We start from the raw sequence: 56,998 nt of genomic DNA, 5'->3' as shown, positions 1-56,998 counted from the left end.
AGTACCTGATCCCGCATCCGGTGGTGCGGAAAATCTCCTTCACCGGCTCGACCGCGGTGGGCAAGCACCTCGCCGCCCTGGCCGGCACGCATATGAAGCGCGCGACGATGGAACTCGGCGGCCATGGCCCGGCGATCGTCTGCAATGACGCGGACCTCGACCATGCGGTGAAAATTCTCAGCGGCAACAAGTTCCGCAATGCCGGGCAGGTCTGCGTCTCGCCGACGCGCTTCCTGGTGCAGCGCGATGTGTATGCGCCGTTCGTCGAGCGCTTCGTGCAGGCCGCCAAGGAGATCAAGGTCGGCAGCGGGCTCGACGCCGGCACGACCATGGGGCCGCTCGCCAATGCCCGCCGTGTGACGGCGATGGAAGGCTTCGTTGCCGACGCGGTGCAGAAGGGCGCCACCGTGCGCACCGGCGGCAAGCGCATCGGCAACAAGGGCTATTTCTTCGAGCCGACCGTGCTCACCGACATCGCGCCGGAAGCCCGCGTGCTGCATGAGGAACCGTTCGGCCCGCTGGCGCTGATGATTCCGTTCGGCACCATGGACGAGGCGATCGCCGAGGCGAACCGCCTGCCTTACGGCCTGGCCGCCTACGCCTATACCCGTTCCACCGCGACCGCGGCGCGGCTGGGTTCGGCGATCGAGTCCGGCATGGTGTCGATCAACCATCACGGCCTGGCCTTGCCGGAAACGCCGTTCGGCGGCGTGAAGGACAGCGGCTATGGCTCCGAAGGCGGCGTCGAGGGGCTGGAGCCGTATCTGGTGACCAAGTTCATCAGCCAGGCGAATCTCTAAGAAAGCAAGTAAGCAGCCGCTTTTTAAAAAAAGCGGCGCAAAAACTTTTTTGAAACTTGGCCCGTGGCGGTGAAACCGGCACGGGCCAAGTTAACAAAGTTTTTTTGCTACTTTTTGTTCACAAAAAGTAGCGCTTTCTTTTGTCTTCAAACCTGCCCGGCGGCGCCGTAGATCACCCGCAATTTCTTCTTGTCCAGCTTGCCGACGGAGGTTTTCTCCAGCGTTTCGGCGAAGAAGACATGGTCGGGAATCGCATAGCGGGAGAGTTCGCCAAGCTCCACGCGCGCGCGGATCAGGCTTTTCACATCGTCTTCCGTGAGCGACGCGTCCGGCTTGCGCACCACGATCGCCGCCGGCCGTTCGCCCCACATATAGTCGTAAATGGCGATGACCGCGCATTCGCTGACCCTGGAATCCCCGAGAATAACATCTTCCAAGGCGAGCGAGGAAATCCATTCGCCGCCGGTCTTGATCACATCCTTGCTGCGGTCGAGCACATGCAGCAGGCCGAATTCGTCGATGCGGCCGAGATCGCCGGTATGCATCCAGCCGCCGCGCCATAACGCGGCGCTGGCCGCCTCGTCCTTCACATAGAAGGCCGCGAGGCACGGGCCGCGCGCCACCACCTCGCCGACGCTTCTGCCGTCATGGGGCAGGAAATTCATGTCGTCATCGGCGAGAGCAAGCTCGATCAGCGCGCCGGGCTGGCCGGCGGCGCAACGGATTTCGACGTCCCGCGCGGGGCCTGGGTCGTCCGCCAGCATGTCGCTTGTGATCTGGCCGACGGTCATGATCGGGCAGGATTCCGACATGCCGTAGCCGCTCCGCACATCGATGGCGCGGGCCAAGGCGGTGCGGCAGAGTGCGGCGGGCATGGCCGCCCCGCCGACGATCACGCGCCAGGCGCTGAAATCGACATTGTCCGCCTCAGGCGCGGCGAGCAGCCGTTGCAGGACGGTCGGCACGCAATGCGAGAAGGTGACGCGCTCGGCGGCGATGAGTTGCAGCACCAGAGACGGCTCGAAGCGGCCGGCATAGACCTGCTGCATGCCCATCAGCGTCGCGGCATACGGAAATCCCCAGCCATGGACATGAAATAACGGCGTCAGGGGCATATACACATCCTCGTGCGAGACGCTGCAGCCGCTCATGGCGAGGGTGGAGAGCAAGGTCAGCGTGTGCAGCACCAGTTGCCGGTGCGAAAAACACACGCCCTTGGGGGCGCCGGTGGTGCCGGTGGTATAGAAAATGGTGGCGATGGTGTTTTCGTCGAAGTCCGGAAAATCGCAGGCGGGCGCCGCGGCGGCGAGCAAGGTTTCGTAATCCCCTGCATATGTCTCGCCCTGGTCGTCCTCCTCCGGCGCCGCATCATCGGTCAGGACGATGACGTGCCTGAGTTTCGGGAGCCGGCCGCGCATGGTCCGGCAGACCGGGAGAAAATCCTTGTTGATGAGCAGGATTTCCGCGTCGGAATGGTCGAGCGTGTAGGCGATCTGCGCGGGGCTCAAGCGGATATTCACCATCATCAGCACGCAGCCGAGCATCGGGACGGCGAAATACGCTTCGAGATAGCGGTGGCTGTCCCACTCGGCGATGGCGACGCGCATGCCGGGTTTCGCGCCGAGGGCAGTGAGCGAGCCCGCGAGGCGGTGCACGCGGGCGACGAAATCAGGGTAGGTGAAACGCAACGCGCCGCGATAGACGATCTGCCTGCGGCTCGCCCGAGCCACCGGCGCTTTTAAAAGATGCTTGATCAGCAACTGATAATCGTTGGGCATGGCGTTTCCTCTGTTTGTTCTTTTAATTCGATTTCGAAACGATTTGGTCGGGTCGAGGAAAGTGGCCGCTTTTTTGGAAAAAAGCGGCGCAAAAAACTTTTGTTGTGCTGGGCCACGGGCGGCGAAACCAGCGCGGCCCAAACTGACAGAAAACTACTTTTTGTTCACAAAAAGTAGCGCTTATTTACTTACTTCAGCTTGCCTTTGATCAATTCCATCGCCCGGGCAAACGCCGCATCCGCGTCCAGCGTTGTGGTGTCGAGATGCATGGCATCCGCCGCGGCGACCAGGGGGGCGGCCTTGCGGTTGGCGTCGGCCTCGTCGCGGGCGGCGAGGTCGGCCTGCACGGCCTCCAAGGTCACATCATTGCCGCGGCCGAGAAGTTCGGCGTGGCGGCGCTGGGCGCGGGCCTGCAGGCTTGCGGTCACGAAGAGTTTCGCGTCGGCATTGGGGAAGATGATGGTGCCGATGTCGCGCCCGTCCAGCACCGCGCCGTTGGCGGTGCCGAAATGGCGCTGGAATTCCAGCAGGGCGGTGCGCACGCCCGGGATGGAGGCGACCTGGCTGGCGGCCTTGTCGGCGGCGCCGCCGCGCAGGTCGGTGCGGTCGAGGTCGGCACGGGTCAGGCTTTTGGCGGCCTGGGTGGCGGCCCCGGGGTCGGCCGGATCGGCGCCTTCATCGAGCACGCGGCGGCCGACGGCGCGGTAGAGCAGCCCGGTATCGAGGTAAGGAAGGCTCAACGCGGCGGCGATGCGCCGCGCCAGGGTGCCTTTGCCCGCTGCGGCGGGTCCGTCGATGGCGATAATCATGAGGCGGTGATGCGGGCGCCGAGCTGGTGCATCAGCGTCACGAAACCGGGGAAGGAGGTATCGATGAACGTGGCGTCGTCGACGCGCATTTCCGCTTCGGTGATCTGGCCGAACACCAGGGCGCTCATCGCCAGGCGATGGTCCATGTGCGTCTGCACCAGGCCGCCGCCGGGAATGCGCGCGGCCCCGTGCACGATCAGGTCGTCGCCCTCGATCTCCACGCGCACGCCGCCGGCGCGCAGCATGGCGGCGGTGGCGGCCAGGCGGTCGCTTTCCTTCACGCGCAGCTCGGCCAGGCCGCGCAGGCGCGAGGTGCCGCGCGCCGTGGCGCAGGCGACGGCGAGAATGAGATATTCATCGATCATGCTCGGCGCGCGCTCGGGCGGCACGTCCACGGCGTTCAGCGCGGTGTGCTCCACGATCACGTCGCCCAGCAGCTCGCCGCCCTGGGTGCGGGCGTTGCGGATGGTGAGGTCGGCACCCATTTCGCGCAGCGTGTCGAACAGGCCGGTGCGCAGCGGGTTGAGCCCGACATTGCGAATGGTCAGGCGCGAGCCCGGAACCAGCAGCCCGGCGACCAGCGGGAAGGCGGCCGAGGACGGGTCGCCCGGCACCGCCACGTCGGCGCCGCGCAGCTCCGGCTGACCGGTGAGGCGAATCACCCGGCCCTTTCCTTGTTGGCTCACGGTGAGTTCGGCGCCGAAATGGCGGAGCATGTTCTCCGAATGGTCGCGGGTCGGCTCCGGCTCCTCCACCTCGGTGATGCCGCGGGCATTGAGCCCGGCGAGCAGCACGGCGGATTTCACCTGCGCGGAGGCGACCGGCAGCCGGTAGCTGATCGGCAGCGCGTCGCGCGCGCCCTGGATGGTGAGCGGCAGGCGGTCGCCGGCGCGGGCGGTGAAGGTCGCCCCGGACATTTTCAGGGGCTCGATCACGCGCTTCATGGGCCGGGTGCGCAACGAGGCGTCGCCGGTCATGACGGAATAGAAATCGTGGGTGGCGAGGATGCCGGCGAGCAGCCGCGCGGCGGTGCCGGAATTGCCCATGTCCAGCACATCGTCTGGCGCGGTGAGCGCGCCGATGCCGCGCCCGGCGACGATCCAGCTTTCCCCGTCCTTGCGGATCTCCGCGCCCAAAGCGCGCATGGCGGCGGCGGTGCGCAGCACGTCCTCGCCTTGCAGCAGGCCGGTGATGCGGGTCTGGCCGACCGCGAGCGCGCCGAACATAAGCGCACGGTGGCTGATGGATTTGTCCCCGGGGACGGCAATCTCGCCGGAGAGTGGTGCGGTAGAACGGCCGGCGGTAAGCGGCTTGGCAGGTTGCGATTCCATGAGCGGCGCTTAGCGCGTTTTTTGCGGGAACGGAAACGGTGCCGCCGCCGCTTCTGCCGATTTTTGTGCCGCGGCGCCATCGCCCATGCCTTCCCGGGAGAGATTTGGGAGCGATATGCGGGCGGCCGGACCGGCTTGAAAATCCCCCGGAAAAACGTGGGTTGCGTCGGCACATCAGGTTTGGTTTGACATGCGGCGCGGGGCGTGGCATCGCGCCGCTCTCATTGAAATGGCGTGAAGAAAAGAGGTTTTTATGGCCAAACCGGAACTTGGCGAAAAACGTACCTGCGTATCGTGTGGGGCGCGGTTTTTCGACCTCGGGAAAGACCCGGCGGTCTGCCCGAAATGCGCCACTGAACAGCCGGCCGAACAGCCGCGCCTGAAGCGCGCGGCCCCGCAGCCGGAAGAGGTCAAGAAGGTTGTGAAGCCGGCCCCCGTGGATCCCGACGACGTGGATGTCGAGGTGGATGACGACGAGACGGATGAGGACATCCTGGAGGATGCCGATGATCTCGACGACGATGCCGACGTGATCGACGCCGATATCGACGTGCAGCCGGAAAATGACGACACCGAGCGTTAAGCCGTTCTGACGCCAGGGTTTTTAACGCCGCATCCGGCTGCCGGATGCGGCGTTTTTAATGAGGAAAGGAAGCGGTATTTTTTGTGAACAAAAAGTACCAAAAAACTTTATTTACTTTGGGCCGTGCTGGTTTCGCCGCCTCCGGCCCAGCGTAACCAGAAGTTTTTGCGCCGCTTTTTTCAAAAAGCGGCTGCTTTCTTCCCTTCCTTCACTTGGCCGGCTGCCAGCCCCGAATGGCGCGCAAATGCGGATATTGCTTGGCTTCGCGCCAACTGCCGAGGATCGTGTTGTCGATCGTCAGCGGTGGGGTGACGTCGGGTTGCAGGCTGAGCCGCAGCGCCACATCATGATCGACCATGTCGGTGGTGCCCTCCATGGTCGCGGTGCCGGAAGATGTCGTGAGCCGGGCGGCGGTCACGCTGCCCTCACCGTTGGCGAAATTGGCCGATAACGCCAGAGTGTCGAAGGCGCTGGCGCCGGAGGTGATGGAAGCGCGCAGATGCGGGTGGCCGGGACTGTGCAGCGCCGTGACGAGCGCCGGCAGGTCGAAGCCGGTGATGTGGCCATTCGCGGCGGTCAGCGTCGCCGTCCCGGATAGGGTCGCCTTCCAGCTGTTCGGCGCGTAGCCGCTGGCGGTGAGATCGGCCGTGGCGGTCACGATGCCGTCAGGCAGCGTGAAGGGAAAGGTGATCGGCAGGTGGAGCTGGCTGGCGTCGAGCTTGGTGCCGGCGAATTTCAGTGCCAGGGACGGCGGGGCGCTGGCCGAGAGGCTGGCGGCGAAACTGCCGGCCAGGTTGCCGCCGGCAATGGCGGCGCGCGTCAATGTTCCCGCCAGGCTGTTCGCGCCCACGGTGATGGTGCCGTCGGCCGCGCCCAGGGCCGGCTGGCCGTTATAGAGCACGCGGTTGGCGGTGAATTTCAGCGTGCCGGGCGCCTGGGCGATGCCGGACCAGGGCAGCGTCATGAGTAGGCTGAGCGGTGGCAGGGCCAGCGTGTCGGCCTCGATATCGCCGGCGACGATGCCCTTGTCGCTGACCACATGGCCGTTGGCGGTCAGGTCGCCGAAGGACAGGTCGAAATCCGGCAGGCCGAATTGCTGCGGCGAGATCAGCATGCCCGCGCGGAGCGAGAGCGAGCCGGCGCCCGGCCAGGCGAGGCCGTGCGGGAGGTGAAGCAGGGCCGCCGCGGCGATGGCGTCGGGGTGGCGCAGCGTGACCGCACCGCTGGCGGTGCCGGCATTGAGATCGACGGTCGGCGCCGCGGTGAACGCGAAATCGCCAAGGGTGCCCACGGCGCTGGTGGCGAGCGCGCCGGGTGGCCCGTCGGCGGTTAAAGCGAGGTTGAGCGGGGGCTGCAGCAGAGCCAGGGGCGGATGCCAGGAGGACGGCAAAAGCATCGTGAGCGGGGCGGCGGAGGGCAGCGAGACAAAGCCATGGGCGCTGGTGACCTGGCCTTTGGCGTCGAGCGCCAGGCTGCCGGCGACCAGGCCGTTGAAAAGCCGGGCCGAGACCCGCCGGAGGTTCAGCCCATCACCGAGCGTGCCGTCCAGCAGCAGGTCGGTCAGCGGCACCGGTCCCAGCGTTGCCTTGGCGGCGGTGATCTGTGCCGCCGCGGAGAAGGCTGCATTGGGACGGCGGTTGAACCAGGTGAGCAGTGGCGTCAGGTCCAGCCGGTCGAACGCCAGCGCGCCGTCCGCATGATGACCGCGGATGACCAGGTCCCCGGTCACGTGGTCGCCGCTGATCTCTCCGTTGAGATGCTGCAGCACCAGCCTGTCCAGCGAGCCGGACAGGGCGGTGTTCAGCACGGCGCTGGTCCAGCCGTCCGGCGCCGGGACGCCGTAGCTGCTTAGCAAATCGGGCACGGAGGGAATTTCCAACCTCGCGTCGCCGCTGAGCGCGCCGTTCGCCGCGATCGTCACATCGCCCGTGAGCAGGCTGCCGCTCGCCAGGCTGGCTTGCACCCCGCGCGCCGAAACCGAGCCGGCCTTCGTTACAAGAGTGGCCTGGAAGGTCGGAAAATGCTGGCCGAAAGCGGTCACCTCGGTGGCGTTCAATGCGACCTTGAGCCGCGTGCCGGGCCAGAGCGCCGGCACGGTGGTCAGGACCGAGGCATTGAGATTCTGGCCGGTCAGCGTGGCGGTGAGTTGCGGGGTTGGGCGGAGGAACTGCAATTGCGCGGTGCCCGTGAGCCGCGCGGCGCCGGCCTCGATCTGCAGCGTGGTGGCGGTGAGCGCGTTGGCGTTGGCGTCAAGCTCGGCATTGACCATCACATGCGGGGTGTTGAGGCCGAGCTGGCCGGTGACTTCGCTGGCGCTGTTCACGGCGCCGAGGAATTGCGCGGTGACGTCGCCGCTGCTCGCGTCGACCCGCAGCGGCGCGATGCCCGTGACGCCGGTGCCGGCGAGCGTGAAGGTGAGGGACAGCGACCTGCCTTGCGTCATGCCGGTGCCGGAGACGGTGATGGCGCTTTCGGCGCCGGTGACGATCGAGGCGTTCACATCGTCGAGATGCACCTGGCCAAGCGTGATGGCGCCGTTTTGGATCTGCGCATGCAAGGCCGCGAGCCAGGGGGGCGGGGTGACGGCGGCGCTGCCGCCGTGCAATGGCCAGGGCAAGTCGATCTGCGGGGAGATCAGCGTGAGGTTGGTGGCGTGCAGCTGGCCGCGCAGCAAGGACGGCAGGGAAATGTCCAGAGTCAGGGTGCGCGCCCGGATCGTCTCCTCGTCAGGGCCGGTGATGGTGACGCGGTCGGCGACGAGTTGCGGCGCCGGCAGCAAAGCGAGCGACAGCTTGCCGTTGATCCGCACCTGGCGGCCGGTGAGCGAGGAGGCAAGCGCCTCGATCGTCCCGCGATGCGTGCTGGAGGCGACGAATCCGGGTAAGGCAAGAATGGCCGTCGCCAGCAGGATGGCAAGACCGAGGGGGATGAGCCAAAGAGTTCTTCTGCTCACGGGTGACCGACACCGCCGCCCGGCCCGGACGGCGCAATGGCCCGGCCGGCATTGTCGCGCGCGACAATGCCGATGCCAATGCCGCCGTGACCGATTGCGAATTGCCAGCCCATGAAACCTGCCATCGAACTCAGCCCCGTTGATGTCCGATTGTCGGTTTTGGTTCAAGGGTACGGCTATGTTAGGCTGAGGTGATGAGTTACTGGGGCAAAATCATCGGCGGTGTCGCGGGCTTTGCGGTGGGCGGGCCGGCGGGGGCGCTGTTCGGCGCGGCCTTGGGCCACGCGGCCGATGAAGGCGTGGTGAGCGGCATCGCCGCCAAGGCGCTGCCGTTCGAGGCGATGAAGATGGCGGCGCTGTTCGGGCGGCGCGACCAGATTTTTGCGGTCAGCGTGACGGTGCTGGCGGCCAAGCTCGCGAAATGCGACGGGCCGGTGACGCGCGCGGAGATCGACATGTTCAAGCGCAGCTTTTCGATCCCGGAATCCAGCGTCGCCGAGATCGGGCGGCTGTTCGACCGCGCCCGGGAATCGGCTACCGGTTACGAAAATTACGCGCTTCAGCTCGGCCAGGCCTTTGCCGACAACCGCATTTTGCTGGAACAGGTGCTGGCTGGTTTGTACCAGATCGCCCGTGCCGACGGTCCGGTGAACGCAGATGAGGAGGAGTTTCTGAACCGGGTGGCGCGGCGCTTCCGGCTCGATGACGTGGCCTCCGGCCGGGCCGAGCACGGGACCGCGGCACCACACGCCCAGGCGGCCGACGATGCGTATGCGGTGCTGGGGCTCGACCGGAAGGCCGGCGACGACGCGGTGCGGGCCCGCTGGAAATCGTTGATGCGCGAGAACCATCCCGACAGCCTGGCCTCGCGCGGCGTGCCGCAGGCGATGATCGACGCCGCCTCCGACCGCGTGGCGCGGATCAACGCCGCCTATGACAAGGTCAAGCGTGAACGCAAACTCTGACGTGCCGGCTGTGATCCGCCGTGCCTCCCCGAATTTTGATGCGCGGCCGGGCGGCGTGGATATGCTGGTGCTGCATTATACCGGCATGCAGAGCGCCGAGGCGGCGCTGGCGCGGTTGTGCGACGGGGCGGCAAAAGTTTCGTCGCATTATGTGGTGGATGAGGATGGGGCCATCTATGAGCTGGTCGCGGCGCAAAATCGCGCCTGGCACGCCGGGGTAAGCTTCTGGCGTGGCGCCACAGGGCTGAACGACCGGTCGATCGGCATCGAGATCGTCAACCCAGGCCACGAATTCGGCTATCGGCCTTTTCCGCCGGCCCAGATGCAGGCGGTGCGCGCGCTCTGTCAGGGCATTCTGGCGCGCTGGCCGGGCATCACCGCGCGCAACGTGGTGGCGCATTCCGACATTGCGCCGAACCGCAAGCAGGATCCCGGCGAGCTGTTCGATTGGCGCGGGCTGGCCGCTTCGGGGATCGGGCTGTGGACCGATAATTTTGGTCCGCCCGGCGATCTGCGGGCAGATTTGGCGGTGATCGGGTATGACGTGGAGCTGGCGGAAGCCGATGTCATCACCGCCTTTCAGCGGCACTTCCTGCCCGACCATCTGACCGGTGTGGCGGACGAACATACCGCCGGGCGGGCGGCTGCGGTGCGGGCCCTACTTGATCCGAAGCATTGACCAAAGCTGAATGAAGGTGCAGGGGAGCAGAAATCCAGACGGCTGGACGGCCGCTGGCGGGGTGCGAACCCTGCTGGAGGAAAGTCCGGGCTCCACGGAAATACGGTGCCGGCTAACCGCCGGCGGGGGCGACCCCAGGGACAGTGCCACAGAAAACAAACCGCCACAGGTTCGCCTGCGGCAAGGGTGAAACGGTGCGGTAAGAGCGCACCGCGGCCCTGGTGACAGGGCTGGCAGGGTAAACCCCACCGGGAGCAAGACCGAATAGGGGCGGCCGGCGCCGTGCGGAAGCATGGGCGCGGGAGCATTTCCGATCCGCCGCCCGGGTTGGTCGCGCGAGGCGGGCCGCAAGGTCCGTCCCAGAGGAATGGCCGTCCAGCGCCGCTCGCGGCGTGGACAGAACCCGGCTTACAGGCCGTCTGGATCTTTCCGTATCGACGATGGACGCGTCAGGCGTCTTTCGAAGCGGCGTGTCATTGGCGCCGGATGATTTTAGAGCGGATCGCGCCGCGATCCGCTCTAAAATCTGAATCCGCCGTCAGATAAACAAGTTAGAGGGCGATTCAGACCTTAAATCGAACCATGGAGTGGTTCGATTTAAGGTCATCGCGCTCTAATGTGAAAACATCTCCATTCTTGCGAATTAGAACAAAACAAGAACACATCGCTTTGCGATTCCCCCGTTATTTGCAGGGAGTTTTCGTTCGACTCGATGGCGCAAAAAAGAGATTCCTTTTGACGCGGCGTCGTTGCCCATGCTAGTGGGGGGAAAACCCATGATTACCCATACAGTGGTGGAAGGCCCCGCGTCGCGTGCCAATGAGTCAGTTCTTCGGCAATCACGAGAATCGGCTTGATGCGAAGGGGCGGGTGTCCGTCCCGGCGCCGTTCCGTGCTGCCTTGAAAAGTGATCTCGGGACGATCGCGCTGATCCTGCGGCCTTCCTACATTTCAGGTTGCATCGAGGTCTGGCCGCGCGCGACCTATCAGGTCTGGCAGGAAAAGCTGGACCAGATGGATCGTTTCGATCCCGAGCGCGAAGCGCTGGCGACCTTGCTCTACAGCGAGGCCTGGGTGGTGGAGACCGACAAGGAAGGGCGCATCCTGATTCCCGGCGACCTGGTCGACTATGCCAATCTTAAAGACGCGGTGAATTTTCTCGGCCGCGGCGATCATTTTCATATCTGGGAGCCTCAGGCAGCCGCCGCGTTCCGCAAGGCCTCGCGCGCGCTGGCGCCGGGATTTGCGCCGAAGGTGCCGGCATGAGTGAATTTTCGCACATTCCCGTATTGCGCGATGAGGCGGTGCGGATGCTCGCGCCGACGGACGGTAAGCTCTATCTCGACGGCACGTTTGGCGGCGGCGGCTATGCGCGAGCGATTCTCGAATCGGCTGATTGCCGCTTGATCGCCGTCGATCGCGATCCGGCGGCGGTGGCGCGGGGCCGCGAGCTGGCCGCACAATATTCTGGTCGATTTCAGATTTATGAGGGGCGGATCAGCAGGATTGTTGATTTGCTCGGTGCCGCCGGGGTCACAACTCTGGATGGTGCGGTGTTCGATCTCGGAGTTTCGTCTTATCAGATCGACGATCCGGCGCGGGGGTTTTCGTTTCGTTACGATGGGCCGCTCGACATGCAGATGGGTGGTGCAGAAATTACCGCGGCGACGCTGGTAAACACTGTGTCCGAATCCGAACTCGCTGATATTTTGTACCAATTCGGAGAAGAGAAGGCGTCGCGCCGAATCGCCAAAGCGATTGTCGAGCGGCGCCGGCTGCAAAAATTTGCGACGACGGCCGATTTGGCCGCCGTGATACGGGGTGTCGTGAGAGCGGATAAGTCAGGTATCGACCCCGCGACCCGCAGCTTTCAGGCGCTGCGCATCGCGGTCAACGATGAGCTGGGCGATATCGCCGCCGGGCTGGCGCAGGCGGCTTCGCTGCTGGCGCCGGGCGGGCGGCTGGTGGTGGTGAGTTTCCATTCGCTGGAGGATCGGATCGTGAAGCGCTTTTTCGCGCAGGCGGCCGGGCGCATGCCCGGCGCGTCGCGGCATGACCCTGCCTCGCTGCAGGAAGAGTCGCGGCCGCAATTCAAATTGTTGACGCGCAACCCGGTGTTGCCGAGCGCGGCGGAGGTGAAGGCCAATCCGCGCGCGCGCAGCGCCAAGTTGCGGACGCTGGAAAGGCTCGCCGCATGATCCGTCCCTTAACCTTGATCAGCGCCGCCATGTTCGTGCTCTCAGGCGCGTATCTGTTCGCCGTGAAGCAGCACTCGCAGCTGCTGGAAGACAGGCTGGCGGCCGTAACGCAGGCGACGAGGCTCGATGAGCAGCGCGTCGTGGTGTTGCAGGCGCAATGGGCGCTGGAAGTCGATCCGTCGCGGCTGCAGCAGCTCGCCGCCAATTTCACCACGCTGCAGCCGATGAAGCCGAGCCAGATGGTGGCGTTGTCGCAGCTGGCCGGGGTGCTGCCGGCGCCGAACAGTCCGGCGCCGGAGAGCGGTCCTGCCGCACCGTCGGTGCCGCCCGCCGCCGATGCCGGGGTGGTGGCGCAAGCCGCGCCGCCGCCGGCCGAAATTCAGGCCGGTGGGAAGGTGCATCTCGCCAGCGCCGACCGGGTCGCGTCGCCGGCTGACGCCGTGCGCGCCGGCCGCGATGAAGTGGCGCGCCAGGAGGCGCCGTCAGAGATCGTGTCGCCGCTGGGCGCGCAGGTGCATCTGGTCAGTGCCGAGCTGGTTCAGCCGCCCGCCGATGCCGCGCGCCCGGTTCGCCATGCCCCGGTCTATGAGGCCGTGCGCCGCAGCTCGGCGCGGGAAACCATGCCGCGCAAACGGCCGGTCCATGCGGTGCTGCGCCGTGAGGTGCCGGCAGAGCATAACGCCCCGTCGCATATCTACATGGCCCGCTCGACCTACACGCCTGTGCCGGAGGCGCCGATGGGCGCGCGGGTCCTGCCGGCGCGCGTGGTTGCGGAGGCGACACCGCCGCTGCCACCCTCGATGTCGGATGGGGGCGGTTCGATGCTCGGCATGGCGCAATCTTCCGGAAACAATAATTGACATTAACGCTCAAGCCCGGACCGGAACCGCCCGCCCGCCGCCCTGGTGCGCCGGCGCGCGGGGCCGTGCCGCGCATAGAGCATGTACGCGCCACCGCGCCACTGCCGCCGGCGGTTCTGGAGAAGACCCGCGTCCGTCTGCTGATGGGCGTACTCGGCTTTTGCGGCTTGTTCGCCGTGCTGACGCTGCGCCTGGTCTACACCACGGTGATCCACCCGGTTTTGCCGCCGCCGGAAGTCCTGCGGGCCTTGCAGCCGCAGCTGGCCATCACGCCGCCGCCGCCTGACCGCGCCGATATCGTCGACCGCAACGGCACGATCCTGGCCGTCTCGCTGCCCGGGGCGGAGCTCTATGCCGATCCGCGCCAGGTCACCGACCCGCAGCAGGCGGCGGAAAAGCTTGCCGCCGTGCTGCCGGGGCTGGACGTGGCGGTCACCGAGCACCGGCTCGCCTCGGGCAAGGACTTCGTCTATCTCGATCGCCAGCTCACCCCGCCCGAAGAGCTGGGGGTGAATACCCTCGGCATTCCCGGCGTGTATTTCGAGAACACCGAGACGCGGCATTACCCGGACGGCAATCTCGCCGCGCATATTCTGGGCGGAGTGGGGGTGGGCAATGTCGGCATTGCCGGGGTGGAGGAGTATTTCAACAAGCGCCTGACCGCCGATCCTACGCCGCTGCGGCTGTCGATCGACGCCGGCATCCAGAGCATCGTGCATGACGAACTGGCCGCCGCGGTCAAGGAATTCCAGTCGCCCGGGGGCTGCGCGATCGTGATGAACGCGAAGACCGGCGAGGTTTTGGCGATGGCCAGCGTGCCGGACTACGACGCCAACGATATCGGTACGGCCAATGCCAACGGCCAGTTCAACCGGTGCGTGAACGGTGTCTATGAGCCGGGCAGCGTGTTCAAGCTGCAGACTTTGTCGATGGCACTGGATTCCGGCCTGGTTCATTACTGGGATTATTTCGACACCACGCACCCGCTGCGCGTCGGGCATTTTTACATTCGCGATTTCGAGCCGGCGCATGTATGGATGGCGATGCCGCAGATCCTCAACGTGTCGTCGAACATCGGTGCATCGCGTATCGCCGCGATCCTCGGGCCGAAGATCGAGCAGACCTGGTACGCCAAGATGGGCTTTCTCAAGCCGGTGGATGTGCAATTGCCGGGACCGCCCCGGCCGCAATATCCCGCCTTCAACAATTGGGGCCTGGCAGCGACGATGACCGTGTCGTTCGGCGGTGGCATCGCGGTCAGCCCGTTGCAGCTGGTCGCGGGCGTGGTGCCGATCGTGAACGGCGGCATTCTCTATAAGCCGACGCTGCTGGCGGTGAACCCGAACGGGCCCCCGCCGGTGGGCGTGCGCGTGATGAAACAGACCACCTCGGACATCATGCGTCGGATGATGACCAACGTCGTGAACGGGGGGACCGGCGTCTATGCCGCGGTGCCGGGCTATGTCGTCGGCGGCAAGACCGGCACCGCGCAGGTGGTCGGGCCGAACGGGCGTTACCTGCAGCACACCAACAACGCCTCCTTCATGGCCGCATTCCCGATGCAGGACCCGCAATATGTGGTCTACACGCTGGTGCTGCAGCCCAAACCCGACGCGTCCACGCATGGTTTTACCACCGGCGGCTATATCGCCGCGCCCACGGTCGGGCATATCATCGCCCGCATCGGGCCGAAGCTCGGCATCATGCCGTTGAGCGGCACGGACCTGGCGACGGAGACCGCTTCGCTGACCATCCCGCTGCAGCCGACCGCGCCGCCCGGCCAGGTCGGGCTCGGGCCAAACAATCCGTTGCCGCCGGGCGCGAATGCCTTCGCTTATTTAATGATGGGGATGAAGCCGCCAGGCATGGACGACACGGCGCCGGACCGGCTATCCGACCGGCGGGCGGCGCAGAAGGCGGCGGTGCTGCCCGCCGCCTCGCCCATGGCGAAGCGGGCCGCGAGACCGGTCGCGGAACCGGTGTTGCCGGCAATCAGCAGCCATATTGTGACGGAGCGGGCGCTGCCTGCGGATAATGAGCTTGCGGAGCGGTGAGTTGAACGGGGTACGAGGCATCACGGCGGATAGTCGGGCGGTTCAGCCGGGCTATATGTTCGCAGCGTTGCCTGGTGCCAAGGCGGACGGACGGCGGTTCATCGCGGACGCGGTGGCGCGGGGCGCGGTGGCCGTGCTGGCGCCGGAAGGAACCGTGTGGCCGCCCGGCGTGCCGCCGCGCCCGCTGCTCTGCACCGCCTCACCGCGCGAGAAGCTCGCGCAATTCGCGGTCGAGCTGGCGGGCCGGCTGCCCGAACGGCTGGCCGCCGTCACCGGCACCAACGGCAAAACCAGCACTGTGGATTTTTTGCGGCAGATCCTCTGCCACGCGGGCCGGCGCGCCGCGTCGCTCGGCACGCTGGGCGTGGTTGCCGCGGGCCTGCCGGTGGTGGACTCCCTGACCACGCCCGATCCGGTCACGCTGGCCAATACGCTGGCGATGCTGGCGCGCGAGGGCTTCACCGATGCGGCGCTGGAAGCCTCGTCGCACGGCATCGAGCAGAGCCGGCTGGACGGCCTGAGCTTCGCCGCCGCCGGGTTCACCAACCTGACGCGCGATCATCTCGATTATCACGGCTCGATGGAAGCCTACCGGGCGGCGAAATTGCGGCTGTTCGCGGGATTGCTGAAGCGCGGCGCGGCTGTGCGGGCAATGGCCGACCTCGAGCCGGTGACGCTGGGCATGTTGCGCGAGATTGCGCTCAAGCGTGGCCTGGATTTTCGCGCGGTCAGCGTCGGGCATGTCGCGACGCTGCCCTCCGGGCAGGAGATCCGCGTCGACGGGCGCGACGTATCGCTGCCTTTGCCCGGAAAATTCCAGGCGGATAACGCCGTGCTCGCGGCGAGCCTGGCGGAGGCGCTGGGCGTGCCGGACGCGCTGTCGTTCCTGCCAAGGCTGGTGGGCGTGCGGGGCCGCCTGGAGCGCGCTTTGGTGCTGCCCAACGGCGCCACCGCTTATGTCGATTACGCGCACACCCCCGATGCAATCGCCCGTGTGCTGAGCGCGCTGCGCCCGCACGCCACGGGGAGGCTGGTCATCGTGTTCGGCGCCGGCGGCGATCGGGATGCCGGCAAGCGGCCGCTGATGGGCGAGGCGGCCGTCGCCGGGGCGGATCGCGTGATTGTGACCGACGATAATCCGCGCAGCGAGGAGCCGGCACGCATCCGCGCGGCGATTTTGGCGGCCGCCCCCGGCGCGGTCGAGATCGGCGACCGGCGCGCGGCGATTGCCGCCGGCCTCGGCGAATTGCGCGCGGGCGACGTGCTGGTGGTCGCAGGCAAGGGGCACGAACAGGGGCAGACGGCCGGCGGGGTGACGATCCCGTTCGATGACGCCAGCGTGCTGCGTGAGCTGGGCGGTGCGGCGTGACCATGTTGTGGGAGGGGGATGAGCTCGCCCGGGCGGTCGGCGCGGCGTCCTCCGGTTTTGCCGTCAGCGGCATCAGCATCGATACGCGCACGGTCAAGCCGGGCGATTTGTTCGTGGCGCTGCAAGGCGCGCGCGATGGGCATGATTTCGTCGCCGAGGCTCTGGCCAAGGGGGCGGCGGGCGCGCTGGTCTCCAAGCCGATGTCGGGCAATGTGCTGGTGGTGGAAGACACGCTGGCGGCGCTGCGGCGGCTGGGCGCGGCGGCGCGGGCGCGGACAAGCGCGCGCATCGTCGCGGTGACGGGCAGCGTCGGCAAGACCACGACCAAGGAGATGCTGCGCCGCACTTTGGGAGGGTTCGGCGTCGTGCATGCCGCGGAGGCGAGCTTCAACAACCATATCGGCGTGCCGCTGACCCTGGCGCGGATGCCGCGCGACGTTGATTTCGCGGTGTTCGAAATCGGCACGAACCATCCGGGCGAGATCGCGCCGCTGGCCGCTCTGGTGCGGCCGCAGGTGGCCATCATTACCTGCGTGGACCGCGCGCATCTCGGGCTGATGGGCTCGGAAGCGGCGATTGCCGTGGAAAAGGCCTCGATCTTCACCGCCCTCGCGCCGGGCGGCACGGCCGTGCTGCCGGCGGATACGGTTCATGATGCGGTCTTGCGCGCCGCCGTCCCGGCGGGCGCGCGGATTGTCGCGTTCGGCGAGCAAGGCGCGGCGCGGCTGATGGCGGTCGAGAGCCGTGCCGAATCCTGCGCCGTGCAGGCGGAAATCGGCGGTGAGCGCGTGGCTTTTTCGCTGGCGGCGCCGGGGGCGCATATGGCGCGCAACGCGGTTGCGGTGCTGGCGGCGGCTTCCGCGTTGGGGCTGCCGGTGGCCCCGGCTGCGGCGGCGCTGGACGGTTTCGCGCCCTATGCCGGACGCGGCGCGCGGCGGGACATGGCGTTGCCGGATGGTGCCAGAATTTTGCTGTTGGATGAAAGCTACAACGCCTCCGGCGCCTCGATGCGGGCGGCGCTGGCGGTGCTGGCGCTGCAGCCGGGCCGCCATGTGGCGGTGCTGGGCGACATGCTGGAGCTGGGCGACGCGGCGGCGGCCGAGCATGAGGGGCTGCGGCCGGACGTTCTGGCCGGCGCGGACCTGGTTTTTACCTGCGGAGAGATGATGAGGCGTTTGTTCGACACCCTGCCGGCGGCGCAACGGGGAGGGCATGAAGAAGCCGCATCCGATTTGGCGCCGCTGGTGATGGAAGCGTTGCGGCAGGGCGATGCGGTTCTGGTGAAAGGCAGCTATGGCAGCCGGATGCGCGATGTGATCGCGGTGCTTGAGGGGCGCGGCTGATGCTCTACGCGCTGCTCCTGCCGCTGGCCGGCCATATCCATGTCTTCAACCTGTTCCGTTACATCACGTTCCGGGCCGGCGGAGCCTGCCTGACGGCTTTGGTCCTCAGCTTCTGGGCCGGGCCGAAGCTGATCCGCTTTCTCAAATCCATGCAGCGGCATGGCCAGCCGATCCGCCTGGACGGGCCGGAGCGGCATCTGATCGAGAAAAAAGGCACGCCGACCATGGGCGGCGTGCTGATCCTGCTGGCTTTGGGCGTGTCCACGCTGCTCTGGGCGGATTTGTGGAATGGCTATGTCTGGGCGGTGCTGCTGGTCACGCTCGGCTACGGCGCCATCGGCTTCGCGGACGATTTTCTCAAGCTCACAAGGCGCAACACCAAGGGCGTGTCCGGCCGCGTGAAATTATGGGCGCAGGCGGCGATCGGCCTGGTGGCGGCGGTGTGGATGACGCGGTTGATGCCGCATCCGCTCGGCACCGAACTCGCCGTGCCGGTATTCAAGAGCCTGATGATCTCCTTCGGCCTGCTGTTCCCGCTGGTGGCGATGTTCGTGATGATGGGTGCGTCCAACGCGGTGAACCTCACCGACGGGCTGGACGGGCTGGCGATCGTGCCGACGATGATCGCCTCCGGCGTGTTCGGGGTGATCGCCTATCTGGTCGGCAACCATATTTTCGCCGGTTATCTGCAGCTGAATTTCATTCCCGGCACCGGCGAGCTGGCGGTGTTCCTCTCCGCGCTGATCGGCGCCGGGCTCGGCTTTTTATGGTTCAACGCGCCGCCGGCGGCGGTATTCATGGGCGATACCGGCTCGCTCTCGCTGGGCGGCGCGTTGGGCGCGGTGGCGGTCGCGACCAAGAACGAGATCGTGCTGGCGATCGTCGGCGGCCTGTTCGTGGTCGAAACCGTGTCGGTGATCGTGCAGGTGTTCTGGTTCAAGCGCACCGGACGGCGGGTGTTCCTGATGGCGCCGCTGCACCATCATTTCGAGAAGAAAGGCTGGGCTGAGCCGACGATCGTGATTCGCTTCTGGATCGTGGCGATGATTCTGGGGCTGGTGGGGCTTGCCACTTTGAAAATACGATGAATTTCGCGCCGGTCTTCGCGGGGCAGCGTTTCGCCGTACTCGGCCTGGGGCGGGCCGGGTTGCCGGCGGCATGGGCGCTGCGCGAGATGGGCGCGGACATCTTTGTCTGGGACGATTCGGCCTCGGCGCGCGAGGCGGCCGGGGCTGAAGGTTTCACGATCACGTGTCCCTCGGAGGTTGCGGGCCGGCTCGACGGGCTGGTGCTCTCCCCGGGCATTCCCCACAAATTGCCCAAGCCGCACGAGCAGGCGGCCTGGGCCGTGGCACACGGCGTACCTGTATTCACCGATGCGGAATTGCTGTACCGCGCCGTGCGCGGCAGTGGGTCACGCGCGAAATTCGCCGGCATCACCGGCACCAACGGCAAATCCACCACCACCGCGCTGCTGGCGCATATCTGCGCCGTTGCGGGGGTTCCGCACGCAGCCGGCGCCAATCTCGGCCCGGCGGCCCTGAGCCTGCCGTTGCTGCCCGATCACGGCGTGTATGTTCTGGAAATGTCCAGCTACATGTTGGAGCGAATCGTCACACTCCGCTTCGATGCCGCGGCAATGCTCAATCTCTCCCCGGATCATCTGGACCGCCATGGCGACATGGCAGGCTACGCAGCCGCGAAGCGGGAGATTTTTGCCCGCCAGACGGCAGGCGACGTGGCGGTGGTCGGCATCGATGACGCGCCGTCGCGGCAGATGGCGGCCTGGTTGCGCGGGCGGCCCGCGCGCGTGGTCGAGATTTCCGGCAAAAATTTCGAGGTACATGGCGCGAAGGCGCTGCCCGGCGCCCATAATGCGCAGAACGCCGCCGCTGCCGCCGCGCTGGCCAAGGCACTCGGCATTCCCGACGCGGCGATCGCGGAAGGGATCAAAACCTATCCCGGCCTGCCGCACCGGCAGCAGCAAGTGGCGGTGGTGCAAGGCGTGCGCTTCATCAATGACAGCAAGGCGACCAATGCCGATGCCGCGTCGCGCGCCATGGAATGTTACGACCGCTTCGTGTGGATCGCCGGCGGCGTCGGCAAGGCGGGCGGCATCGAGGAGCTTGCGCCGCTTTTCCCGCGTGTCGCGAAGGCATTTCTGATCGGCCGGGACGCGGAAATTTTCGCCGCGACCCTGGCGCGCCACGGCGTGGCGCACGAAATCGTGCGGACTTTGGACGCCGCCGTAACGGCCTCTTTCGCCCTGGCCCGCACCGAGGGTGTTCAGGACATCCTGTTCTCGCCGGCTGCCGCCAGTTTCGACCAGTTCCAGAATTTTGAGCAGCGGGGCGCGCATTTCGCCGAGCTTGCGCGGGAGCTCGCATGATGCCCGCTCTGTCACGCGCTGATACCTCGATCCTCGGCCGCTGGTGGTGGAGCGTCGACCGCGTCACGCTGCTGGCGCTCGCGGCGTTGATCGCCATCGGTTACGTGCTGGCGCTGGCCGCCATGCCCGGCATGACCATGCGCTTTTCATCGCCCGATACGCAGGCGATGATCCGGCAGATTTTGTTCCTGGCGCTGGGCGGGGGGGTGATGCTGGCGCTGTCGATGCTCTCGTTGCGGCAGGTGAAACTCGCCGCACTCGGGCTTGGCATTCTGTTCTTCCTGCTCACCGCCTTCACGCTGGTGCATGGCGTCGAGGTGGATGGCGCGCATCGCTGGATCTCGCTGCCGGGCTTCACCCTGCAGCCGAGCGAGCTGCTGCGCCCGGGCTTCATCGTCATTTCCGCCTGGCTGATCGCCGAATCGCGCCGCACGCCGGGCTTTCCCGGCAAGCGCGCGGCGCTCGGCGTGTTCCTGCTCGTCGCCTTCGTGCTGCGGGCGCAGCCGGATATCGGCATGACCTTCCTGTTCACGCTTGTCGTGTTCGTGCAGTTCTATCTCGACGGGATCGACCTCAAATGGGTCTGGTTGGCGGCGCTTGCGGTGGTGGTCGCCTCCCTCGCCGCGTTCCTGTTCATCAGCCACGTGCATAGCCGCGTGATGCTGTTTCTTCACCCGACCAAGAACTCCGCCTATCAGGCGCTGACCGCGCTTTCCGCGTTCGGTAATGGCGGGCTGTTCGGGCGCGGGCCGGGCGAGGGGCAGGTGAAGCAATATCTGCCGGATGCGCGGGCGGATTTCGTCTTCGCGGTGGCCGGCGAGGAATTCGGCCTGTTGTTCTGCGCTTTCATCATTCTCGTCTTCGCCTGCATCGTGGTGCGCGCGATGCTGCGCCTGTTGCAGGAGCGCGATCCGTTCGTGCTGCTGGCGGCGGGCGGGCTGGTGGCCGGGTTCGGCCTGCAGGCGTTCGTGAACATGGCCTCGTCGATGTCGCTGATCCCGACCAAGGGCATGACCTTGCCGTTCATTTCCTATGGCGGCAGCTCCATACTTGGGATGTCCGTGCAGATGGGGTTCCTGCTCGCGCTGACGCGCAAACGGCATCAGGGCGAGCTGCTATGAAACCCTCGGCGCCAAAAACCATCGTCATCGCCGCCGGCGGCACCGGCGGGCATTTCTTCCCCGCGGAGGCGTTGGCCGCGGAGCTTCTGGCCCGTGGCGAGCGGGTGGTGCTGATGACCGATGCGCGGTCCGGCGGGTTGAATTCGCCGGTCTTTGCCCAGGCGGAGCGGCATGTGCTGGCCGGCGCGGGGCTCTCCGGGCGCAGCCTGAAACGGGCGCTCGCCGGGGCGGTGGCTTTGGCGCGCGGAATCATGCAGGCGCGCAGCATCATGCGGCAATTGCGCCCGGCGGCGGTGGTGGCGTTCGGCGGTTATCCGGCGGTGCCGCCCGTGCTCGCGGCGCGGCTGTTGGGCGCGCGCCCGAAACTGGTACTGCACGAGCAGAACGCGGTGCTCGGCCGCGCCAACCGGTTGCTGGCGCGCTGTGCCGATTTCCTGATCTTGAGTTTCGCGGAGACCAAGGCGGTGCCGGCGGGCATTGCGACGGGCGTGCTCGGCAACCCGGTGCGGCCGGCGATCGCGGCGCTGCACGCTCAGGGTTTCGTGCCGCCGGCGCAGCGGATCGAGTTGCTCGTTTTGGGCGGCTCGCTCGGCGCGAAGATTTTCGGTACGTTGGTCCCTGCCGCCCTGGCCTTGCTGCCGGCGGATTTGCGGGCGCGGCTGCATGTGGTGCAGCAATGCCGCCTGCAGGAACAGGACGAGGCGCGCGCCATTTTCGCGGCGGCGGGGATCGATGCCGAGCTCTCGCCGTTCTTTGCGGATGTCGAGGCGCGGCTGCGGTGCGCGCACCTGGTGATCGCCCGGGCCGGGGCTTCTACGGTGGCGGAGATCGCCGTGGTCGGGCGGCCGGCGATTTTTATTCCTCTGCCGACCGCGATCGACGATCATCAGCGCGCCAATGCCGAGGCGCTGGCTGAACAAAACGCCGCTTGGGTGGCGCCGCAGCCCGGATTGACGCCGCAGGGGCTCGCGGCACGGATTGAAAGCGTATTGATGGATACTGAGACTTTGAAAAAAGCGGCGGACCGTGCAGCACAGGCCGGGCGGCCGGATGCGGCGGTGCAACTGGCCGAGACGGTGCTGCGCATGGTCGGCGGGCAGGTGCGGCCATGAGGGCGCTGCCGCTTTCCATTGGCGCGATTCACTTCGTCGGCATCGGCGGCATCGGCATGTCCGGCATCGCCGAAGTGCTGCACGAGCTCGGCTACACGGTGCAAGGCAGCGACATGGCGGAAAACGCCAATGTGCAGCGGCTGCGCGAGGCCGGCATCCCCATCGCCATCGGCCATGATGCCGCGAATTTGCGCGATGCCCGCGTGGTGGTGATCTCCAGCGCCGTTCCGGCCGACAATCCAGAAGTGGTGGCGGCGCGGCGCAAGCTGATCCCGGTGGTGCGGCGTGCGGAAATGCTGGCCGAGCTGATGCGCCTGAAATGGGCCGTGGCGATCGGCGGCACGCATGGCAAGACCACTACCACCTCGCTCGTGGCGGCGGTGCTGGAAGGCGCGGGCTTCGACCCGACCGTGATCAATGGCGGCATCATCAACGCCTACGGCAGCAACACGCGGCTCGGGGCGGGCGACTGGATGGTGGTGGAGGCCGATGAATCCGACGGCAGTTTCCTGCGCCTGCCGGCGGTGATCACCATCGTCACCAACATGGACCCGGAGCATCTCGACCATTGGGGCTCGCGCGAGGCGATGGAAGCCGGCTACCGGCAATTCGTCGCCAACATCCCGTTCTACGGCTTCGCGGTTCTGTGCATCGACCATCCGGCGGTGCAGCAGATGATCCCGTTTTTGTCGGATCATCGTGTGATCACCTACGGGTTTTCGCCGCAGGCCGATGTGCGGGCGGAACGCATCATCTCGTCCAAGGATGGCGCGACGTTCGAAGTGCGGCTCTCCGACCGCATCTCCGGCCGGGCGCGGCGTTTGGGCCCGTTCCGGCTGCCGATGCTCGGCAACCATAATGTGCAGAACGCGCTGGCGGCGATCGCGGTGGCGCTGGAAATGGAGGTCGGCGAGGCGCAGATCAAGGCGTCGCTCGCCGGTTTCGCCGGCGTGAAGCGGCGTTTTACCAAGACGGGCGAGACCGGCGGCATTACCGTGATCGACGATTACGGCCATCATCCGGTGGAGATCGCCGCGGTGCTGAAGGCCGCGCGCCAGGCCGGCTCGCGCGATGTGGTGGCGGTGGTGCAGCCGCATCGCTACAGCCGCCTGCAAAGCCTGTTCGAGGAATTCTGCACCTGCATGAACGATGCCGGCACGGTGATCGTCGCCGACGTGTATGCGGCGGGTGAGGCGCCGATCGAGGGCGTGGACCGTGACGCGCTGGTCGAGGGCTTGCGCACGCGCGGGCATCGGTCCGTGGTGCCGCTGAACGATCCGGCGCATCTCGCGGAAATGGTGCATGCCATCGCGCGCCCGGGCGATTACGTCGTTTGCCTTGGCGCCGGCAACATCACCCATTGGGCCGCCGCCCTTCCCGGCGCGCTGCAGGCGCTGCAAGCGCAGGCGCGGCGATGATCACGCTGCCCGACATTCGTGGCCGGATCGCCAAGGATGCCGCTTTGGCGCCGGTCACCTGGTTTCGCGTCGGCGGGCCGGCGGAATTTCTGGTGCGCCCGGCCGATACCGAGGATTTGTGCGCGCTGATGCGGCAATTGCCGCTGGAAATGCCGGTCACGGCGATCGGCGCGGCGTCCAATCTGATTGTCCGGGACGGCGGCATCCAGGGCGTCGTGATCAAGCTGGCGCGTGGTTTCGGCGACATCGTGGTCGAGCCTGACGGGATCATTGCCGGGGCGGCTTCGCTCGATGTGACCGTCGCCGAGCAGGCGGCGGCATCTTGCCTGTCGGGTCTTGAATTTCTCTCCGGCATTCCGGGCACGATCGGCGGCGCGGTGGCGATGAATGCCGGGGCTTATGGCGGCGAGATCGCCGGGGTTTTGGACTGGGCCGAGCTCGTCACGCGTGCCGGAGATGTCGTGCGTGTGAATCCGGTCGAGCTCGGGCTTTCCTACCGCCATGCCGACTTGCCGCTGGATGCGGTGGTGGTACGCGCCCGGTTGCGCGCGCAGCCCGGCGATGCCACGGCGATTGCCGCGCGCATGCAGGAGATCAAGGCGCGCCGTGAGGCGACGCAGCCGGTGCGGGCGCGCACCGGCGGGTCCACGTTCGCCAACCCGCCGGGCATGAAGGCGTGGGAACTGATCGACGCGGCCGGTTGCCGGGGGCTGCGCCGCGGCAATGCGCAGGTTTCGGAATTGCATTGCAATTTTCTGCTGAATAACGGTGAAGCCACGGCCGGGGACCTGGAAGCGCTCGGCGAAGACGTGCGTGCGCGTGTCGAGCGGAGTTCGGGCGTGAAACTGCGGTGGGAAATCAAGCGAATTGGAGTGCCAGGATGACCCGCGTTGCGGTTTTGTATGGCGGCATGTCCGCCGAACGGGAAGTGAGTTTGACCTCGGGCGCGCAGGTGGTCGCCGCACTGCGCGGTCTGGGATTCGAAGTGTTGCCGGTGGATGTCACGGCGGATCTCGGCGCGCTGATCGCGGCGCTGACGCCAGCACCCGATGTGGTGTTCAACGCGCTGCACGGGCGCTTCGGCGAGGATGGCACGATTCAGGGCGTGCTGGATTATCTCGGCATTCCCTACACCCATTCCGGCGTGCGGGCCTCGGCGCTGGCGATGGACAAGGCGGCGGCGAAAGCAGTGTTCGCGGCGGCCGGATTGCCGGTGGCCCCGCACCGGATCATCGACGTCGCCGAACTCGCCGACCATGATCCGCTGCCGCTGCCTTATGTGGTGAAGCCGGTGAACGAGGGGTCCTCGGTCGGCGTGCATATCGTCCAGCCGGGCGATAACAGCCGCGCGAGAATCGTTGAGGAATGGCATTACGGCCCGGCGATGGCCGAGCTTTACGTGCCGGGACGCGAGCTCACCGTGGGCGTTCTGGAAGACCGCGCCCTGGCGGTGACGGAAATCCTGCCGGCGGAAAAATTCTACGATTATCACGCCAAATACGCCGCGGGCGGGTCGCGCCATGTGGTGCCGGCGCAGTTGCCCGCGGAGATCACGCAGCGCGCCAAGGAGATCGCGCTGGCGGCGCACCAGGCGCTGGGTTGCCGCGGCGCGTCCCGGGCGGATTTTCGTTATGACGAGGCCAGCGGCCGGCTCGTGTTGCTGGAGGTAAACACGCAGCCGGGCTTGACGCCGACCTCGCTGCTGCCCGAGCAGGCGGCCCATGTCGGCATGGACTTTCCGGCGCTCTGTGCCTGGATGGTGGAGAAGGCGGCATGCCGCGCCTGAACATCGACAGCGATGAGATGATCGAGGAGGCGCCCCGCCGGGCGCCGCGCGCGCGTGCGCGTGCGAAAAAAGCCGCGCCCGCGCAGGATCGTCTATCGTCGCGGGCGCTGTTCTTCCGGCGCCTGCGGCGCAGCCTGCGGCCCGGCCTCTGGCTGCTCGGCGCGCTTGTGGTGGTGGTCGTGATCGTCAAACTGGTGAGTTCGATCGTGTCGGCGCCGGAAATCAAAGCCGCCTCCGCCCCGCGCGGCTCAGGTGTTGCTTCGCTCGGTGCGGCGCTGGGGCTGCGGATTTCCGATGTGCAGATCAGCGGCGCCAAGGAAACGGACATGACGCTGCTGCGCCAGGCGATCGGCGTGCGCGAGGGCGAGCCCACGTTCGGGTTCTCGCTCGACGCCGTGCGCCAGCGCATCGAGCAGCTGGGCCCGGTGCAGACGGCGACGGTGGAGCGCGAACTGCCCGGAACACTTGTTGTCAGCATCACGGAACGCAACGCCTTCGCGATCTGGCAGGTCGGCGGCACCGACGGCCGGCCGCCGAGCTTCGAGCTGATTGACAAGCAGGGCAATGTCATCACCGACCAGAACGCGATCGCGGCGAAGCGGCGCGAGCCCTGGCTGCTGCTGCTGGTCGGCGCCGATGCGCCGCAAAACGCGCAGTCGCTGATGGATGAATTGCAGGGCGCGCCGAGCGTGCTTGCGCATGTGGTGGCCGCGGAGCGGGTGGACGGCTTGCGCTGGAACCTGGTGCTGAAAGACAAGACCGTGGTGAAATTGCCCGATGTGGGCGAGGCGGAGGCGATTGATCAGCTCGCGGGGTTGCAAACGAGCATGCAGCTGCTCGACCGTCCGGTGGAAGCGATCGATTTACGCATGCCTGGACGACTCGTTGTGAAACCGTATCCTGTGGCGAAGCCCGACTCGGGAAAGTCCCGGCACACATGAGGAGAGCGCTTGGCCATGAATGACATGTCGCGCCGCACGCAAGCATCCGACCGTGTGGTCAGGCCGCTGCCGGATGAGACGTTGCGGGTCCGCGGCGTGCGCTCGGGGCCGTTTGGCGTGCTCGATATCGGGTCGACCAAGATTGCCTGCCTGATCGGCCGCGCGGAGTCGGATGGAAGGCTGCGGGCGCTGGGGTTCGGCTGGCAGAAGAGCCGCGGCATCAAGTCCGGCGGCATCGTCGATCTCGACGAGGCCGAGAAGGCGATCCGCGCGGCGGTGGGCACCGCCGAGGAACAGGCCGACATCCGGTTGAAATCGGTCTATGTCAATCTGTCCTGCGGCCAGCCGGAGAGCCGCCTGTTCAACGTGCAATGGCCGGTGGACGGGCGCGCGGTGACGGCGGATGACATCAAGCGCGTGGTGCGCGAGGCGCGGTTGCGCGCGATGTCCGAGGGGCGCGCCACGATCCATGTGCTGCCGCTGAATTTTTCCACGGACGAGACGGTCGGCGTCAGCGATCCGCGCGGCCTGTTCTGCGACACGCTGACCGCGCAATTGCACGTGGTCGATGCCGGCAACACCGCGTTGCGCACGCTGTCAGCCTGTCTGTCGCGCTGCGAGCTGGACATCGCGGCTTTGGTTTCCGCGCCGATGGCGGCGGGGCTGGCCTCGCTGGTTGATGACGAGCGCGAACTCGGCGCCACGGTAGTGGACATGGGCGGCGGCACGACGAGTTTGGCGGTGTTCGGCGAAGGGCAGTTGCTGCACACCGCGCATGTGCCGATCGGCGGCATTCATGTGACCAACGACATTGCGCGCGGATTTTCCACCTCGGTCGCACACGCCGAACGGTTGAAGGCGCTGTACGGCAATTGCCAGGGCAGCCCGGATGACGAGCGCGAATTACTGCCGGTGCCGCAAGTGGGCGAGGCGGAGCACCAGATCGCGAAAATTCCCCGTTCCATGCTGATCAGCATCATCCGGCCGCGGCTCGAGGAGATTTTCGAGATGGTGAAGGACCGCATGGATACCGCCGGCCTGGGCAGCGCCGCCGGCAGCCGCGTGGTGCTCACCGGCGGGGCGTCGCAGCTGGGCGGTGTGCGTGAGCTGGCAGCGCAGATTCTCGAACGGAATGTCAGGCTGGGGCGGCCCGGCGGCCTGATCGGCCTGCCCGACTCGGCGACCTCGGCGAACTTCGCCACGCTGGTCGGCCTGCTGGCCTTTGCCTCGGGCGATGGTCAAACCATGCAGGATATTAATTTCGAAACTGAACGAAACGGCGGTTGGCTCCGCGGTGTCGTGGACTTTCTGAAAAATCGCGTTTGACATGAAAACGGCGCGTTCTTTACCGATACGTTCTGAGGAGATTCTGTCATGACCCTGAACCTGACGATCCAGAAGACGTCGCACATCGACTTCACGCCGCGCATTACGGTCTTCGGCGTGGGGGGCGGTGGTTGCAACGCCATTAACAACATGATCTCTCTGAATCTGCCGGGCGTGGATTTCGTCGCGGCCAACACCGACGCGCAGCAGCTGCAGCGCTCGCTGGCGGAACGGCGCATTCAGCTCGGGCCTCACCTCACGCAAGGCAATGGCGCCGGCGGCCGTCCTGAAGTCGGCCGCGCTTCCGCCGACGAAGCTGCCGACGAAGTGGCGCGGCATCTCGAGAATGCGCACATGGTGTTCATCACCGCCGGCATGGGCGGCGGCACCGGCACCGGCGCGGCGCCGGTCGTCGCCCGCATGGCGCGCGAGCGCAACATCCTGACCGTCGGCGTCGTCACCAAGCCGTTTGCCTTCGAGGGCAAGCGCCGCATGCGCTCCGCCGAGGAAGGCATCAACGAGCTGCAGAACTACGTCGACACGCTGATCGTGATTCCCAACCAGAATCTCTTCAAGGTCGCGAACGAGCGGACCGGCTGGAAAGAAGCCTTCGAGATGGCCGACAACGTCCTGTATATGGGCGTGCGCGGCGTCACTGACCTGATGGTCATGCCCGGCATCGTGAACCTGGACTATGCCGATATCCGCTCGGTGATGTCGGAAATGGGCAAGGCGATGATGGGCACGGGCGAGGCCGAGGGCGAAGACCGCGCGATCCGCGCCGCGGAAGCCGCGATCAGCAACCCGCTGCTCGAGGACACCAACATGAAGGGCGCGCGCGGCCTGCTGATCAACATCACCGGCGGTTCCGACGTGACGTTGTTCGAGGTGGACCAGGCGGCGCACCGGATCGGTGAGGAAGTCGACAAGGACGCGAACATCATGTTCGGCATGTCGCTCGATGAGACCCTGGCGGGGCGTATCCGCGTCTCCGTGGTGGCCACCGGCATCGACAGCAGCATGGCGCAAATGGGCCAGATGCCGAAGCTGCAGGTCGTCAATGGCGGGCCGGCCGAGCCGGTGGCGATGCCGCCTCAGGCTCAGCAGCCGCAGGTGGGAGCGCCCACGCTGCCGGTGCAGCCGCTGCAGGCGCCGGCCGCGCGGGGTTCAGGCTATGTGCCGGAACCGCCGGCAGCTCCGCTGCTGTCCCGCGCCTATGCGCTGCGCAACGCTGAGGAGCCCGCTTCCGGCGAGGCGGCTGCTCCCGCGATGCCGCCGCGCATGGCGCCGGCGGCGCGCGCCGCGGCACCTGTTCCCGAGGCGCCGCGCAGCCCGGAACCGAGCCGCGCGACCAGCATTTTCAAATCGGTGTTCGGGTTTGGCAGCGCCGCCAAGCCGGCACAGCCGCAGCCGATGCGCCACGAGCCGGCGATGCATGCCGATCAGCCCGAGGCGCCGGTGGATCAATATCGCGAACCGGTGCGCGCCGCCGTGCGGCCGGCCCAGATCGATGAAATCGGCCTGGAAATCCCGGCCTTTTTGCGCCGGAACAATTCCTGAAGCCTGTGCGATGATGCCGGCGCGGCGGAGACACCGCGCCGGCGCATGAAATCGAGCAAAATGCCCGCCCTCATTATGGCGGGCATTTTGATTCTATCGCCGGTTAAGAAAGCCTGATACAATGTTATCGTAAAAGCTGCATATTCAGACGCTTGCGGCGACATAATCAGAAATAATGATTGACTGGCCTGCGGCGCAGCACGCCGCTAGATTGCCCCCCGTTACTAACGATGGAACCATGATGTCGTCTTTGCGTGACCGCTACAGCCACTCCGATCGCGCGAGCCAACGGCGGACGTTGAAGAGCGCGATCTCCTGCGTGGGGCAGGGCTTGCATAGCGGCCAGGATGTGGCGCTGAAACTTCTGCCCGCACCTTGTGGCAGCGGCATCGTGTTCCGCCGCACCGATCTCGGTGTCTCGATTCCGGCCCTGTTCGACCGCGTGAATGACACGCGGCTCTGCACGGTGATCGGCGCGGGTGCGGCGCGGGTCGGCACCATCGAGCATCTGATGGCCGCAGTCGCGGCCTGCGGGATCGACGATCTGCTGGTCGAGGTGAATGCCGCGGAATTGCCGATCCTCGACGGTTCCGCATCGCCGTTCCTGTTTCTGCTCGAGAGCGCCGGCACCGTCGAGCAGGTGGGCGACCGCGTGACGCTGGAAGTGCTGCGCACGGTGCGCACCGAGCATAACGGCGCGTTTGCGGAACTGCGCCCCCATAATCCGGGCGGCAGCGGCTTCGAGTTGTCGCTCGCGATCGAATTTTCCGCCACCGCGATCGGTGCCCAGGCTTACAGCCTGCACCTCACGGCCGAAAGCTTCGCGCAGGAAATCGCCGCGGCCCGTACCTTCACGCTGGCCGGCGAGATCGAGGCATTGCGCAAGGCCGGCCTCGCCAAGGGCGGCAGCCTCGCCAATGCCGTCGTTGTCGATGGCGACAAGGTGCTTAACCCCGAAGGGCTGCGCTGGGCGGACGAATTCGTGCGGCACAAACTGCTGGACGTGGTGGGCGATCTGGCGCTCGCCGGCGCGCCGATCTCCGGCCGCTTCGTCGGCAGCCGCACCGGCCACGCGCTCAACAACCAGCTGCTGCGCGCGCTGTTCGCCGATGCGGAGAATTACCGCTTCGTGGCAACCGGGCTGGCCGGGGTGTTGCAGCTCTCCGCGGCTTAGGAAGTAAGAAAGTAGCCGCTTTTTGAAAAAAGCGGCGCAAAAACTTTTGTTTATGCTGGGCCTGAGGCGTTGGGCTGGCACGGGCCCAAATTAGCAAAGTTTTTTTGCTACTTTTTGTTCACAAAAAGTAGCGCTTCCCTTTACTTTTCTTTGCCCAGATACCCGAAATTCCGCATCACATCGCCATGCGCCGCGGTGATTTTCTGTGCCTGGGCGCTGGTAAGCACATTCCGCCATTGCCCGCTGGTTCCGGCGCGGAAAAACGCGGTCTGCGCCGCCTCGCTGCGCGCGCGATATCCGGTTTCCCGCTCCTGCCCGGCGAGGACTGAAAAATCGCTGAAGGCGACGGCGCGTTGCAGCCGCTCCGGAGTCGAACCATTGCCGAGAAAGCGCGCGACGCGACCGAAAGATGCCTCGGGATTTGCCAGCATGTCTTCATAGCGGAGCAACAAACGGTTTTTCGCGCCGACCCAGGAGAGAGCATGCGCCGACCATGAGCTGAGAAGTTCGAACACCTGCCTGTCGGTGGCGCGAATGGCGGCACGCGGATCGGCCATGAAGTCGATCATCTCGTCGATGCTCAGGCCGGTATAGGCGCTGTACGACACCGCCACGTCGCGTGGGTCGCGCACCACATAAATCGCCCCCGCCGTCGCCGCCGGCGTGCACAGCGGTACGTCATGCGAGTTAAGATTGGCGTTATGTGTCTTAACGAACACCGGCCCGGGATGCAGTTCCGTCAGCTTTTGATGCACGACGGGCCGTGACTTTTGTATATCCTGCGGGGTGAACGCGGTGCCCGGCCCGCCGAAAAACACGGCGGCGCATTCCACGGCGGAGATGTCCGTCAGCGCATTGATGCTATGCGGTGTTTCCGGCTGGAGCAGGAAATTATGCAGGAACACCCGCAGCCAGGTGTTGCCGGATTTCGGGTAAGAGGCGAGCCAGACGAGTTTTCCCATGCGGAAGTAAGTAGCCGCTTTTTGAAAAAAGCGGCGCAAAAACTTTTGTTTACGCTGGGCGGAGGGGCTGAAGGTTCCGGCGGTGCGTAGCACCGTTGGAATAGCCCCGGAGGGCATGGGCTTTGTCGGGGACAACGCCCATGGCCCAGCATAACAAAGTTTTTTTGCTACTTTTTGTTCACAAAAAGTAGCCTTCCTTTCTTACTTCATGCCGCTTCGCGTTCCGCGTCCGGCGCGCCGAACAGGAAGCTGATGTCGTCGGCGCTGAGGGCGAGGCTGCCGGCATCGGCGAAGGCGATGCTCGCGAGTTCCGCCTTGCGCTGTTGAAGTTCGAGGATGCGTTCTTCGACCGTGTCCACCGCGATCATCTTGTACACGAACACCGAGCGCTTCTGGCCGATGCGGTGCGCGCGGTCGGAGGCCTGCGCTTCCACGGCCGGGTTCCACCACGGATCGTAATGGATCACGGTGTCGGCCGAGGTGAGGTTGAGGCCGCGCCCGCCCGCTTTCAGCGAGATCAGGAACAGCGGCACTTCGCCGGCCTCGAAAGCGCGCACGGGCTCGGCGCGGTCGCGCGTGTCGCCGCGCAGCTCGACGAAGGGAATGCCCGCTTCCCTCAGGCGCGGTTTCATCAGGTCGAGCATCGAGGTGAATTGCGAGAAGACCAGGATGCGTCGCCCCTCGGGGATCAACTCGGACACCATGTCCATCAGATCGTCGAGCTTGGCCGAGGATTCGGTGGCGTGGGTCTGGCCCACTTTCACCAGGCGCGGGTCGCAGCAGGCCTGGCGCAATTTCAGCAGCGCGTCGAGCACGATCACGCGGCTCTGCGCCAGCGTGCGCTCGGCCATCTGCTCGCGCACGGTTTCGTACAACGTGCCGCGGATCGTCTCGTAGAGCTCGCGCTGGTCCGGGGCGAGGGTGATGCGGCGCAGGATGGTGTGTTTGGGCGGCAGCTCGGTCGCGACCTCAGCCTTGGTGCGGCGCAGAATGAAGGGGGAAATGCGCTGCACCAGCTGCATCCGGCACACCGGATCGCCGTTCTTTTCGATCGGCGTACGGAAACGTTTGGCGAAGCCGCGCCGGTCGCCCAGCAGGCCCGGCATCAGGAAGGCGAATTGCGACCATAATTCGTCGAGATTGTTCTCGATCGGCGTGCCGGAGAGGCAGAGCTTGTGCGTGGTGTGCAACTGGCACACCGCGCGCGTGGCGCGCGCCTCGGGGCTCTTGATCGCCTGCGCCTCATCGAGCGCCACGATATGCCAGGAAATGCGCTTCATCTCCTCGATGTCGCGTGTCAGCACGGTATAGGTGGTGACCACCACATGCACATCGTCCAGCTTTTCGCGGCGCTCATGGCGGTCCATGCCGTGCAGCACCACGATCTTCAGGTGCGGCGCGAATTTCATCAGCTCCGCCGACCAGTTGGCGACCAGGCTGGTCGGCACCACGATCAGCGCCGGCGCGGTCAGCCTGCCTTCGGCATGTTCCACGCAGATATGCGCGATGGTTTGCGCGGTCTTGCCCAGGCCCATATCGTCGGCAAGGAAGCCGCCCAGCCCGTGGCTGGCCAGATGCTGCAGCCAGTCCACGCCATATTGCTGATAGGCGCGCAGCTCGGCCTTGAATTCGGGCGGCACCAGCACCGGGATGATTTCCGGCTCGCCGCGGAATTTCTCGACATAGGCCTCGATGGTGGCGGCGTTCTGCCAGGAGGTGGTGAGCACATCCTCCAGCTCCAGCACCGTGGCGGCGGCGCCGACCGGCAGCACCAGCGCCTTCTCGGCGGTGCGGCCGGCGGATTCGATCAGGTCCCCCATCACCGCGAGCAGGCGCTTGATGCGCTCGGCGGGCAGCTTGATCACCCGCCCGTCATCCATGCTGGTGATGATCTCGCCTTCGACGATCTGCGCCGCGTCGATGCCGCCGCGCGCCAGCAGATGTTCGAGGATCGGCAGCAGCGGCAGGCGCTCGCCGTCGACCTCGATGCCGAACTCGAGGCTGAAGCTGCCAGTGTCGGCATCCTCCACCCGCACGTCGATATTGCCGATATTGTCGGCGAGTTGCGGGCCGAAATTGGCGTCGATGCTGCTCTGCCAGCCCAGCGCCGTCAGCTCGGGCACGCGCACGGCGACGAAATGGTGCCATTTGGCGGCAGCTTCCTGGCCGCGGAACACCATTACGCGCTGGCCGCGGGCGGATTTGCCGTCGGCCACGCGCATCTGCACGAAGCCGTCCGGGCGCAGCGCGTCGAGCGCCGCCGTCTCGGCGGCCACGTCACGGCGGATGAAGGCGATCTGCCCGGCGGATTTGACGCGGATGAATTGCGCTTCGTCGGCGCCGTCGACACGCACGCCGCCATAGTCGAAATCCAGCGTCAGCACGTCGATCATGCGCTGCCGGCCGAACTCGTCGGGCGCGTGCAGGCGGCGCAGGCGCAGCACCGGGGTGGCGGGACGGTCCAGCACCGTGGTGTTGGGGTCGGGCGATTCGGGCATGATCGGCGCAATCACCGCCGCGCGCGGGCGCCGTCCGGTGGGGCGCATCCGCGGCGCCGGCGGCGGCGCCGCGGTGCGGTCCCGCGCCGGGATGATGGTGTCGATCAGCGATTTCGGCTCGGCCTTGCGCAGGCTGGGGAATTTCGCCAGCGCCGCCAGCGCCGTGGCGGCCAGATGCCGGCAGCCGCGCTCGCCGCAACTGCATTCGCGTTCCGCGAAGGAAATGCGGCTGCCTTTTTTCTCCGGGGTGATGCTGGTGGCGTGTCTGGTGCCATCCATGTCCTCGACCGCGCCGGTGATGGTGTCGCCATCCAGCTCGACATCTTTGACGAAGCCGAGCGCGATCACGCTCTGGGCACGGCGTAAGATAGTCGCGTCGAATATCCGGTCAAAATCTTCAGCAGAATACGGCACCGGCATCGGCTAACCCCTCACTCAAATTGCAACTCGGGTTCGGCCCGACCCTTCGGCCCGGCAAGACGCGGGCCAAAGGGTCTAATAGCTTATTCTGCGGAAAAGGGCAGGGGGGAAGACACGAATTCTGCCGCCCTGTGGCAAAGCTGCCCTGCGCCCTGTAGGAAGCAGCCGCTTTTTGAAAAAAGCGGCGCAAAAACCTTTTGTGACTCTGGGTCTGAGGCGCCGAAACGGCACGGGCCCAAAGTTAACAAAGTTTTTTTGCTACTTTTTGTTCACAAAAAGTAGCGCTTGCTCCCTTTCTCAGGACCTGTCCCGCTGCGCGGTGCGCAGCAGGAACTCGCGTCCGACTTTCACCATCGGCTTGTCGTCGTAAGCGACGATGTCGGCGGTGGCGAAGGTTTCGCTCCAGCGTTCGGGGATGAAGCTGCCGGTGCCGACAATGTCGATCGGCGCGTGGGAATCCGCCATCACGCTGCATTTCTCCACGCCGAAGCCGGAGGAAACGATGAGGCGCACGCGCTCGAACCCTTCCTGGTCGAGCGCCTCGCGCATGCGCCAGATGGCGGCGGAGGAAACGCCGGTGCCGATCAGATAGTTCAGCTCGACCTGGCTGCGGTAGCGGCGCAGCGCGCCGGGGGCGTGGCGCTCCAGCACCGCATAGCTCTGTTGCGGGTCCAATCCTTCGAGGAAGCGGCCGCCATGCGTGTCCAGCCGCACCGCGACCCGCCCTTCCCGGGCCATGCCGGCGAAACGCCGGCAGACGGCCAAGGCGTCGGTGACCTCGCGGCCGAAATAATCGACCAGCACGGTGAGGTTCTCACCGGGGAAGGTGTCGACGAACATTTCCGCCGCGCGCAGCGTGGAGCCGGCATAGCCGATCAGCGCGTGCGGCATGGTGCCATAGCCGTGGGTGGCGCCGAAATAATGCGCCGTCCAGTCATTGGCGTTGCCGACGAAGCCTTTGGCGCCCTCGGCCTGGGCCGCGCGCGAGCCGACCGCGGCGGCATAGGCCATGATCTCCTGCATTTCCGCGCCGGCGCAGTGCCGCGCCTCCATGGCCAGAAAGGCGGCTTTCGGCAGCGCCATGCACATCTGGAAGGCGTTATGCGCGGCCACACAGGCGGCGCCGATCTTTTGCAGGATGATCGTCTCGAGATTCGCCAGGGCCGCGAAGCTGCCCGTGATATAGACCAGCGGCTCGCCGGCGCCGACCCAGCTGCCTTCGGCATGCACGAGATCGATGTCGAACGTCTCGCCGCGTTCCTTGGCGACCGCCTCCAGCCAGTCCACCATCAGCGCCGGCGCGCACACCACGGGGCGGCGCAGAAACACCGCATAGGTGACGCGGCAATCGCCGAAGCGGGTCACGATCGCGCGGGTGCGGTTGAAATAGGCGTCCGCGTGCGCCGCGATATCCGTGTCGTGCAGCGGCGCCGGGGTCATGCCGTACGCCGCTGCGCCCGCCGCGCCTTCAGTTGCTCGGCCAGCAAGAAGGCGAGTTCCAGCGATTGCTCGGCATTCAGCCGCGGGTCGCAGAAGGTCTCGTAGCGGCTGCCGAGATCGGTCTCGGAGAGGCCGCGCGCGCCGCCGACGCATTCGGTCACGTCCTGCCCGGTCATTTCCACATGCGCGCCGCCGGCGATCGTGCCTTCGGCGTCATGGATGGCGAAGAAGTCGCGCAGCTCGGAGACGATGGAGTCGAAACGCCGCGTCTTGAGCTTCTGCGCGGTGCTGACCGTGTTGCCGTGCATCGGGTCGCACAGCCAGACCGGGCTACGCCCGGCCTGCTTCACGGCGCGCAGCAGCGAGGGCAGCTTGTCACCCACCTTGTCCGCGCCCATGCGGGTGATCAGCGTCAGCCGGCCCGGCTCGTTGTGCGGGTCCAGCCGGTCCATCAGCCGCAGCAGATCGTCCTTCTCCATGCTGGGGCCGACCTTCATGCCGATCGGGTTCTTGATCCCGCGCATGAATTCCACGTGGGCGCCTTCCAGCTGCCGCGTGCGGTCGCCGATCCAGAGGAAATGCGCCGAACAGGCATAGTGATCGCCGGTCGTCGAATCGATGCGGGTGAGCGCCTGCTCGTAAGGCAGCAGCAGGGATTCATGGGACGTGTAGAAATCCGTCTCGCGGATCTGCGGCGCGGAAATGCTCGTGAGACCACAAGCACCCATAAAGCTGAGCGTTTCATCGATGCGCCCGGCAAGGTCGCGGTAACGGTCCACGAGCGGCGAGCGCTGGACGAATTCGAGGTTCCAGCGATGCACCTCATGCAGGTCCGCATAGCCGCCTGACGCAAAGGCGCGCAGCAGGTTGAGCGTGCCGGCGGACTGGAAATAGCCGAACTCCATGCGCTTGGGGTCCGGCAGCCGCGCCGCGGCCGAGAATTCCGGCCCGTTGACGATGTCGCCGCGATAAGAGGGCAGAGAGACGCCGTCGACCGTCTCGGTGTCGGAGGAGCGGGGCTTGGCGAATTGCCCGGCCATGCGGCCGAGCTTCACCACCGGCACCGCGCCGCCGAAGGTGAGCACGACGGCCATTTGCAGCAGCACGCGGAACGTGTCGCGGATGACGTTGGCGGTGAAGTCACCGAAGCTTTCCGCGCAGTCGCCGCCTTGCAGCACGAACGCCTGGCCGGAGGCGGCCAGGCCGAGCTGCGTCTTCAGGCGCCGCGCCTCACCGGCAAACACCAGCGGCGGGAAGCGCGTCAGCCGTGCCTCCATCGCCGCCAGCGCGGCTTCGTCAGGATAGCTCGGCACCTGCCGGATCGGGCAGTTGCGCCAGCTGTCTGGGGTCCAGTCTTCGTTCCCTGTCCGGACCGGGGTCGTGCTATCCATCGTGTCTCCAGAACCTCAAGTTTCGTGCTTTATCGCGCGAAACGGCGCGGAAGGCTACTCGGGCGCGGATTCTTCGCCGACAACCCTGGTCTGAGTGCGCAACGTAACGAACTCCTCGGCGGCGGTCGGGTGGATACCGATGGTGCGGTCGAAATCCGCCTTGGTCGCGCCCGCGGTGATCGCCACCGCCAGGCCCTGCAGGATTTCCGGCGCGTCCTCGCCCAGCATATGGGCGCCGAGGATTTTGTCGGTGGCCTGGTCGACGATCAGCTTCATCATCGTCTTGCGCGCGCGGCCGGAAATATTGTGGCGCATCGGCGTGAAGCGGGTGAGGAAAATCTTCGCCGGCCCCTGTTTCGCCGCCTCGGCCTCGGTCATGCCCACGGTGCCGATCGGGGGGATCGAGAACACCGCGGTCGCCACATTGTCCAGGCTCACCGTGCGGGGCTTGTTGCCGAACAGGGAGTCGGCGACGGCATGGCCCTCGGCGGTGGCGACGGGGGTGAGGTTCAGCCGGTCGGTGACATCGCCGATGGCATAGATATGCGGCACCGAGGTGGCGAGGGTTTTGTCCACCAGGATTTCCCCCAGCCGGCCGGTTTCCACGCCGATCTTCTCCAGCCCCAGCCCTTTGACATTGGGCGCGCGGCCGGTGGCGAAGAACACCAGGTCGACGTCGAGCGTGGTGAGGTCGGAAAGGGCGAGCCTGTAGGCGCCGTTCTCCCGCACCACGCTGGTCGGCACCGTATCCGGATGGAGCAAAACCCCGTTCGCGGCCATGGCCTCGGCGAGACCGACGCGCAGATCCTCGTCAAAGCCGCGCAAGGGCAGCGGCTGGCGGTAGATGAGATGCGTCTCGGCGCCCAGCCCGGCGAAAATGCCGGCGAATTCCACGCCGATATAGCCGCTGCCGATGATGGCGATGCGCTTGGGCATCTCTTTCAGGTAAAACGCGTCATCGGAGACGATGCCGAGTTCCGCGCCGGGAATGTCCAGCCGGGTGGGATGGCCGCCGGTGGCGATGACGATGCGTTCGGCAGTGACGCGCTGGCCGCCGACATCGAGCGTGTGGGCGTCGATGAACGTCGCCCGCGCGTTGAAAATCTGCGCGCCGGCCTGGTCGAGCAGGCGCAGATAGATCGCGTTGAGGCGGGCGATCTCTTTGTCCTTGGCGGCGATCAAAGTGGCCCAGTCATGGCCGTCCTTCGCGAGGTCCCAGCCGAAGCCGCGCGCATCGTCGGCGCTGGCGCCGTATTCGGCGGCCATGACCATGAATTTCTTCGGCACGCAGCCGATATTCACGCAGGTTCCGCCCCAGAAACGCTCTTCCGCCACGCCGACACGGGCGCCGTAACCGGCGGCGATCCGGGCGCAACGCACGCCGGCCGAGCCGCCGCCAATCACAAACAGGTCAAAATCCACGAGATACCTCAAACAGCAATGAACGTCCGGCAGATGATGGCGGGGGCGATCCGGGCGTCAAGGGCGCGTAGGGAGAAAGCAAAAAGGAAGGCTACTTTTTGTGAACAAAAAGTAGCAAAAAAACTTTATTTACTCCGGGTCATGGGCTGCGTCGGCGACAATGCCCATGGCCCAGCATAACAAAAGTTTTTTGCGCCGCTTTTTTTCAAAAAAGCGGCTCCTTCCTTGCTTATTCAGCCACAGCCAGCGCCGGCTTATCCAGCGCCAGGATCGCCGCGCCCCGCCGCACGGAAGTGGCCGGGAAGAAGCTCGCGGGCGTCGCATTTTTGCCGACCGTGGGGAGCCGCCCGGCGATGATGCCGTCGATCATCTCCAGCACTGCGGCGGGCGGGCTGGGGAAAGGGAACACCGCGCCGTAGCGCGCCGCGCGCACCCGCTCGGCCGGCGCGCCGATATCGGGCACCAGCGGCACGAAGCCGGCACGCACGGCCTCGGAGAGGGTGTAGGAATAGGTTTCCGGCCAAGTCGAGAGAAACAGAGCGAGCCAGCCTTGCGTTTCCGCGAGCAAGGCACCGAGATCTTCCGGTTTGTAGCGGCCGGTGATGGTGACGTTGCCGATCGCGGTCAGCGCCGCGTCGATATTGGTATGGCCGATCACGCGGAACCGCAGCTTGGGGTGCGTGAGCCGCGCGAACTGGGCGATCTCCTTCAATTGCTGCGAGCCTTTATGCGGGCCGATGGCGCCGAGCAGGACGATTTCCGACCCGTCGCCGGAGCGCGGCCGCTGGCTGAGGCGCTGGCGGCTTTCGGGGTGGGGCACGATTTCGATTTGCTGCGCCGGAAAAGCACGGGCGAGATGCCGTTTTGCGTCCTCCGAGGGTGCAACGACGTGGCGGAACGAGGCGAACAGCGTGCCGAACAGCGCTCGGTGTTCGGCCGGGGTGAGGGCGTCGAGCACGGATGTCTCATGTGCGCCGTCCATGGCCACGCAGCGCGCGCAGGTGGCGCTGTCCGCCAGGTCGCAAAAGCGCCCGACCGCGTCGATCATCGTCACGCGCGGGCAGGCGGCGTAGAAATCATGGGCGTAGAACACGCCATGAAGCGGCCGCGTCCAGGCGCCGAGGCGGGCGATGAAAGCGGCGTCGAAACCCAGCAGCTGGTGCACCAGCACGTGGCTGGGCGCGGCGGCCTCGAGCAGCTGGAACAGCGGCGCGATCTCGTCCGGCATGAAGCGCGCGCGCAGCAATGGCGCGTCGCAGGACAGTTCCATCATACCGGCGCCGATCCCGCGCAGATGCAGCTGGACCGCGTCGCCATACCCGATCCGCTGCTCGATATCGTCCATCGCCTTGGCCGTGCCGCCTTCGAGATGGTTGCCGACGAGCAGAATGAAGCGCTGCTGCCGGGCGGCGCGTTCCAGGCGTAGCCGGTCCAGCCCCCAGCGCAAACCGCGCAGCCCGTCCTGCTGTTCGAATGCCATGACGACCGGGGTGTATTCCGGATAGGCTGCATTGAGGCGGGGCAGGTTCTGCGCGATCAGGGAGGATTTCTCGCCGGCGAAGGAGATGCTTTCCTTGTGTTCCACCAGCACGCCGCCGGCAGCGACGTTGCGGTAGCCGAGCCCGGCGGCGCGCAGGCAGAAATCGTTTTCCTCGCCATAGCCGCGGCCGAACGCTTCGTCGAACAGCCCGACGCGCGCCAGCACTTCGGCTTTGATGAACAGGCAGAAGCCATGGCCGGTCGGCGCGTCGGCGTAGGTGCCGGCGCCGATCTGAAGCGCTGCCCGCGCCAGCTCGTCCCAGCCGATATCGGGCAGCTCGGCGCGGCGCAATTGCGCATGCGGATAGGAAAAGACGGTGGCGTTGTTCGACAGCGCCGTGACCGTGCCGATTTGCGCGCCGGCCGAGGCGATGCGGCGCAGCTCCCGCAGCGCGCCGGGATAGAGGATTGTGTCGGCATTCAGGAGCAGAATATCGGCGCCGGCGGCGAAGCCGAAGCCGCGATTCACGGTGCGCACGAAGCCGAGATTCTCCGCGTTGGTGAGCACAATGATGTCGGGCCGAGGGGCGTAGCCGGCCAGCATTTCCGCCATGCCGGGCTCGGGCGAGGAATCGTTGATCAGCAGCAGGGTGGCGTCCTCGCCTTGCGCCAAAACCGACTCGATGCAGCCGCGCGTGATCTCGACGCCGCGATAAACCGGAATGAGCACCACCAGGCGCGGCGGCGGCGTCTCAAGAGCGATCCGGGGCACGGTCAGCCGTTCCTGTTGCCGGGCCTTGAGCAGAAAATCCTGCAGCGCCTGTTGCAGTATTGCGCGCTCGGCATCCGGCAGGGAGGCGGTCTCCTCACGGAAGGCGAGGCGATGCGCGGCGGAGACGGCGGCGGCGCGGCTGGCGATGAGATACGGCCCATCGAACAACTCCACATCGCTTTGGCCCAGGCGCAGGCTGATCGTGCAGCTTTCCCGCGCCGCCGGCAGCGTCTTCAGAGACGCGGAGAAGCCGGGGGTGGTGCAGTCGGGAAAGTGCGCGCGGACATCCTCGCGCGCATGCTCGCAGCGCGCCGGCGCCAGCGTCTGGCCGTCGCGCCGGATCTCGATGGTAAAGCGACGGCCGGGAACCTCGGGAGAGATCAGCCAGCCGGAGACGGTTTCGGTAGTGACCGTTTCCAGATGGCCGGTAAGCGTGAGGCGGCAGGGCAGGGTGGCGAGCGTGCGGCCGGCAATCTGCACATGCAGCAGCCGCTCGGTCCCGAAAGCGCCATCCTCCAGCTCAATTGCGAAGCGCGCGGGGGCGAACAGCGGGTCGGCCGGCGCCGCTTCGGCACGCGCGACGCCATGGCCGAGCTCGTTGCCGTGCTGGTCGATGATTGCGATGGCAGGCGGCGTGAATTCGGGCACGCGCTCGGTGACCCAGCCGTTGACCGTCGCCGCCTCGAGGCTGCAATGCAGGTCGAACTGGCCGGCGCCGGTCATGAGGGGCGAGCCCGGCAATTCCTCGCCGTCGGCGTGCACATGCAGGCGTTGCGGCGCGATACCGAGCGCCACGGCAAGACGGAATGCGAAACTGGTGCGGCCGAGGCCGAGGCTGGCGAGATCCGGCCGGTGCCGGGAGGCGCGCCCCTTCGCCAGAAGCGCGCCATCTTCGTCGGTAATGGTGATCATGGCGTTGCCTTGCGCGCCCACGGCCCAGCCGACGACGTAGCCGCCCTCCATGCCGTCGACATTTCCGCGCAGGCTCATGTGACGCGCTCCGCCCATTCCGATCGGGAAGCAGAAAAACCACGTTGCCAGACTAAACGGCTGCCTTTGCGGCACTTTCACCGTTGTCTCGGTCAGCCATCCTTGTTATGGGCATCATACATAGTAACGATATCAAAACAATATGTTGTTTTCGATGTGGAGGTTGCATGTGGCCATACAGCTATCTGATGAGCGGAAGCGGCACGGGCGGGCATTATGTTGAATTGCTGGAGACCAAGCTGCTCGGTCTGCTGCAACGGATGCTGTCGTTCGTCGAGATTGACGAGGCCGGGTATCGCACCACCTATCGCGACGTGGACGAGGCGATCCGTGCCGGGCATCTGGCCTCCGCACGTGAGCATTACGTCACGTCGGGTTATTTCGAAAATCGCTTTCCGTATGCGATCGATGTGAATGAAGCCTGGTATCTCGCGGAATATCCCGACGTCGCCGAGGCGATCCGCACGGGCGCGGTAAGCTCCGCGGCACAGCATTTCGAAAGCAACGGCTTCAAGGAAGGCAGGTTGCCACGGCCGGGCTGGTCGCTGCTGAAAGCCGACAACATCGCGTGAGGCCTTAAGCAAGGAAGGCTACTTTTTGTGAACAAAAAGTAGCAAAAAAACTTTATTAAACTGGGCCCGTGCGGTTTCAACGCCTCAGGCCCAGCGTCGATAAAAGTTTTTTGCGCCGCTTTTTTTCAAAAAAGCGGCTACTTTCTTCTCTTATTCCGGCAAGCGCATCCAGGCCGGAATTTGCGGCTGCACCTGGGCGCCGCCGGCGTGCAGGGGCTTACCCAGGGCGTCCAGCCGCAGGGTCGCCAGCGCCAGGCCACCGGCGCTCGAGCGCAACGTGCCGACCTCGATGTCGCTGCTCATCACCGGCGTGCCGGCCGGCGCGGGGGCGCTCAGGCTCACCGGCACCAGGCGGCGCTTGATCAGGCCGCGATATTTGGTTCGCGCCGTCAGCTCCTGGCCCATATAGCAGCCTTTGTCCCAGGAGACGCCGCTGAGCTCGTCGAACCCGGCTTCCAATAGCAGGGTCTTGTCCGCTTCGAGGTCCGGTGGGCCGTTCGGCAGGCCGAGCGCCAAGCGGTGTGCGTCATAATCGGCGGCGGTGGTGTTGGTGGGCAGTTCGTCGGTGGTCAGGCAGCGGTACCCGGCTTCCGGCAGGCGCGGGTCCGGCGCGGTCACCGGGACCGGCGGGGGCATACCGTTCCAGGCGGCGTAGACCCGGAACGAGCTGGAGAGGTCGGCCAGTTCGACATTGGCGCGGAGCTTGTAGCGCTTCAGCCGGGTCAGAACCGTTTCCAGCGTTTCGCGCGGCAGGTCGAGGAACAGGCGGTTCTCCTCGGCGAGGATGAAGAAATCACTGAGATAGCGGCCTTGTGGCGTGAGCAGCGCCGCCCACACGGCGTTGCCCGGCGCGGCGCGCTTGGCGTCGTTGGATATCAGCCCGTTGAGGAAGGCCACACGGTCAGGCCCGGTAACGGAAATCACGCCCCGGTCAGGGAGATATGCAAAATCAGCCATGCCGACGGACATGGGTGCTTGGCGTGGCGCCTGCAACCCGTGCTAGACCGCCGGGCAAATGAGAATCCTGTTCATAACATCATCGCGCATCGGCGATGCGGTGATTTCCTGCGGCATCCTGGAACAATTGCGGCGGAACAACCCCCAGGCGCGGATTACCGTGGCATGCGGCGTGGTGGCGGCCGGCGTGTTCGAGCGCCTGCCGGGGCTGGAACGGCTGATCGTGTTCGACAAGGAACGCTACGATCTGCACTGGTTGCGGCTTTGGACCAAGCTGGTCGGCCATGTGTGGGACATCGCGGTGGATGTGCGCGGGTCGGGCGTGCTGCTGTTCGTGGCGGCCAAGCGGCGCTGGATGCTGCGCGGCGGCCGGCGGCCGGGGCGGCGTTTCGAGCAGCTCGGCGCGGGCCTGGGCTTTTCGCCGCCGCCGCTGCCGGTGGCCTGGACGGCGCCGGAGGATGACGCCAGGGCGGCAGCGTTGCTGGGCGACGGGCCGGTGATCGGCCTGGGGCCGACCGCGAACTGGGAGGGAAAAATCTGGCCGCCGGAACGGTTCGCGGCACTTTTCCGGGCTTTGGCAGAGCAGATCCCCGGGGCGCGGGCGGCGGTGTTCGCCGGGCCGGGCGAGGCGGAGCGGGCGCGGGCGGCGCCGGTGCTGGCCGCACTCCCCGGCGCGATCGATCTGGTCGGCTCGCTGAGCCTGGCGCAAGTGGCCGCCTGCTTGCGGCGGTGCCAAATTTTCATCGGCAACGATTCCGGGCTGATGCATATTGCCGCCGCGGCCGGCACGCCGACGCTGGGCCTGTTCGGCCGGTCCCGGGCCGATGAATATGCCCCGGCGGGGCTGCGCACCGCCATCGCCGTCGCGCCCGGCCCGGCCGGGGACGCGCCGATGGAGGGGTTGGCGCTGGAAACCGTTCTGGCGGCGGCGCGGAACCTGCTCGATGCCGCGCCGCTCAGGACGGCCGATATCGTTTCAAACCTTGGGGGTTCATATGAGTTTTGATCTGTTGCTGCGGAACGGCACCGTGGTTCTCCCCTGGGGAGAGGTGCGGGCGGATATCGGCGTGACCGGCGGGCGCATCGCCGCGATCGGCACCGGGCTCGGCCCCGCGGCGGAAATCTTCGACGCTGCCAACCTGCATGTGCTGCCGGGGATCATCGACCCGCATGTGCATTTCCGCGATGGCGGGCAGGGCGGTGTGGCCGGCGTCGAGGATATGCGCTCGGGCACGCGCGGCGCGGTGCTGGGCGGAGTGACCGCCGTGTTCGATATGCCCAACACCAACCCGGCCGCGACCGATGCCGCCACACTCACCGCCAAGCATGATTACATCCCTGGTCACGCTTTCTGCGATGTCGGCATTTATGTTGGCGCGACCAAGGAGAATGCCGACGAGCTCGGCACGCTGGAGACGCTGCCGGGCGTCTGCGCGGTGAAAGTCTTCGCGGGCTCCTCGACGGGCAATCTGCTGGTCGAGGACGATGCCAGCATCGAGCGCGTGATGCGCAGCGGGCGGCGGCGCATCGCCTTCCATTCCGAGGACGAGTTCCGCCTGCAGGAACGCAAGCCGCTGTTCAAATCGGGCGATCCCTACAGCAGCCACGCGGTCTGGCGCGACGTGGAATGCGCGTTCCTCGGCACGCGGCGGATCACCGCCCTGGCGCGCAAGACCGGGCGCAAAGGGCATATCCTGCATGTCTCGACCGCCGAGGAATTGGATTACCTGAAGGCGCACAAGGACCTCATGAGCGTCGAAGTGCTGCTGAACCATCTCGTACAATCCGCTCCGGACGTTTACGAGCGGCTCGGTGCCTATGGGGTGATGAACCCGCCGCTGCGCGATGAGCGGCATCTGCACGCCGCCTGGGCGGCGGTGGCCGACGGCACGGTGGACACGATCGGCTCGGATCACGCGCCGCACCCGCGCGCCGCCAAGGAGAAACCCTGGCCAGACTGCGCCGCCGGGCTGACCGGCGTCCAGACGTTGCTGCCGATGATGCTGACCCAGGTGGCCGCCGGCAAATTATCTCTGGCACGGATGGTGGACCTGATGGCGGCGGGACCGGCGCGGATCTATGGCGCGGTGGCCAAGGGGCGGATTTCCACCGGCTACGACGCCGATTTCTCGATCGTCGATTTGCAGGCGACAAAGCGGATCGAAAATGCCTGGATCGCCAGCCAATGCGGCTGGACACCGTTCGACGGGGTGACATGCACCGGCTGGCCGGTGGCAACCATCGTGCGTGGCAAGGTCGTGATGCGCGACGGTGCCGTGGCGGGCGCGCCGGCGGGGCAGGCGGTGACGTTTCGTTAGAAGCAGCAAAAAGAAAGCAGGCGCTTTTTGAAAAAAGCGCCGCAAAAACTTTTTTTATGCTGGGTCATGGGCTGTGTCGCGGACAAAGCCCGGCGGCCGCCAGAACCGCAGCATCACCGCCAGCATCACGATCTGCATGGCGATGACGATGGCGACGCAGCCCGGCCAGCCATAGTCGCGCCAGAGGCCGGCGGGCACGAAGCCGCCGAAGCTGCCGCCGACATAATAGAACGTCACATACAGCCCGACCGCGGTGGATTTTGCCGTCTGCGCCACCGTGCTGACAAAGGCGGTGGCGAGGGTCTGCTGCATGAAGATCGCGGAACAAACCAGCAGCAGCCCCAGCACGATGAGCGGCAGCGGCCGCGCCAAAGTGAGCGCCAATCCGGCCAGGATCAGCGGCACGGCGCTGGCCATCACCACCCGGCGGCCGAAACGGTTGCTCAGGCGCGCGGCGATCGGGCTGATCACCACGCCGCCGAGATAGACGATGAAAATCCCGCTCAGCGCCGCCGGCCCCAGGGCATAAGGGGCGGCGGCAAGGCGGAAATTGATGTAGGTGAACACCGCGACCAGGCTGAACAGAACGCCGAAGCCGACGGTGAAGGTGGCGAGCAAACGCGGGTTGGACAAATGCAGCGGGAAGGAGGCCATCGCCCGGCCGATGCCGAAGAGCGGCCGGAATTTCTGTTCCCGGGGCAGGAGCGCGGCAACGGCCAGGCTGATCAGCAAAGTGAGGATGGCGATGACGACGAGGGCCGTCCGCCAGCCATATTCGGAGGTCACGAAACCGGTGATCAACCGGCCGGAGAAGCCGCCGAAAATCGTCCCCGACATATAGGTGCCGGCGAGCCGCGCCGTCGCCGGGCCGGAGGTTTCCTCGCCGATATAAGCGACGGTGATGGCGAAAATGAATGGCAGGGTCAGGCCCTGGAGAAAGCGGCACAGCACGAACAGGTCGAAACTTTGCGCGGTGGCGGCCAGCAGGGTGGGCAGCACCAGCACCAGCCCGGCGCCGTAGATGAATTTTTTTCGGCCGAATCGGTCGGAAATCGCGCCGATGAGCGGCGCCATCATGGCCGTGGCGACCAGAGGCGCGGTGACGGTGAGGCTGGTGCGGGCCTCGGGGATGTGGAAAGTGGCGGCCAGCACCGGCAGGATGGACTGGGTGCACCACATGTTCAGAAAGGTGACGAAACCCGCGCTGAGAATTGCGAGGTTGAAAAGGACGACCCGGACGGGCCCGGTTTTAGAACCTACGCTCAAAGACGGTAATGACATCGCCGGGTTGCGCCAGTGCAAAAAGAGGAGCGCGATACTCGGCAGGGGTGCTGCCATTATCGCGCGTGACCCCTACATAGCTTTCCACCGCCCGGTCCGTGAAGCCGCCGGCGATGGAAACTGCGGTCAGGACGGTCATGTCCGGACGGAATGAGTACTGGCCGGGCCGGCTGACCTCGCCCAGAATGTAAAAGGGCCGGTAGCTGACGACCTCCACGGCGACGCTCGGGTGAAGGATCAGATGGCTGTCTTGCAGCGACCGGGCGACGGCGGAAGCGAGCTGGCCGGTGCCGAGGCCGGCGGCCGGAATCGAGCCGAGCAGCGGCAGATCGACATTGCCGCTGTCATTGACGGAAAACGGGCCCGAGAGCTGGGGCTGGTCATAGACGCGAATGAGCAGCGTATCTCCCGCGCCGAGCCGATAGGGGCCGCTGGCCTCGCGCGGCAGGCTGGGCAGATGCGTGCCCGGCGGCGCCAGCACCGCACAGCCGCCGAGCCCGAGCAGGCCGAAAATGACCCCGCGCCGGTGTATTTTTGCCTCCCTTGTCATTGCGGCGAAGGATATTGCGCAATCGAGTCAAAAGGAAACCCCTGACTGAGCAAAAATCCAAGAAAGCAAGCGCTACTTTTTGTGAACAAAAAGTAGCAAAAAAACTTTATTATGCTGGGCCATGGGCGTTGTCGGAGACGCGGTCCCAGGCCCAGCATAACAAAAGTTTTTGGTGCCGCTTTTTTCAAAAAGCGGCCACTTTCTTCCTCCTCGCGGCTGGCGTACGGACCAAGGCATGGACGACCGCAAAACCCTCATCGCCGCCGCGCAAAAAATGGCTGCCCTTGGCCTGGCGCAAGGCACGTCGGGCAATCTCAGCCTGCGCACGGCGGATGGCATTCTCATCACCCCTTCGGCCGTGCCTTATGACACGCTGATGCCGGAGATGATCCCGCTGCTGCTCACCGGCGGCGATTACGGCGCCTATCGCGGCCGCTATCGCCCTTCCTCGGAATGGCGCTTTCATCTCGACATTCTGGCCGCCCGGCCGGAGTTGGGGGCGGTGGTGCATCATCACGCGCCGTACACCACGGCGCTCTCGATGGCGCGCAAGGAAATCCCGGCCTGCCATTACATGATCGCGCGGTTCGGCGGTGCGCCGGTGCGCTGCGCGCCCTACGCTTTGTTCGGCACCGCGGAACTCTCCGCCAATGTGCTGGCGGCGCTGGAAGGCCGTACCGCCTGCCTGATGGCCAACCATGGCGGGCTGGCGGTGGGCAAGGACGTCGAAAGCGCGCTGGCGGCCGCGAACGAGCTGGAGGCGCTGGCGGAGCAATATGTGCTGTCCTTGGCGGCGGGCGGGCCGGTGCTGCTGAGCGACGCGGAGGTGCAGGCGGCGCTGGAGCAGTTCGGCGCCGTGTACGGTCCGAATGTGCCGAAGCAGGAAGAAGGATAATGAAAGGAAGCGCTTTTTTTTGAAAAAAAGAAGCAAAAAACTTTTTTAAACCTGGGCTATGGGCTTTGTCGCTGACAACGCCCATAGCCCAGCGTAAACAAAAGTTTTTGCGCCGCTTTTTTTAAAAAGCGGCCACTCACTTTCTTCCTTCTTCCTTTCAGAAAATAAGCCCCTTGCGCAGCATGCCGTGCACGCCTTTCTCGCCGTTCACCGTCTGCGTCACGTGGAAATCCACGGCCATGGAGCAGGTTTTGTAGGCCTCCACCGGGGTCAGGTCGCTGCGGCTGCAAATGAAGGCGATCATTTCGCGCAGGGCGATGCGCATGGCCTCGTCGAGGTCCTCGTGCATGCCCATGCTGATGTAATGCGTCGGCGTTTCCGCGCGCGGGTAAAGGAAGCTCTTCAGGCCCGGGTCGGTGTGCTTGTGCAGGATGAAGGTGAAGGTGCCGGTCAGGCACATTTCCAGCGCGGTGATGCATACTTCGCCGTCGCCCTGCATGCCGTGGCCGTCGCCGGCGAAGAAATGCGCGCCGGGGACGAAGACGGGCAGGAACAGCGTGCTGCCCGCGACCAGCTCCTTGTTGTCGATATTGCCGCCGAAACTCCGCGGCTCCTTGCTGGAGAGCGGGCCGAGCACGGGGGCCGGCGCGACGCCCATCACGCCGAAGAACGGCGTGAGCGGCAGGACGGGGCCCCAGGGGAGCTGGGCGGTGCGGGCCGCGCGGTCCACGCCGATGAAGGAGATGTCGCGGTGATAATATTCCTGCGGCAGCGTGCCCAGCATTGGCAGCACCGCGGTCCAGCCCCAATCGGCGCCGGGCTCCACGGCGTCGATCCGTACTTCCAGCATGTCGCCCGGCATGGCGTTGGCGATGGCGATTGGTCCGGTCATGAGATGCGGGCCGATGCGGGGCAGCTTTGCCGCCTGGATTTCGCGCAGCGCCTGCGGCACGTCGAACGGGACCTGGTCCAGATTCAAGCTGCCGCCGGAGACGGTCTCGACCGTCACGGTATCGCCGGAGGCAACGGTGAGGACGGGCGGGATGGCGGCGTCAAAAATCCCGAAGCTGACGGTTTGCGGCGATGCCGGCAAATGATGTGTGCTCATTGCGGTATTCTCCGGTGGTTCCGGTCCCTATGATAATCGTTAAAACAGGATTGCGTTAGATTGATTGTGCACCGGCTTGCGCCGGGCAAGGCGTCTTTTTGGTGACTAAAAAACAGCAAAACATCGCGCCGCGCCAGGGCCATGCCGGTTTCGCCGCCCCCGGCTCGCTGGCCGCGCACCGGCGCGCGCGGCCTTGCCTCAGGTAAAACCGTGGTTTACCTCGACTTCGAACCGAAGGAGCACGCCCATGTCAGCCATTGCCGATATCACTGCCCGCGAAATTCTCGATAGCCGTGGCAATCCCACGATCGAAGTTGATGTGTTGCTGGAGTCCGGTGCTTTCGGCCGGGCCGCTGTGCCGTCCGGCGCGTCGACCGGTGCGCACGAGGCGGTGGAACTGCGCGATGGCGACAAATCCCGCTATGGCGGCAAGGGTGTGCGCAACGCGATCGCCGCGGTGGAGACCGAGATTCTCGACGCGATCGGCGGCATGGATGCCGAGCAGCAGATCGCCATCGACAATATCATGATCGACCTGGACGGCACGCCCAACAAGGCGCGCCTCGGTGCCAATGCCATTCTCGGCGTGTCTCTGGCGCTGGCCAAGGCGGCGGCGGAGGATAACGGCATGCCGCTCTACCGCTATGTCGGCGGCGTCGGCGCTCGCACCCTGCCGGTGCCGATGATGAACATCGTCAATGGCGGCAAGCATGCCGACAACCCGATCGACATTCAGGAATTCATGGTCCAGCCGGTCGGCGCCGCGTCTCTCGCGGAAGCCGTGCGCATCGGCGCGGAAATTTTCCACACCTTGAAAAAGGCGCTCTCCGAAGCCGGCCACAACACCAATGTGGGTGACGAAGGCGGTTTCGCGCCGGGACTGAAATCAGCGGACGAGGCGTTGGGCTTCATTGCCAAGGCCTGCGAGCGCGCCGGCTACAAGCCGGGCGACGACGTGACCTTCGCCCTGGACTGTGCGGCCACGGAATTCTTCGCCAACGGCGTTTATAACCTCGAGGGCGAGGGGCGGAAATTCGACGCCGCCGGGATGGTGGATTACCTGGCCGATCTCGCCGCCCGCTATCCGATCAGCTCGATCGAGGACGGTTGCGCGGAAGATGACTGGGAAGGCTGGAAGCTGCTCACCGACCGGCTGGGCGGCAAGATCCAGCTCGTTGGCGACGATCTGTTCGTCACCAACCCGGCGCGGCTGCGTCGCGGCATCGCGGCCGGCACCGGCAACTCGATTCTGGTGAAGGTGAACCAGATCGGCACGCTGACCGAGACGCTGGAGGCCGTGGACATCGCGCATCGCGCCGGCTTCACCGCCGTGATGTCGCACCGCTCCGGCGAGACCGAGGACGCCACCATCGCCGATCTCGCGGTCGCGACCAATTGCGGGCAGATCAAGACCGGCTCGCTGGCGCGCTCCGACCGTACCGCGAAATACAACCAGCTCCTGCGCATCGAAGCCGAACTCGGGCCGGTGGCGCGCTTCGCCGGCCGCTCGATCCTGCGGCGCTGAGATGAAGAAAGCAGGCGCTTTTTGAAAAAAGCGCCGCAAAAACTTTTTTGAAACTGGGCCGGTGGCGTTGAAACCGCATGGGCCCGGTTTTAAAAAGTTTTTTGCTTCTTTTTTTCAAAAAAGAAGCACTTCCCCTTGTCTGTCTGCTATCGCTTCCATTTTATCGGTGGGAAACATTGCTGCCTGGGATGTGGATTTTCCTTGCGGGAACTTCGCATTGCGGTGTCTCGGGAAAACCCGGTAGACTAGGAGTCGTGGTGGGAACGCGATTCGGACACCAAAGCTAGAGTCGGGTTTCCACACTTTCGTCTCTATTTTGGACAAGGAGACAGCTATGTCGAGTCTCACCCTCTCCTACGACACGCCCATCGCCAATCCGCTCGACCTGGTCGAGCAGGTGATTTCCGCCAATGACTGGGCCTTTGATCGCCGTTCAGAGTCGGACATGGCGGCGCAGGCACCCGGCAAATGGTGCGATTACGGCCTGTATTTCTGCTGGTCCACGGAAATTTCTGTGATGCATTTCTCCTGCGCGTTCGATCTGAAGGCGCCGGCGAAGCGGAATTCGGCCCTGTTTGAGCTGCTCGCCAAGGCGAATGAAAGGCTCTGGATCGGGCATTTCGGCATGGATGAGGAGACCGGCATGCCGATCTACCGGCATTCGGTGCTGTTGCGGGGCACGCCCAGCGCGTCGGCGGAATCGATCGAGGATCTGGTCGACATCGCGCTGACCGAATGCGAGCGCTTCTTTCCGGCCTTCCAGTTCGTGCTCTGGGGCGGCAAGTCGCCGGCTGAGGCTCTGGAGGCGGCGATGCTGGAGTGTGTCGGCGAAGCGTGACATATCCCATGTCATGACAACAAGCCTTCCTTCTCTTCTTCTCATCGGCGGCGGCCGGATGGGCGGTGCCATGCTCGCCGGCTGGCGCGAACAAGGGTGCAGCGCCGCCGTGGTGGTCGACCCGGCCCCCGGCGCTGCCTCTCTGGCCGGCGACGGCGTGACCGTGGTGGCCTCCGTGGCCGACATTCCCGCCGGCTTCGTGCCGGAGGCGGTGGTCCTGGCGGTCAAGCCGCAAATGGCGGCGGAAGTTCTGCCTTCTTATGCGCGCTTCGCCGGCCATGCAGTGTTCATTTCCATCATGGCCGGCAAAACCATCCATGCGATCGGCGCCATGCTGGGGGTCAAGGCCGCCATCGTGCGCGCCATGCCGAACACGCCGGCCGCCGTGCGCCAGGGCATCACCGTGGCCGTGAGCGGCGCCCATGTCTCGGACCGGCAAAAAGAGCTGGCGCAGGCTCTGTTGACCGCGACCGGCGCATGCGCCTGGGTCGCGGCGGAAGACCTGCTCGACCCGGTGACGGCGATCTCCGGCGGCGGCCCGGCCTATGTGTTTCTATTGACCGAATTGCTGGAGCAGGCCGGGCTGGACCAGGGCTTGCCGCCGGCTCTGGCACGCCAGATGGCGCGCCAGACGGTGATCGGCTCCGCCGCCTTGCTGGCGGCCTCGGAGGAGGATGCGGCGGATCTGCGCATCGCCGTGACCTCGCCCAAAGGCACTACCGAGCGGGCCCTGGCAGTGTTGCGCGCGGACGACGGCTGGCCGAAAATTTTCCGCGAGGCCATCCAGGCGGCGACCGACCGGTCCCGCGAGCTTTCAGCTTAATGGACAGATGGCAGTTCGGTTGCTAAACCGCGCCGACTCCAACTGACCCGACTAACCGGAAAGCCGACCTCATGAAAATTGTTGCCTGCAACAGCAACCGCCCGCTGGCAGAGGCTGTGGCCGCCGGTTTGAACCTCCCGCTGGCCCGCGCTTCGGTGCGGCGCTTCGCCGACATGGAGGTTTTCGTCGAAATTCATGAGAATGTGCGCGGGGAGGATGTGTTCGTCATCCAGTCCACCTCGTACCCGACCAACGATAATCTCATGGAGCTGCTGATCACTTTGGACGCGTTGCGCCGTGGCTCCGCCCGCCGCATCACGCCGGTGATCCCTTATTTCGGCTATGCCAGGCAGGACCGGAAATCCGGCCCGCGCACGCCGATTTCCGCCAAGCTGGTCGCCAACCTGATCACCGAGGCCGGCGCCAACCGCGTGCTGACCATGGATCTGCATGCCGGGCAGATCCAGGGGTTCTTCGACATTCCGGTCGACAATTTGCCGGCGGCACCGCTCTTCTCGCGCGACATCGAGGAGCGTTTCGCCGGCCGCAACATCATGATCGTCAGCCCGGACGTCGGCGGCGTGCTGCGTGCGCGCATCATCGCCCGCCGCTTGAATGCCGACCTCGCCATCATCGACAAGCGCCGCGAGCGCGCCGGGGTCTCCGAGGTGATGAACATCATCGGTGAGGTTGAGGGGCGGGACTGCATCATCGTCGACGACATCGTCGATTCCGGCGGCACGCTGTGCAACGCGGCCGAAGCCTTGCTGGCCGACGGCGCGCGCTCAGTGAGCGTGTATGTGAGCCATGGCGTGCTCTCCGGCGGCGCCGTGGCGCGCATCGCTGCGTCGCCGATCGAGATGCTGACCATCACCGATTCCATCGCCGCCACCGAAGCGGTGCGGCTGGCGCATAATGTGCGCCAGCTTTCCATCGCCCCGCTGCTGGCCGAGGCGATGCGCCGCATTTCGACGGAAAGCTCGGTTAGCTCGCTGTTCGATTAAAGGAAGCAAGCGCTTCTTTTTTGAAAAAAAGAAGCAAAAAACTTTTTTATGCTGGGCCCGTGGGGTTTCAACGCCTCAGGCCCGGCGTGAGGAAAAGCGGCCTCTTTCCTTTTCCTAAAAAGCTGGCTTAGAGACGGTTCATCAAGGGAATTTTTTCCAAGGGAAGGACCGTCATGAAACTCTTCTACGCGCCGAACGCCTGCTCGATGGGTATTCATTTGTTGCTCGAAGAGATCGGCGAGCCTTACCAGTTGGAGAAAGTCGATTTCGCCAGCGGCGCGCAATACAAGGCGCCCTTCGTCGAGATCAACCCGAAATCCAAGGTCCCGGTGCTGCAGCGTGACGATGGCAGCTATCTGACCGAATTCCCCGCCATCGCCCTATATCTCGCGCGCGCCAAGCCGGCCGCCGGCCTGCTGCCGGCGGGCCTGGACGCCGAGGCGCGGGCGCTGGAACTGCTCGATTACCTGATCGCCACCGTGCATATGCGCGGCTTCACGCGCATTTTCCGTCCCACGAATTTCGCCCCCGCCGCGGATGAGGAGTGGGTGAAGCAGACCGGCAAGGAGATGATCGTCAAAGCCTTCGACCTTCTCGCGCCGGTGCTCGGGGAGCAGGATTACATCCTCGGGAAATTCTCCATCGTCGAGGGGGCGTTGTTCTTCCTGGAATATTGGGCGCGCAACCGCGCCAAGATTCAGCTTCCGGCCAATTTCGAGGCGCATCTCGACCGGTTGCTGGCCCGCCCGGCGACCGCCAGGATGTTGAAGGCCGAGGGGCTGGTTTAAGAGATGCCGTTGCCGCACACGCCGTTCTGGTATCTCCGGCACGGCGAGACGGATTACAATGCCAAAGGGTGGAGCCAGGGCGCGATCGAAATGCCCCTGAACGAAAATGGCCGGGCGCAGGCGGAGGCGGCCGGGCCGCTGCTGGTGGGGCAGGGGATTGCCGCCATCGTCTCCTCGCCGATGCTGCGTACGCGCCAGACCACGGAAATCGTCAACACCGCGCTGAACCTGCCGGTGAGCTACGAACCGGATTTGCGCGAGGTGGTGTTCGGCGGCATGGAGGGTAAGCCGCTGCAGCCCTGGTTCACCGAATGGATGGAAGGAAGGGCGACGCCCGAGGGCGCGGAGAGTTTCGCCGCGCTGACAATCCGCGCCGAGGCGGCGATGACCAGGGTTCTGGCCCTGCCGGGGCCACTGCTGATCGTCGCGCATGGCGGGATCTTCCGCGCCATCCGCGACCTGATGGGCCTGACCAAGGAAGGGCTGACCCCGAACGGCGTGCCGCTGTTCTGCGAGCCGACCCTGACGGGGTGGAAAATTTCCACGCCTTAGGAGGGAAGAAAGTAAGCGCTACTTTTTGTGAACAAAAAGTAGCAAAAAAACTTTATTACGCTGGGCCTCAGGCTACGTCAGCGCCAACGCCCATGGCCCAGCGTAAACAAAAGTTTTTGCGCCGCTTTTTTCAAAAAGCGGCTACTTTCTTACGTCTTTCCTAAATCGAGAGCGTGATGCCGACCGGCACGTGATCCGACGGCTGCTCCCAGTCCCGCGCTTCCTTCAGAATCTTGTAGCCTTGCAGGCCACTGACGAGGTCTTTCGTGACCCAGGCATGGTCCAGCCGGCGCCCGCGATTCGAGGCCGCCCAGTCGCGGTTGCGATAGGACCACCAGGTGTAGAGTTTCTGGTCGGCCGGCACGAAATGCCGCACGGCGTCGACAAAGCCTTGCGCCATCCAGGCGTTCAGCCCTGCGGTTTCCACCGGCGTATGACTGACGACGTCGAGCAGTTGCTTGTGGCTCCACACGTCATGTTCCAGCGGCGCGATGTTGAGGTCGCCGACCAGCACCGCGCGCACCGGCGGGTAGGCGGCGAAATGCGCGCGCGCTTCTTCGATGAAGTCGAGCTTATGGGCGAATTTGGGGTTCTGTTCGCGGTCGGGGATGTCGCCGCCGGCGGGGACGTAGAAGTTATGAACGGTAAGTAGGGTGCCATGCGCACTAACTTGTGCGGCGAGATGCCGGCAATCGTTCTTGGCGCACCAGTCGGGCGTGTCATCCACCACCGTGAGCGGGAAGCGCGAAAGAATGGCCACGCCGTTATAGCTTTTCATGCCGCGCTTCAGCACGTGGGGAAAGCCGATGGTGTCGGCGACGGCTTCCGGAAACAGCTCGTCCGGAACCTTGGTTTCCTGCAGGCAGATGATGTCGGGCTTGAGCCCGTCCATCACATGGTTCAGCAGGCTTTGCCGCAAACGCAGCGAATTGATGTTCCAGGTGGCGATGGTGATTTGCATGGCGCCAGTCCTAGAGCACGACTTGCGGGTTTAAGAAAGTGGCCGCTTTTTGAAAAAAGCGGCGCAAAAACTTTTTTGAAACCGGGCCGGTGGCGGTGAAACCCGCACGGCTCAAACTAACAAAAAATAGCGCTTTCTTTTTCTATCCTACCCGCCGGGACTGATCGGTGTGTTGCCTGTGCTGTACTCGAACAGCGCGTTCGGATAGGGGCCGCCTGGCTTCACATTGTACAGGGTGACGCGGGTCTGCCTTCCCTGTGCATCATTCACCACCCATTGCCGCAACGCCAGCGGGTCGGTGCTGAACGACAAGGTGAGGCTGCCGGCCGCTTCCCGGCCTTTGCGGACCAGGGTGATATCATCCTCGCCCGGCTGCTGCTGGATGTTGGTGATGACCACATTGCCCGAGGTGAGGTCGACACGCTTGGCGAGCAAAATGCCAAGCGGCGTGCTTTCCAGCGGGATGTTGGTGGTCTGGTCAAGGTCAGGATCGTGATAAACGAGCAATCCGAAGCCTGCCACCAGCAGCTGCGGGTCGGGCGGGGCGTATTCGAAGCGCATTTTCCCCGGGCGCTCCAGCCAGGCCTTGCCGGTGCGCGTGGACCCGTCGGAGGCGACCTGCAGGAAATCCGCGGTCAGGCCTTTCTGGTCGTTGAGATAGGCTTCGACCTGCGCGACCAGCGCCTGGTCGGCGGCGGTCAGAGCCAATGGCTGCGCCGGTTGCGCCGCAGCCGGCGCTCCCGCCCACAACACCGACATCAATGCTGCCGCGCCCAGGGCGCGGCAAAGCAGGGTGGAAATGCTAGCTCGCGACGCGGCGGCTGGCCGCTTCGGTCTTGTTGGCGCTGAGGGCATCGCTCATGATATGGCGGGTTTCGCGCAGGAAAGCAGCCCCTTTGACCG

49 protein-coding genes and 1 other RNA gene (2 of these 50 only partly in view) are annotated in these 56,998 nt (G+C 65.6%); 32 read left to right on the top strand and 18 right to left on the bottom strand.

What is annotated here, in order from left to right; translation table 11 throughout:
- Positions 1–800: the 3' portion of an NAD-dependent succinate-semialdehyde dehydrogenase gene (locus VNC39_RS15995; protein ID WP_325400649.1), read on the top strand. Its footprint begins 634 nt before the window's first position; 800 of the gene's 1,434 nt are visible here — the last part of the coding sequence; its start codon lies off the left edge, out of view; its stop codon occupies positions 798–800.
- A gap of 146 nt (positions 801–946) precedes the next feature.
- Here VNC39_RS15995 and VNC39_RS15990 read toward each other — a convergent pair whose 3' ends face one another.
- The 3 genes from VNC39_RS15990 to aroA form a co-directional block, all read right to left on the bottom strand.
- Positions 947–2,578 (bottom strand): fatty acid--CoA ligase, encoded by a 1,632-nt coding sequence (locus VNC39_RS15990; protein WP_325400648.1) that lies wholly within the window; start codon positions 2,576–2,578, stop codon positions 947–949.
- A gap of 188 nt (positions 2,579–2,766) precedes the next feature.
- Positions 2,767–3,387, bottom strand: coding sequence for a (d)CMP kinase (cmk, locus tag VNC39_RS15985; protein ID WP_325400647.1), 621 nt, complete (start codon positions 3,385–3,387; stop codon positions 2,767–2,769).
- Positions 3,384–4,718 carry a 3-phosphoshikimate 1-carboxyvinyltransferase gene (gene aroA, locus VNC39_RS15980; RefSeq protein WP_325400646.1) on the bottom strand — a complete coding sequence of 445 codons (1,335 nt, stop codon included), beginning with the start codon at positions 4,716–4,718 and terminating at the stop codon, positions 3,384–3,386. The genes cmk and aroA overlap by 4 nt, the downstream gene beginning before the upstream one ends.
- A gap of 253 nt (positions 4,719–4,971) precedes the next feature.
- Here aroA and VNC39_RS15975 point away from each other — a divergent pair, with 253 nt between their 5' ends.
- A complete protein-coding gene (locus VNC39_RS15975; protein ID WP_325400645.1) occupies positions 4,972–5,301 on the top strand; it encodes a TIGR02300 family protein in 330 nt (109 codons plus the stop codon).
- Positions 5,302–5,509: 208 nt separating this feature from the next.
- Here VNC39_RS15975 and VNC39_RS15970 read toward each other — a convergent pair whose 3' ends face one another.
- Both VNC39_RS15970 and VNC39_RS15965 read right to left on the bottom strand, forming a co-directional pair.
- Complete coding sequence (locus tag VNC39_RS15970; protein WP_325400644.1) at positions 5,510–8,254, bottom strand: AsmA-like C-terminal region-containing protein; 2,745 nt, start codon at positions 8,252–8,254, stop codon at positions 5,510–5,512.
- Complete coding sequence (locus VNC39_RS15965; RefSeq protein ID WP_325400643.1) at positions 8,251–8,379, bottom strand: hypothetical protein; 129 nt, start codon at positions 8,377–8,379, stop codon at positions 8,251–8,253. Before VNC39_RS15965 ends, VNC39_RS15970 begins: the two co-directional genes overlap by 4 nt.
- 69 nt (positions 8,380–8,448) lie before the next feature.
- Here VNC39_RS15965 and VNC39_RS15960 point away from each other — a divergent pair, with 69 nt between their 5' ends.
- The 20 genes from VNC39_RS15960 to lpxC all read left to right on the top strand — a co-directional run bounded on the left by VNC39_RS15960 (position 8,449) and on the right by lpxC (position 30,549).
- Complete coding sequence (locus VNC39_RS15960) at positions 8,449–9,219, top strand: TerB family tellurite resistance protein (protein WP_325400642.1); 771 nt, start codon at positions 8,449–8,451, stop codon at positions 9,217–9,219.
- Positions 9,220–9,280: 61 nt separating this feature from the next.
- Positions 9,281–9,898: an N-acetylmuramoyl-L-alanine amidase gene (locus tag VNC39_RS15955; RefSeq protein WP_408840917.1), complete on the top strand. Its 618-nt coding sequence runs from the start codon at positions 9,281–9,283 to the stop codon at positions 9,896–9,898.
- A 34-nt stretch (positions 9,899–9,932) separates the two neighbouring features.
- An RNA gene (rnpB, locus tag VNC39_RS15950) (RNase P RNA component class A) lies at positions 9,933–10,325 on the top strand.
- Positions 10,326–10,717: 392 nt separating this feature from the next.
- Entirely contained in the window at positions 10,718–11,164 is a 447-nt protein-coding gene (locus tag VNC39_RS15945; protein WP_325400640.1) for a division/cell wall cluster transcriptional repressor MraZ, read from the top strand.
- Positions 11,161–12,096, top strand: coding sequence for a 16S rRNA (cytosine(1402)-N(4))-methyltransferase RsmH (gene rsmH, locus VNC39_RS15940; RefSeq protein WP_325400639.1), 936 nt, complete (start codon positions 11,161–11,163; stop codon positions 12,094–12,096). Before VNC39_RS15945 ends, rsmH begins: the two co-directional genes overlap by 4 nt.
- A complete protein-coding gene (ftsL, locus tag VNC39_RS15935; protein ID WP_325400638.1) occupies positions 12,093–12,956 on the top strand; it encodes a cell division protein FtsL in 864 nt (287 codons plus the stop codon). The genes rsmH and ftsL overlap by 4 nt, the downstream gene beginning before the upstream one ends.
- On the top strand, positions 12,953–15,010 hold the full coding sequence (locus VNC39_RS15930; protein ID WP_325400637.1) for a peptidoglycan D,D-transpeptidase FtsI family protein: 2,058 nt from the start codon (positions 12,953–12,955) through the stop codon (positions 15,008–15,010). Before ftsL ends, VNC39_RS15930 begins: the two co-directional genes overlap by 4 nt.
- Entirely contained in the window at positions 14,991–16,379 is a 1,389-nt protein-coding gene (locus VNC39_RS15925; protein WP_325400636.1) for a UDP-N-acetylmuramoyl-L-alanyl-D-glutamate--2,6-diaminopimelate ligase, read from the top strand. The genes VNC39_RS15930 and VNC39_RS15925 overlap by 20 nt, the downstream gene beginning before the upstream one ends.
- Positions 16,376–17,722: a UDP-N-acetylmuramoyl-tripeptide--D-alanyl-D-alanine ligase gene (locus VNC39_RS15920; RefSeq protein WP_408840905.1), complete on the top strand. Its 1,347-nt coding sequence runs from the start codon at positions 16,376–16,378 to the stop codon at positions 17,720–17,722. The genes VNC39_RS15925 and VNC39_RS15920 overlap by 4 nt, the downstream gene beginning before the upstream one ends.
- A complete protein-coding gene (mraY, locus tag VNC39_RS15915; RefSeq protein WP_325400635.1) occupies positions 17,722–18,810 on the top strand; it encodes a phospho-N-acetylmuramoyl-pentapeptide-transferase in 1,089 nt (362 codons plus the stop codon). Before VNC39_RS15920 ends, mraY begins: the two co-directional genes overlap by 1 nt.
- Entirely contained in the window at positions 18,807–20,111 is a 1,305-nt protein-coding gene (gene murD / locus VNC39_RS15910; protein WP_325400634.1) for a UDP-N-acetylmuramoyl-L-alanine--D-glutamate ligase, read from the top strand. The genes mraY and murD overlap by 4 nt, the downstream gene beginning before the upstream one ends.
- A complete protein-coding gene (locus tag VNC39_RS15905; protein ID WP_325400633.1) occupies positions 20,108–21,232 on the top strand; it encodes an FtsW/RodA/SpoVE family cell cycle protein in 1,125 nt (374 codons plus the stop codon). The genes murD and VNC39_RS15905 overlap by 4 nt, the downstream gene beginning before the upstream one ends.
- Positions 21,229–22,344: an undecaprenyldiphospho-muramoylpentapeptide beta-N-acetylglucosaminyltransferase gene (murG, locus tag VNC39_RS15900; protein ID WP_325400632.1), complete on the top strand. Its 1,116-nt coding sequence runs from the start codon at positions 21,229–21,231 to the stop codon at positions 22,342–22,344. The genes VNC39_RS15905 and murG overlap by 4 nt, the downstream gene beginning before the upstream one ends.
- Positions 22,341–23,762: a UDP-N-acetylmuramate--L-alanine ligase gene (gene murC, locus VNC39_RS15895; RefSeq protein WP_325400631.1), complete on the top strand. Its 1,422-nt coding sequence runs from the start codon at positions 22,341–22,343 to the stop codon at positions 23,760–23,762. The genes murG and murC overlap by 4 nt, the downstream gene beginning before the upstream one ends.
- On the top strand, positions 23,759–24,646 hold the full coding sequence (gene murB, locus VNC39_RS15890; protein ID WP_325400630.1) for a UDP-N-acetylmuramate dehydrogenase: 888 nt from the start codon (positions 23,759–23,761) through the stop codon (positions 24,644–24,646). The genes murC and murB overlap by 4 nt, the downstream gene beginning before the upstream one ends.
- Complete coding sequence (locus VNC39_RS15885; RefSeq protein ID WP_325400629.1) at positions 24,643–25,548, top strand: D-alanine--D-alanine ligase; 906 nt, start codon at positions 24,643–24,645, stop codon at positions 25,546–25,548. The genes murB and VNC39_RS15885 overlap by 4 nt, the downstream gene beginning before the upstream one ends.
- Positions 25,536–26,489 (top strand): cell division protein FtsQ/DivIB, encoded by a 954-nt coding sequence (locus VNC39_RS15880; protein WP_325400628.1) that lies wholly within the window; start codon positions 25,536–25,538, stop codon positions 26,487–26,489. Before VNC39_RS15885 ends, VNC39_RS15880 begins: the two co-directional genes overlap by 13 nt.
- Before the next feature lie 15 nt (positions 26,490–26,504).
- Positions 26,505–27,815 (top strand): cell division protein FtsA, encoded by a 1,311-nt coding sequence (gene ftsA / locus VNC39_RS15875; RefSeq protein WP_325400627.1) that lies wholly within the window; start codon positions 26,505–26,507, stop codon positions 27,813–27,815.
- Positions 27,816–27,863: 48 nt separating this feature from the next.
- Positions 27,864–29,375, top strand: a complete 1,512-nt coding sequence (gene ftsZ / locus VNC39_RS15870) for a cell division protein FtsZ (RefSeq protein WP_325400626.1) — start codon at positions 27,864–27,866, stop codon at positions 29,373–29,375.
- A gap of 238 nt (positions 29,376–29,613) precedes the next feature.
- Positions 29,614–30,549: a UDP-3-O-acyl-N-acetylglucosamine deacetylase gene (gene lpxC / locus VNC39_RS15865; RefSeq protein ID WP_325400625.1), complete on the top strand. Its 936-nt coding sequence runs from the start codon at positions 29,614–29,616 to the stop codon at positions 30,547–30,549.
- A gap of 140 nt (positions 30,550–30,689) precedes the next feature.
- Here the strand turns inward: lpxC and VNC39_RS15860 are convergent, their stop codons facing one another.
- The 6 genes from VNC39_RS15860 to VNC39_RS15835 all read right to left on the bottom strand — a co-directional run bounded on the left by VNC39_RS15860 (position 30,690) and on the right by VNC39_RS15835 (position 41,923).
- Entirely contained in the window at positions 30,690–31,511 is an 822-nt protein-coding gene (locus VNC39_RS15860) for a sulfotransferase domain-containing protein (protein WP_325400624.1), read from the bottom strand.
- 206 nt (positions 31,512–31,717) lie between these two features.
- Positions 31,718–34,429 (bottom strand): DEAD/DEAH box helicase, encoded by a 2,712-nt coding sequence (locus VNC39_RS15855; protein WP_325400623.1) that lies wholly within the window; start codon positions 34,427–34,429, stop codon positions 31,718–31,720.
- Between the two features lie 297 nt (positions 34,430–34,726).
- Entirely contained in the window at positions 34,727–35,869 is a 1,143-nt protein-coding gene (locus VNC39_RS15850) for a nicotinate phosphoribosyltransferase (RefSeq protein WP_325400622.1), read from the bottom strand.
- The gene (locus VNC39_RS15845) at positions 35,866–37,260 is read right to left on the bottom strand and encodes a class II 3-deoxy-7-phosphoheptulonate synthase (protein ID WP_325400621.1); all 1,395 of its coding nucleotides are present in this window, start codon (positions 37,258–37,260) and stop codon (positions 35,866–35,868) included. Before VNC39_RS15845 ends, VNC39_RS15850 begins: the two co-directional genes overlap by 4 nt.
- A gap of 54 nt (positions 37,261–37,314) precedes the next feature.
- On the bottom strand, positions 37,315–38,682 hold the full coding sequence (gene gorA / locus VNC39_RS15840; protein ID WP_325400620.1) for a glutathione-disulfide reductase: 1,368 nt from the start codon (positions 38,680–38,682) through the stop codon (positions 37,315–37,317).
- Between the two features lie 229 nt (positions 38,683–38,911).
- Complete coding sequence (locus VNC39_RS15835) at positions 38,912–41,923, bottom strand: glycosyltransferase (protein WP_325400619.1); 3,012 nt, start codon at positions 41,921–41,923, stop codon at positions 38,912–38,914.
- Between the two features lie 167 nt (positions 41,924–42,090).
- On the opposite strand from VNC39_RS15835, the gene VNC39_RS15830 reads away from it, so the two are divergent.
- Positions 42,091–42,495, top strand: coding sequence for a hypothetical protein (locus VNC39_RS15830; RefSeq protein WP_325400618.1), 405 nt, complete (start codon positions 42,091–42,093; stop codon positions 42,493–42,495).
- Positions 42,496–42,645: 150 nt separating this feature from the next.
- Here the strand turns inward: VNC39_RS15830 and VNC39_RS15825 are convergent, their stop codons facing one another.
- Positions 42,646–43,452: a YgfZ/GcvT domain-containing protein gene (locus VNC39_RS15825; RefSeq protein ID WP_325400617.1), complete on the bottom strand. Its 807-nt coding sequence runs from the start codon at positions 43,450–43,452 to the stop codon at positions 42,646–42,648.
- Positions 43,453–43,510: 58 nt separating this feature from the next.
- Here VNC39_RS15825 and VNC39_RS15820 point away from each other — a divergent pair, with 58 nt between their 5' ends.
- Positions 43,511–44,458 carry a glycosyltransferase family 9 protein gene (locus tag VNC39_RS15820; RefSeq protein WP_325400616.1) on the top strand — a complete coding sequence of 316 codons (948 nt, stop codon included), beginning with the start codon at positions 43,511–43,513 and terminating at the stop codon, positions 44,456–44,458.
- Positions 44,448–45,770: a dihydroorotase gene (locus VNC39_RS15815; protein ID WP_325400615.1), complete on the top strand. Its 1,323-nt coding sequence runs from the start codon at positions 44,448–44,450 to the stop codon at positions 45,768–45,770. Before VNC39_RS15820 ends, VNC39_RS15815 begins: the two co-directional genes overlap by 11 nt.
- Before the next feature lie 54 nt (positions 45,771–45,824).
- On the opposite strand, the gene VNC39_RS15810 is transcribed toward VNC39_RS15815, so the two are convergent.
- A complete protein-coding gene (locus tag VNC39_RS15810) occupies positions 45,825–47,036 on the bottom strand; it encodes an MFS transporter (RefSeq protein WP_325400614.1) in 1,212 nt (403 codons plus the stop codon).
- Positions 47,020–47,601 (bottom strand): polysaccharide biosynthesis/export family protein, encoded by a 582-nt coding sequence (locus VNC39_RS15805; protein ID WP_325400613.1) that lies wholly within the window; start codon positions 47,599–47,601, stop codon positions 47,020–47,022. The genes VNC39_RS15810 and VNC39_RS15805 overlap by 17 nt, the downstream gene beginning before the upstream one ends.
- Before the next feature lie 235 nt (positions 47,602–47,836).
- Between VNC39_RS15805 and VNC39_RS15800 the strand changes: the two genes are divergently transcribed.
- Positions 47,837–48,496 carry a class II aldolase/adducin family protein gene (locus VNC39_RS15800; protein WP_325400612.1) on the top strand — a complete coding sequence of 220 codons (660 nt, stop codon included), beginning with the start codon at positions 47,837–47,839 and terminating at the stop codon, positions 48,494–48,496.
- A gap of 157 nt (positions 48,497–48,653) precedes the next feature.
- Here VNC39_RS15800 and VNC39_RS15795 read toward each other — a convergent pair whose 3' ends face one another.
- Positions 48,654–49,604: an acetamidase/formamidase family protein gene (locus tag VNC39_RS15795; RefSeq protein WP_325400611.1), complete on the bottom strand. Its 951-nt coding sequence runs from the start codon at positions 49,602–49,604 to the stop codon at positions 48,654–48,656.
- A gap of 247 nt (positions 49,605–49,851) precedes the next feature.
- On the opposite strand from VNC39_RS15795, the gene eno reads away from it, so the two are divergent.
- From eno to VNC39_RS15765, 6 genes are all read left to right on the top strand, one after another.
- Positions 49,852–51,129: a phosphopyruvate hydratase gene (gene eno / locus VNC39_RS15790; RefSeq protein WP_325400610.1), complete on the top strand. Its 1,278-nt coding sequence runs from the start codon at positions 49,852–49,854 to the stop codon at positions 51,127–51,129.
- A 334-nt stretch (positions 51,130–51,463) separates the two neighbouring features.
- Complete coding sequence (locus VNC39_RS15785) at positions 51,464–51,967, top strand: YbjN domain-containing protein (RefSeq protein ID WP_325400609.1); 504 nt, start codon at positions 51,464–51,466, stop codon at positions 51,965–51,967.
- Between the two features lie 13 nt (positions 51,968–51,980).
- The gene (gene proC / locus VNC39_RS15780) at positions 51,981–52,790 is read left to right on the top strand and encodes a pyrroline-5-carboxylate reductase (RefSeq protein ID WP_325400608.1); all 810 of its coding nucleotides are present in this window, start codon (positions 51,981–51,983) and stop codon (positions 52,788–52,790) included.
- 71 nt (positions 52,791–52,861) lie between these two features.
- Positions 52,862–53,794, top strand: coding sequence for a ribose-phosphate pyrophosphokinase (locus VNC39_RS15775; RefSeq protein WP_325400607.1), 933 nt, complete (start codon positions 52,862–52,864; stop codon positions 53,792–53,794).
- A 173-nt stretch (positions 53,795–53,967) separates the two neighbouring features.
- On the top strand, positions 53,968–54,582 hold the full coding sequence (locus tag VNC39_RS15770) for a glutathione S-transferase family protein (RefSeq protein ID WP_325400606.1): 615 nt from the start codon (positions 53,968–53,970) through the stop codon (positions 54,580–54,582).
- A 3-nt stretch (positions 54,583–54,585) separates the two neighbouring features.
- Entirely contained in the window at positions 54,586–55,134 is a 549-nt protein-coding gene (locus VNC39_RS15765; RefSeq protein WP_325400605.1) for a histidine phosphatase family protein, read from the top strand.
- Between the two features lie 160 nt (positions 55,135–55,294).
- On the opposite strand, the gene VNC39_RS15760 is transcribed toward VNC39_RS15765, so the two are convergent.
- The 3 genes from VNC39_RS15760 to VNC39_RS15750 all read right to left on the bottom strand — a co-directional run.
- Positions 55,295–56,095 (bottom strand): exodeoxyribonuclease III, encoded by an 801-nt coding sequence (locus tag VNC39_RS15760; protein WP_325400604.1) that lies wholly within the window; start codon positions 56,093–56,095, stop codon positions 55,295–55,297.
- Positions 56,096–56,242: 147 nt separating this feature from the next.
- Positions 56,243–56,854, bottom strand: a complete 612-nt coding sequence (locus tag VNC39_RS15755) for a LolA family protein (protein ID WP_325400603.1) — start codon at positions 56,852–56,854, stop codon at positions 56,243–56,245.
- 43 nt (positions 56,855–56,897) lie between these two features.
- A protein-coding gene (locus tag VNC39_RS15750) for a MarR family transcriptional regulator (protein ID WP_325400602.1) crosses the window boundary here: on the bottom strand, positions 56,898–56,998 show its 3' end. It continues 277 nt past the right edge of the window; only the last 101 of its 378 coding nucleotides appear in the window; its start codon lies off the right edge, out of view; its stop codon occupies positions 56,898–56,900.

It is taken from the genome of Acidocella sp. (assembly GCF_035535915.1).
Lineage (GTDB): Bacteria > Pseudomonadota > Alphaproteobacteria > Acetobacterales > Acetobacteraceae > Acidocella.
The sequence above is the reverse complement of the archived record's forward strand: the minus strand, read 5'-3'. Positions and strand labels throughout refer to the sequence as shown.

Excerpts from the sequence above, each read along its gene's own strand:
- ftsA (WP_325400627.1), top strand. The coding sequence starts at position 26,505 with ATGAATGACATGTCGCGCCGCACGCAAGCATCCGACCGTGTGGTCAGG.
- VNC39_RS15820 (WP_325400616.1), top strand. The coding sequence starts at position 43,511 with ATGAGAATCCTGTTCATAACATCATCGCGCATCGGCGATGCGGTGATT.
- VNC39_RS15795 (WP_325400611.1), bottom strand. The coding sequence starts at position 49,604 with ATGAGCACACATCATTTGCCGGCATCGCCGCAAACCGTCAGCTTCGGG.
- VNC39_RS15770 (WP_325400606.1), top strand. The coding sequence starts at position 53,968 with ATGAAACTCTTCTACGCGCCGAACGCCTGCTCGATGGGTATTCATTTG.
- cmk (WP_325400647.1), bottom strand. The coding sequence starts at position 3,387 with ATGATTATCGCCATCGACGGACCCGCCGCAGCGGGCAAAGGCACCCTG.
- VNC39_RS15955 (WP_408840917.1), top strand. The coding sequence starts at position 9,281 with ATGCTGGTGCTGCATTATACCGGCATGCAGAGCGCCGAGGCGGCGCTG.
- ftsZ (WP_325400626.1), top strand. The coding sequence starts at position 27,864 with ATGACCCTGAACCTGACGATCCAGAAGACGTCGCACATCGACTTCACG.
- proC (WP_325400608.1), top strand. The coding sequence starts at position 51,981 with ATGACAACAAGCCTTCCTTCTCTTCTTCTCATCGGCGGCGGCCGGATG.
- ftsL (WP_325400638.1), top strand. The coding sequence starts at position 12,093 with ATGATCCGTCCCTTAACCTTGATCAGCGCCGCCATGTTCGTGCTCTCA.
- VNC39_RS15775 (WP_325400607.1), top strand. The coding sequence starts at position 52,862 with ATGAAAATTGTTGCCTGCAACAGCAACCGCCCGCTGGCAGAGGCTGTG.
- murD (WP_325400634.1), top strand. The coding sequence starts at position 18,807 with ATGAATTTCGCGCCGGTCTTCGCGGGGCAGCGTTTCGCCGTACTCGGC.
- VNC39_RS15860 (WP_325400624.1), bottom strand. The coding sequence starts at position 31,511 with ATGGGAAAACTCGTCTGGCTCGCCTCTTACCCGAAATCCGGCAACACC.
- VNC39_RS15945 (WP_325400640.1), top strand. The coding sequence starts at position 10,718 with ATGAGTCAGTTCTTCGGCAATCACGAGAATCGGCTTGATGCGAAGGGG.
- VNC39_RS15815 (WP_325400615.1), top strand. The coding sequence starts at position 44,448 with ATGAGTTTTGATCTGTTGCTGCGGAACGGCACCGTGGTTCTCCCCTGG.
- murC (WP_325400631.1), top strand. The coding sequence starts at position 22,341 with ATGAGGGCGCTGCCGCTTTCCATTGGCGCGATTCACTTCGTCGGCATC.
- VNC39_RS15800 (WP_325400612.1), top strand. The coding sequence starts at position 47,837 with ATGGACGACCGCAAAACCCTCATCGCCGCCGCGCAAAAAATGGCTGCC.
- VNC39_RS15825 (WP_325400617.1), bottom strand. The coding sequence starts at position 43,452 with ATGGCTGATTTTGCATATCTCCCTGACCGGGGCGTGATTTCCGTTACC.
- mraY (WP_325400635.1), top strand. The coding sequence starts at position 17,722 with ATGCTCTACGCGCTGCTCCTGCCGCTGGCCGGCCATATCCATGTCTTC.
- VNC39_RS15850 (WP_325400622.1), bottom strand. The coding sequence starts at position 35,869 with ATGACCCCGGCGCCGCTGCACGACACGGATATCGCGGCGCACGCGGAC.
- VNC39_RS15880 (WP_325400628.1), top strand. The coding sequence starts at position 25,536 with ATGCCGCGCCTGAACATCGACAGCGATGAGATGATCGAGGAGGCGCCC.
- rsmH (WP_325400639.1), top strand. The coding sequence starts at position 11,161 with ATGAGTGAATTTTCGCACATTCCCGTATTGCGCGATGAGGCGGTGCGG.
- VNC39_RS15785 (WP_325400609.1), top strand. The coding sequence starts at position 51,464 with ATGTCGAGTCTCACCCTCTCCTACGACACGCCCATCGCCAATCCGCTC.
- VNC39_RS15845 (WP_325400621.1), bottom strand. The coding sequence starts at position 37,260 with ATGGATAGCACGACCCCGGTCCGGACAGGGAACGAAGACTGGACCCCA.
- VNC39_RS15960 (WP_325400642.1), top strand. The coding sequence starts at position 8,449 with ATGAGTTACTGGGGCAAAATCATCGGCGGTGTCGCGGGCTTTGCGGTG.
- VNC39_RS15835 (WP_325400619.1), bottom strand. The coding sequence starts at position 41,923 with ATGAGCCTGCGCGGAAATGTCGACGGCATGGAGGGCGGCTACGTCGTC.
- murG (WP_325400632.1), top strand. The coding sequence starts at position 21,229 with ATGAAACCCTCGGCGCCAAAAACCATCGTCATCGCCGCCGGCGGCACC.
- VNC39_RS15805 (WP_325400613.1), bottom strand. The coding sequence starts at position 47,601 with ATGACAAGGGAGGCAAAAATACACCGGCGCGGGGTCATTTTCGGCCTG.
- VNC39_RS15855 (WP_325400623.1), bottom strand. The coding sequence starts at position 34,429 with ATGCCGGTGCCGTATTCTGCTGAAGATTTTGACCGGATATTCGACGCG.
- VNC39_RS15885 (WP_325400629.1), top strand. The coding sequence starts at position 24,643 with ATGACCCGCGTTGCGGTTTTGTATGGCGGCATGTCCGCCGAACGGGAA.
- VNC39_RS15990 (WP_325400648.1), bottom strand. The coding sequence starts at position 2,578 with ATGCCCAACGATTATCAGTTGCTGATCAAGCATCTTTTAAAAGCGCCG.
- VNC39_RS15830 (WP_325400618.1), top strand. The coding sequence starts at position 42,091 with ATGTGGCCATACAGCTATCTGATGAGCGGAAGCGGCACGGGCGGGCAT.
- VNC39_RS15925 (WP_325400636.1), top strand. The coding sequence starts at position 14,991 with ATGAGCTTGCGGAGCGGTGAGTTGAACGGGGTACGAGGCATCACGGCG.
- VNC39_RS15965 (WP_325400643.1), bottom strand. The coding sequence starts at position 8,379 with ATGGCAGGTTTCATGGGCTGGCAATTCGCAATCGGTCACGGCGGCATT.
- lpxC (WP_325400625.1), top strand. The coding sequence starts at position 29,614 with ATGATGTCGTCTTTGCGTGACCGCTACAGCCACTCCGATCGCGCGAGC.
- eno (WP_325400610.1), top strand. The coding sequence starts at position 49,852 with ATGTCAGCCATTGCCGATATCACTGCCCGCGAAATTCTCGATAGCCGT.
- VNC39_RS15765 (WP_325400605.1), top strand. The coding sequence starts at position 54,586 with ATGCCGTTGCCGCACACGCCGTTCTGGTATCTCCGGCACGGCGAGACG.
- VNC39_RS15975 (WP_325400645.1), top strand. The coding sequence starts at position 4,972 with ATGGCCAAACCGGAACTTGGCGAAAAACGTACCTGCGTATCGTGTGGG.
- VNC39_RS15905 (WP_325400633.1), top strand. The coding sequence starts at position 20,108 with ATGATGCCCGCTCTGTCACGCGCTGATACCTCGATCCTCGGCCGCTGG.
- aroA (WP_325400646.1), bottom strand. The coding sequence starts at position 4,718 with ATGGAATCGCAACCTGCCAAGCCGCTTACCGCCGGCCGTTCTACCGCA.
- murB (WP_325400630.1), top strand. The coding sequence starts at position 23,759 with ATGATCACGCTGCCCGACATTCGTGGCCGGATCGCCAAGGATGCCGCT.
- VNC39_RS15755 (WP_325400603.1), bottom strand. The coding sequence starts at position 56,854 with ATGTCGGTGTTGTGGGCGGGAGCGCCGGCTGCGGCGCAACCGGCGCAG.
- VNC39_RS15760 (WP_325400604.1), bottom strand. The coding sequence starts at position 56,095 with ATGCAAATCACCATCGCCACCTGGAACATCAATTCGCTGCGTTTGCGG.